Consider the following 57,671-nt stretch of genomic DNA (forward strand, 5'->3'; position numbering starts at 1 on the left):
TATATGGCCGGAAGCTGCTTGGCTTTTGCACGTTTTAACTAAAGTAGCAAGGCCATTCGCAGTTAAAATTCAGCCAAGCTGGAATCTTGTATGGCCGGAAGCTGCGGTTTCTTTGCACGTTTTGGCTAAGTAACAAAGGCCATTCGCAGTTAAGAAACAGGCAAGACAATTCTTGCATTATGAGTTTACAAGTGTAAACTAAGAGTATAAGAAATTTGCGACTGTGAAATAAAGCGGAGGTAACCAGATGATTGATGCCAAAGAAGTAACAATTTCAGATTCAGAATGGGAAGTTATGCGTGCAATTTGGACTTTGAAACGGGTGACGAGTCACGAACTGATTGGATTAATGGATAAGGCGCGGGGGTGGTCTGAATCAACGACAAAAACACTCTTAAATCGACTGATCAAGAAAAATGCCGTTCAAAAGATTGGTACCGGCCGGCCATTTAGTTATGCACCGGCAGTTGGCGAGCAAGACTCGATGACAGCTGCTGCAACTGATCTGTTTGACCATATGTGTGCCATGCAGGCGGGAACAACGCTTGCTAATGTTATCGAGAGCCGTGACCTTTCCCAAGATGATATTAAAAACTTACAGCAAATTCTGGCTCAGAAGGCTAAAACTGCCCCGGAAATGGTTGAATGCAATTGTCTTCCCAAGGATGTGAAACAGGACTGTGATTGTTAAATTAGCTTGCCAATTTAACAATTGATATTTCGACGAATGAAATAATTTCTCGAAAATTGATGGAAAAAGCGATCAAGACATTTTTGTCTTGGCCGCTTTTTTGATTAAACGAAAATTTAATTAACATCAACATCCTGAGCAGTCTTCAATCCCAGCACTTCTGCTGCAATTAGATCCGCTGTTTGTAAGCTGGTATCATTAACGCCGGGTCGTGGACTGGCGTTGGTTGTAAAACGCAAGCCTTCAAGTGGGACGCCCCAAATGTAAACGTGCGGCTGAACAAAGCCGGCTTTATTACGGAGCTGATCGGTGCTTTCATCGACATCAACTGCTGAAACACCAACATCTTGACCATTAACGTTGATTTTCATTGTTCGGGCCAGTTGATTATTTACCAAGCTTTCCAACAATGGATTGGCGGTAATGTCTAAATTCGCTTTTGGAACCCGGGCTTCAAGCAAGGCAGAGGCTTTAAACTTGTCAGCGTTTCGGCGTGGAGCAGCGGTGACAAACCAGCCGTTATCGCCCTTGACTTCCATTCCCGGTGCCAAGAGCCTGACCAAACCGCTACGAATTAAGGCGGACAATTGTTCACTTCGTAAAGAAGGTGCGCCAACAGATAGGAAGCTATTGTCGGAACTAAACGATCTTAGAAATTTATTAACATAATCATCATTTGAGAAACGATGATCAGCAATGATTTTTCTAAAGATTGGCCGATAGTCCCGCAGTAATTCCAAAGCAGATCCAACCGGGCCGGTTTTAGAGCCTTGATTAGCGTCTTTAGTGACGTTATCTAACCAATTAACCAAAATTCCCTGGTAATCTTCAGTCCCAATTACTTTAACATCTTTAAATGGATTAAGAATGTAATCCCAATCTAAAATATCCTCTTCAGCAAACTGGTATTGATCCAGCAGGGATTTCCGGTCATCGGTTTTGATAAATCGCTGTTTAAACTCAGTTGCATTTTTATTTGGATAGCGATCGTTGATTAATAGTGAGTAGTAAACCAATTCCATATCCGAACGTAACAGTTCGATGAATTTATCAAAGGGCAGGTAACCGTCAACTGAAGCTGCATCCATCTTTTCGTCAGTGAGGAAATAAGCGGGCGCCAATTCACCATAGCCCTTTTCACTCACGGCTTTTGGATAATATGGAATGCCACGTCGGGAGCCGGCAACAATTCGTGGTTCACGCCCGGAAGGTTGATAGGACAGACTGCCATCATCATTTGTCATGTAACTGCCACCGCGTCCAAGCGTTAGTTCAGAGACGTAGTCGTTAAAACTCAGGCCCAAGCCACGGATAATAACGGTTTCACTTGAAGGAATGTTGCTGAGGTCAGCGTCACCGGGATGAGTGGGGGCTAAATAGGTGAGGTTGTTGTCTTGTGCATACGTCGCTAATTTCTGTTCCTCTTGATTAAGATAGTTGTCCTGTTGGCCAAGACTCATCACAACCTTGTCGAAAGAATAATCTTTGTTGGCGGTTTTGATTGAAACTTGATTTGTAGATGCTTCTGTCAGCTCAACCACTTCGTCCTCGACCAGATCAACGTGGCATTGAGTTGGTTGCTGATTAATAAGTTCTTGATAGAACCATTTGATGTAGGCACCGTAAAGTGGCCGGGGGGCATAGTCACTGCCGCCCAATTTAGCCGCAGCTTCAATAAGGTCTTGTGAATATTGGTTGGTCATTAAATAATTATGGGCCTCACTGCTTGCAGCCCATTCAAATAAAGACGGACCATCGTAAACTTCACCGGTCATGTTGACTGATTTATCTGTGAATAAGGTGATTTGATCAGCCGGGGTGTTCATAAGCAGACCTGACCACTGATCGGTTCGCCAAACTCGGCCGCCGATCCCATAAGGGTCAAATAGCGTAATTTCAAGTTCTTCTGATTGATCTGATCGATATTTATACTGATTAAATAGCTGTGAGGTCAAAAGAATCCCTCTTGGCCCAGCACCAATGATTCCAACTTTCATTTTCTTGCTCCTAATTCTGAAAGGTGTCCCAGGTTAAGATAAACGCAGCATTGCAAAAACCTCTTTGACTAAGTTTGTTTAGAAACTTACACGAGGGGCTGACAACAATGCGTTTTTATCTAATCGGGCATCATTAAATTTTAATAATCCTTTGGGTCTACCTCAAGTGGCCCAAATTCGTCAGCGTCTGAATCGCGGAAATCCCACCATTCATTCTCATAGCCGACAAATCCGGCTGCTGTCATGGCATCATTTAAAATATCATAGTTCTTTTGAGCTTCGGGGGACCAAGTGGCTTTCGCACTGCGCTTGGCTGCACCGGTAAAATCATCAAATGCGGTTGGCATTTCAATGTCGTTGCCGGCTTGATCAGTCAGAGTAATGTCGAACGTCACGCCTTTTTGGTGGCTAAAGTTTGGATCGGGCTGGGCAACCCAGATTGGATCCGGATAAACTTCGAATAACCGTCTTTGTGCGTAGGTTGGGCGGTAGGCATCCCAGATCTTAAGTCGATAGCCCTTTGCCTTGAGTGCTTTACTGGCATTTGCCAACTTCTTAACAGTATCGATTCTAGAAATGGCGTCCTTGAAGTCGTAAACAACTTGATGCGTGAAATTATCGCTGGTTGCATACTTTAAGTCAACGATAACGTCTTGGTCGACGTCTTTAATATTAATATATCCCTGATCTTTTTTGCTGGCCATATTGGCACCTCCTGATAAAGTGGGCAGAAACGTCCCGGTCATATTGTTCTGGATTATAATCACAACCGGTAGCTTCCGCAACGCTTAGAAACAACAAATTTCTATTTTTGATAAACATTAATCTAATTATAGCAAGTTTGTTGATTTTTGAGTGCTAAATCACTTCGTTTCAGCAACTAATCCCTTGTAAATGCCAATATCATCAACGAAGATTTTGCCTGTATATGGTTTAGCAGCTGCTTTAACCATGCCTTCCTTTGCGTAAGCGATTGTCGAAGTTGAAGTGGCTTCGATAGCGGTCCCCATGACTTCGCCCGTGTCGCCGTTTAAACCGGATGGAATGTCAATTGCGTGAATTTTGGCATCTGAGGCGTTAGCTTTGTCAATGACAGTCGCAAAGTCGCCACCAACGTTACGTGACAAGCCACTGCCAAATAAGGCGTCAACTAATGTCGTGTAGTTATCGAATCTTTCATTTAAAAAGACTTTGGGAATTTCATAATAGTCACAAATATGTTGTTGCTTTTTGTGATCGTCGCTGGCATGATCGGGATTGCCAACGGTTAGGATGCTGACTTTATAGCCATGAGTGGATAATAGACGGGCGACAACCAAACCGTCGCCACCATTATTGCCGGTTCCGGCGAGAATTAACGTGTTGCTTAAATCTAAATCATCATTGTGAATCATATCTTCGTAAATTTTAAGACCGGCACGTTCCATCAGAACCATGGAAGGGATGCCGATTTCATTGATTGTTTTATTATCTAATTGACGCGATTCTTCAACAGAAATTGTTTCAGACATAATTTGTTCCCCCTTAGAAAAATAGTAACTCAATTTTCGAGCCATTGATTGTTAGTTGGATGGCGTCATCCAGCTAACTCAAATTGTCCGAAAATGTTGCTTACACTACCTATGGTCGACTAAACGTTGCCTGATTGCAAGAAATAAACCAAATTTGCGAAAGATGTTAAACTATAATAGTAGAAAAATAGATGAGGTGAGAGAATGTCATTGGAATTTCCAGAAAATATGCGTGAGTTTGAGGATAAATTTGCGATTAAAAAAGCCCACAATCCAAAGGTGACTAAGAAGCAGGTCATGCGTCAAACAATTGAAGACACCTTTCAAGCCTATTTGGATTACGCGGAAGACGGTCATTATGATACGGGTAAGCTGGTTGGCAATGAAATTCATGTGGTTGGCTTACACAATCAATTGATTAAAAAAATTCAGCCAATGAGCGAATCGTTTGAAAGTGATTTTAAGGCAAACACTGATAAATTGCTGACATACTTGGAAGACCAGGCAGATGAGGTGGCACAGTAGTTAAAGGTAATTTTTATCTTGTAATATTAATGTGAAACCAGTATAATTGTATGACGTAAGGCGTCCTTAGTGTAATGGATAGCACATGAGATTTCGGTCCTCATGATCCGAGTTCGACTCTCGGGGGACGCATCAAATAGTCGTTACGTGCTGTTGTTATGGCATTTGTATAAATACTTGCGGCATCTACGTTAATTTGCGAGGAAATCACTGAATTTTTCAGTGGTTTCTTTTTTATACTTTCATCTAAGTGAGTGTAAGTGTTTAAAACGAGTAAGGTATCTGAAATCGACTAATCGCAATCGCATGACCAATACCATGCAATGTCATTCGTTTTAAATCATCTATGATATTATTGTTTCCCCAGTAATTTTGGTACCAAAATATCAGTATGAGAATACCCTAATACAATAGGTACCGTCAAAAATGTGATTCAAAGTAATGCTGAAGTGACTTTATAATTATTAGATGAACTTTGTATTGAGTTTTAGCGCTTGTAGTGACAAACAGCTCTCATTAGCATCAGAAATTGATAAACACGCAGTTATATTCAAATGATGTGTTAAACTAAACATAAGTGGTGTCAAAATGGTTAGTGAGACACCAACTATTAATGGGAAGTGAGAATATATGGATATTAAGTTACATCGAAGAGTAAAGCAACTACTGAAAGTTGCTTTACTACCAACAGTTTTCTTTACATTGGGGGGGTAGCGACAGCCCCTACGGTTGCTAATGCGGATGATAGTAGTCCGATTATATATAATGGGAATAGTCCCCAAACAACTGATGTCAAGGATTCCCTTGGTATCGTGCATAATTTATTTTTAACAAGTGGTGATCAGAAAAGTAATTACGCTCAAAGTAGTGATCAGAATACCACTCCGGGTGTCACCACCCCCGCAGATCCAACTACTCAACCGATGGCAAATTCCATCATTGATGTTGACCAGTTTGGGCAAAATAGTTCCAATTTGGTAGAACACTATAACTTAACTAATACCGCTACTGATGCGAGCAAATTCGTAACAACTAACCGCAACATGTATTTACCAATACATTGGAATAAGCAACAGGTGGTCAAAGATTCGCCTAACGTTGTGGCTGGTGGCATGCCTACGATTGATATTAGTGGCGTGAATGATTTTGACTTGACTCATTACGTAAAGCCCTTTACGGCTATCTTATACCATTTTACTAATGGGGATTCGGTTAGTTATACTGACAGCGATAAGCTTAAAACTGAGGATCCAAGCAAGCTTGAGTTTATTAACTTTGAAAACAGTGTGCTATGGCCACAGGAAACTCTATCCATTTCGGTTCCGCTAAAAGTTGACAACCTTGATAAGGTTAATACCAATAATGCAAATGGAACGTTTACAATTGGCTCAGAGTCGATTGCAAATCCAACTGGTAGTGCTAATAATTTGAGTGTGCGTTTTGCCAAAAAGCTCAGTCAAGCCGAGATAGATAAGCACTTCAACGTGGGTAAAAAATACTTGGTTGCAACTCGAAATAAGGACTATGAGTATACACAAGCAACCGATATTCAAAATTTAATGCCAAATATTCGGTCAGTGGGTGATCCGAATGAATTGACAATTGATAATTTGAATACTGGGGAAAGCGATAAAACATATTATTCTGGTGCTTTCTTTTATTTAGACCCCGAGAAAATGGATAAAGCTACTAATGGACAAACGGTTTTGGAAATGCTGAATAGTAATGGTTATGTAATGGCAAACGGCCTTACCAGATTCAAGTGGGGATCGGTCTATAATCCTAATGATCCTGGTCATCAGTATCCAAATGATGCGTTGAGCAAGCTAAATACCGGAGATATCGGTAATGTTGTTTTTCAGCCAGTTCAAGTAATTGACGCCAACGCTATGCCAACCACCCTTGATTATGGTGCGAAGTTTGATCCGAATGATTACATCAAGATTAACGATCCAGCTTCCTGGTATCAAGTCGATAATCCATATACGGTTGCAGAAGCCAAAGAACATGGGCTAAATGTAACTGTAGCAAGTAATGTTGACACTAAGAATCCAGGATCCAAGACGGTTAAGATTACTCTGCCAATTACGCAGGGCGGGAAGACCATTAATGTTACCAAGACTATTAATGTATTGGTTAAACAACCAGGATCAACATCGGGTAATACTGGATCGACCGGTTCTTCGACAACCAGTACAGGAACAACAGGCAGTTCAACCACATCCAACAATTCTGGAAATACAAGTGGTTCAACGTCTACTAGTTCAACACCTACTACGACAACAAATCCTTCAACTTTGGTAGGTCCTAACATTGCGGTTAAAGGTGAAGCGGTCTATGCTACTAAGAAGATTGGCTTGTATAAGAATGCTAACTTCAAAAAGTCTCAGCGGGTTGCTTGGTATCCTAAGCAAAAGCGGGTTAACCGACCAATGTTTGTTGTTACTGGCTATAAGCGTGCCGCTAATGGTGCATTAAGATATAGAGTACGCGATGTGAACCATGCTCGTAAAACTGCTGGTAAGATTGGTTATATTACCGTCAGTCGGAAATACGTTGTGCCAGTTTATTACGCAAGCGTTCCAAAATCCAAGAAGATAACTGTGATTTCTAAAAAAGGTGTCAATGCATACAAGTCAGCTAACTTAACTGGTAAAGCCAAGCACTACAAGAAAGGTGTTCGTTTGACAGTTAAGAAGTTGGTTAAACATAATTTGACCACTCGTTATCAGTTGAGTAATGGTAAATATATCACAGCAAATAAGAAGTTAATCATCGCTGGCAACTATTGATAAGCATGATTAAATGAAATTAAAATAATAAATTGATTAAAAAAAGTGACGAATTTTGGTTCGTCACTTTTTTTAATGGTGCAATTTGGTGAATGTAACGTGTATTGAAATTTCGGGAAGGGGCGAGATTAACAAGTTAACTATTTGCTGTGTTGTCCCTTAATGGTATTGTCGTAATTAAGTCTTTTTAATTCGACTTGTTATGATGTAGGGAAAAATGTTTATATCATTCAAGGGGAAAAATACAGTACAATGTTTTTTATATTTAAGGATAAATGAATTACTGAAATCCAAGAATAAGAATAGCTCCCACCGGAAAATAACTAAAATTTATTATTCTATTTTACTACTATACAGCGAACTAATTTATTAAAGATTAATTCCAATAGAATTTAGAATTTTTCGTTTTAAAAAATCAATTAATAAAGAGGACTCAGAATCACGACTAGCTGCCTTCTTTTGTAGTGCAACTAATTGGTAAGAGCTAAATGTTTTTTCGGCAGGAACAAATGTGATATCTGGAAACCAATTCGGAATGGCAAATAGTTTTGGGAAGAATGCAAAACACTGATTAGTAGCAACGGAAATTAGTAAAGTTTCGTATGTTTCATATTGTTTTAATTGATTGATTTGGAATCCATTTTGACTAGCTGAGTATAGTAATAGTTGTCTGGCTAATGCAGAATTGTATTGGCTATAATAGCCACATGTTTCTGAAAGGAGATCCTTTGAGGTTAGGATCTGCTTGTTTGCAAGTTGATTTTCTTTAGACAATCCAATGAGATAGTCTGATTCATACAGAGAAACAGCTGTGATTGAAGGTGAAACTTTCGATTTTTCAAAGGTTAGTCCAATATCTATGGAACCTTCATCAATGGCTTGCAGCAATTGTTCAACACTACGATGAGTAAAAGTTACTTTTATCTTTGGGTATTTTTTTAGAAACTTGTTAATTACAGGTGTGACTAGTCTAGCTTCATATATACTTGAAAAGCCTATTTTTATAGGCTTTTTTTGTATACCCCCAACTTTTTTAGCCGCTTCAATTGCATTTTGATAGTCTGAAGCAATAAATTTGGCGTTTTCATAAAATGCGCGACCTTGAGCTGTTAACTCAATAGAATTTTTATGTCGTAAAAATAGTTGAACGCCAATTCGAGCTTCTAAGTTTGCGATCGCTTTACTAACGGCAGTTGATGAAATAAAAAAATGTGCCGCAGTTTTCGAGAAACTTGAATTTTCAGCTGCAAATAAAAAGTAAAGTAATTTGTCATCAATCATGGTTTATATCTCCTTTAGCTTTAACTTTTTTATGGGGAGGCTAACCAAGTAGCCAGCTAATCGTAATGAAAACGCTGTTATAATTAATTGTGAAATAATTATCAAGGAGGACATTCAAATGTCAAAATATATTGTAACAGGTGTTGATGGAAATTTTGGAAGTATCGTAGCTGAGAAGATTCAAACACTTGTCCCAAAGCAGGACTTGTTATTTACCGCACCTACTGGTGAAAGGTTAAAGAAGTATGAAGAACAGGGAATTAAAACAGCGGTTGCCAATTTTAACGATGCTCAAGAGTTAACTAGAATCTTCAAAAATGCCGATAAATTATTATTGATTTCTATGCCGTTTGTTGGGGAAAAGCGCCGATCAGCTCATAAAAATGTTGTTGATGCCTGTGTTGCCGGAAATGTGAAACAAATTATTTATACATCTTTAGTCAACGCCACGGATCCGACTAATCCAAGTATTGAAAAGATTGATCATGCTTGGACAGAATCGTATGTAGAAAATACAACTTTAGACTATCTCTTTCTACGAAATTCTCAATATACCGAAGCAATGATTTCTAATTACTTTGCAGTTGGGAAAAACGGTGTTCTAGCCAATAACCAGGCTGAGGGAAAGATGGCTTATATTTCCCGTGAAGATTGTGCCCATGCGGCCGCATATGCAGTTGCCAATCCATACCTGCATCGTGAAATATTAAATATCAATGGCCCTGAACTTACGACGATTGCTCGTTTAGTTGAAATTGGTAATCAAATTACTGGGAATGATGTTACCTACAAGTCAGTCAGTGATGATGAGGATTATGCTATTTTTGACAAAATGGGTGTTCCACGGACAACGGATGGTAATTTCAAGAAAGGTTCTAGTGCTCCGTTCTCTTCTGATGGGATGGTAACTTTTGGTAAAGCAATTCGATTGGGGAAAATGGCGACTTATTCAAATGACTTTTTGACTTTAACGGGTCGTCAGCCAAAGAATATTCAGTATTTGTTTGAGCATGCCGATCAGTATCAAATTGGTGACCGTCATTCTGTTGATCACGGTTAGCGTGCACAAAATTTATTTGCAGAATTTATATTGTCAAAATACGTAAAAGAGGTATTTATGATGTCATATCAGACAGAGGTTGTTGTAATTGGAGCGGGGGCAGCTGGTTTTGGTGCCGCCTTAACTTGTGTAGATGCTGGAAAAAAGGTTATCTTACTTGAAAAGGGGGATAAAGTTGGTGGTGCTGGTCTGTTTGGGGCGCAAGGATTGTTCGCAGTTGAAAGTTGTCAACAAAAAGCTGATGGGAGTTCATTTACTGTAAAAGATGCTTATTCCGAACTGATGAACTATACTCATTATCGTTCAGATCCCACGATTACAAAAGCTATTTTAGAAAAATCTGCTGAAACGATTAATTGGCTTGGGCAACATGGTCTTAAAACGGAATTGGTTAATAATACGCAGGAGGTTCATCAAGATCATCCTAAGGTATATCATCAGTATATCGACAAATTTGCGGCCTTTGATTATATGGTTAATTATTTTAAGAATAGTGGTGGTCGTTTACTCACAAAGACCACTGCCAGCAAGCTGATTAATGAAAAAGGTATCATTAGCGGTGTCGAGATTAGACGAAACCAACAGACAGATATTATCAAGTGTCAGGCTGTTATTGTTGCTGATGGCGGTTATATTGGTAATTCCGAAATGGTAAAAGCAAATTTAGGCATTGATAGTTCAAATTTGTATAGTATGGGTGAGCGGAAAGCGACCGGAGATGGTATTCGAATGTTAGCTGAAATTGGGGCCGATGTTAAACATCTTGGAACTTTTGAAAACCATGCTGCGTCAGTAGTATCCTTCCAGAATCCGAAATGGCACAATGCCACTATTTTTACGCTTACTAATCTGCCCTTTCTGTGGATTAATCGTGAAGGCAGCCGGTTTGTCAATGAAGCTATTTGCTATGACTTTGCACTTTGGGGTAATATTACTTATACAATGGGGGGTTATTATTACTTTATCATTGATCAAAATACGGTCGATTATTTGAAAAACCAGACATTAAATTGGACTGATTCTTTTGAACGCACATTTAAAAGCCTTCAGAATCAACCAGTTACTCACAAGGTCGGCCCATTTCCAAGAATCGAATCTGATCTGAATGAGGCGGTTGAACAACATGTTGCTTGGAAGGATAATGGCTTGAAAGGTCTTGCCACAAAGTTAAATATACCTTATCACATACTTAAAGCTAATTTGGATGGATATAATCAAATAGTGAAAACTAATGAGGATACTCAGTTTTATAAGCCTGCAAAATATTTACAGTTTCCTGTATCTCAAGGTCCATTTTATGCGGTTAGAGCAAATTCAACATCTTTGGGAACAATTGGTGGTGTAAAAACCAATTCTAAGATGCAAGTTTTGACGGCAAACTTAAAATCAATTTCCGGGGCATATGTGGCTGGTAATAACGCAACTGGCATGTATGACACCTCATACCCAACACTGGAAGGGATCAGTTGTTCATTTGCATGGAATTCTGGGCGGATTGCCGGTGAGTCAGCCGTTCAGCAGTTGATTAATTTATAACTGTACCAAATGTAAGATTCAGGAAGTGGAAAAAAGTTGTTAGAAATATGATCTCTTTCCTGCCTTATTTTGACTGGACAAGTAATTCCGACAATTTTTCAAGGAATTATATTTTTTACTAAGCACCAGATGTGAACTAATCGTTTGGGACTAATTACAGATACCGTTTATACTGCCACCATGATTCTGAAATATATGAATGATAATTGGAGGTTAGCAAAAGTGAGATCTAAAATGATTCACGTTAAAATTGATCGTCCAATTGGTTATACCGATTTAACTCATCATGTGCCATATCCAATTAACTATGGTTTTATTCCTGGGGTTATTGGCGGTGATGGTGAATTGCAAGATGTTTATATTATTTCGAACTTTATTACCCAGCCAATTTCTGTCTTTGAGGGTAAAGTTATTGCCATTATCCATCGAGAAGATGATGTAGAGGAAAAGTGGGTGGCAACAACGCCTGAAGAAATGTTTACCAAAAAACAGATTAAAGATCGAGTCAACTTTATGGAGCAGTATTTTAATTCGAATATTGAAATGATCTAAAACTTAAATTTGCGGTTGTTATGATAAATATTTTTCTCCTCGATGCAAGGCGTAAAAATGTGTTTCCGAGGTACATGATATGTGATCCTGGTTAGTCGTGGGGGTTGTTTTAATGAGAGACCCCCCCTCTGACGAGATTCTTATTATGCATTTTAAGCCTAGAATTTTAGCCCAATTAGAATAATAAAAAAGAAGACCTATCAAAAATGGGCTTCTTTTTTTATGACTTATTGAGATTCTAATGAAATTTAATATTTGTAATAGACGTGACCGGGCCAGAATTTTTCAGTACCAAGACCTTTAAAATACAACTTATGTCGATTATACAAGCGAACGTGATAGCTCAAAACAACGCCACCAGCAGGTTCGTTACCGTAATTTCGACCAGCAATGATGTAGTTACCCTTACTTAAGCGCTGATATTTAGCGTGGGCTCCAAAGCTTGGATCTGGAACAAAAGCCGCGTGCCAATTAAAACTGTGTGATTTGACACTGAGATAACCTCGTCGCGTGTAGGGAGTCCCTGATTCATGAAGCACTTTGGTTCGCCATTTTCCGCGTAAAACCGTTGGTGTGCCACTATGCCAGCTGGCAGCATGAACCGGCTGTGAACTGACCAATATCCCCGCACCAATGAAAGCAGTCATTATTATCCCGGCAGTAAATCTATTTAATTTCATGATATCCCTCCAATAATCCTAATTACGATTTCAGTATACGCCCGGGATTGACAAATGAATGATCCATTTTTGTAAAAGATTGGTTAATTTCACATCCATGTCTATCAGATCGAAATCAGTTACTTAGAATATCACCATCAAAATCTGACTGGATATTCGTTGGGAGAACCAAATGGTTAGTAGTCACCGGATCGGCTTTTTTCCATTTACTAGTAAATGTTTTCGGGATCATTGTCTTCTTTTCAGTATCAAATACTGTTAAATGATACTGAAAATATCCCATTGGGTTATAAAGTAAGACAGCTGATTTTCCGTAATTAGGAAACTGGCTGTCTTTGTTTTGAAATTGTTTGATAAAAATTATTTCTGATGGGCATGGATAAAATTAATCAAGTCTACTAAGTCTTCTTGCGATGCCATCTTCACAAAAAGGCGAGCAGTGCTTTTGTAATGCTGATATTTGATGCGTTCTGGATGACGCTTTACGTAATTATTTCTGGCTCGCTTTTGCGCTTCTGACTGTCCCATAATAAACAATCTCCTTTATTGTTTTGAGTTGGTAGTAATTGAATATTTAACAAAAATCCTATGTTACCATCAAAATAATCATAACCGTTACTTCATCGTTTGTCATTAGGGGTATTAAAGCCTTATTAATTGTTTCAATTCAGATTGCCAAATTGTCCACCCAGCCCTATGATAATAATCAAGGGGGATAACTATAAAGAAAATCAGGTGGTATTTTGAAGAAAAAGTTAGCACTTTGGGGATCAATTGGGGTTATCGCCAGCATTGGGATCGGTTTTTTAGGTGCGCCAAGCCAACCGGTTCAAGCTGCCGGGACGTATCACGTTATTAAAAATGTGCTCTTAAATGGGGATGCATTCAAGTGGAATGGACAAAGCAGCAAAGCTTTTTTGTGGAATCAGACATTAACCAAGCAGCTGCATCATTTGACAAATTATCCTCGCGCGGATTTGTATGCTTCGGAATTATTAACAATGACCAACGGTAAAAAGACGGGTTATTTTTATTATGTGAACAGTCCGAAAGCCAAGATTGATGGGTACGTTTGGCACGGTTATGTTAAACCGGAACGTCAATTGTTGAGTACCAAGACTATGCTGAATAAGTCGACGTCAACTAATAATTTTGGCGTGCCGGATCCCAGTCCCGCTGAACTCAGCGATCTTGCCGCGACTTACCATAATGGTGAGGACGATGGTGACCAAATGGATTTTGCAACGATGTTTTGGCAGGATCGATCACTTTATCCACTGTTTCCCGGCACACTTCAGAATTGGGATTTAGCCAAATTGGCTGAGACAACTTTGGATGATAATACAACTGATCTTTCATCACCAAGTTCAGTTAAGGCAAAACAAGCCTTTTTGCAAAAGAGAGGTCTTGACGCCAACGATACAAAAGCAATTAAGTTTATTCGAGTGGCAAAGCCAACAACGGTTGCTCAAATTAAAGCACTTGATAGCGGTCAGTTACCATTAAAGGAATTTGTGCTAAATGATTTGAAGGCCCAAGGTGTTAACCCTAACCGATACAAGGGGTGGCAAATCGGAATTGACAGTAGGCCGATTAATCACGCTTATTTGAACCAGGACCTTCGGCATGTCCCTTCCTCATCGACGTTTGCTGTCCGGTATGTTGTGGCTTTATTTAAGGCCGGCCAAACTGACCAGTCAAATTAGGAGGATTGCATTTTGAAAAAACGTATTGTAATACTCACCGTTGGTTTAGCTGCGGCGGGTCTGCTGGGAGCCCTTAACCCGACAACTGTTCGTGCTGATTATTATCGCTGGCTTAAAACAAGATCGTATTCACCCAGCGTTGCCTATCACGCTAAAATGGCCGGCTCAATTTACCTTTGGAATGCTCACCATACTCGAGTGCTTCATAACTTAAAAAATTATTCTCGAACAACCTGGTATAAATCGGCAGCCATTAAAATGAATTCAGGATACAAAAGTCGAATTTACTATCACGTTACTAGTGGTAATGGGGAAGTAACCGGCTATATTTGGCGGGGATATTTATCAACCGGGGTCAATCCTAATGAATCTTCCACAGTCCGTGAAAGCGGTTCATCAGGAACCACTACGCCAGCGACAGGGAGCAGTCTAACTTCAACTGATAGTCAAACAAATCAGGATAAAGCAAGGGGAATTTTGTACGCTAATGTTCCGTATTCAGTAAAAACTGATGGTTTGCCAGTGGTGAATCCAAATCCAGCGACTGCCACGCCAAGTAAAAGTTTTGTGGAGGTCAAGGCTGCTGTTCTGCAAAAGTATGCTCAAATCCCAGGAACTGATGATATCAACCAAATTGTAAACTATGTTAAGACGAAGTTTGGTAATTGGGACTATTTCAGAATTGTGATGGAGAAATATCAGACGCAGGATAACCAAATTGTTAAACTACCAACTTTGCAGTATGGAGACGACGATGCTGACAGACCAACTGCTCAAAGTGATGCGTCATTTGTTTGGAAAGATGCTGGTGTAACCAAGAATATATTGGAGATAATTAAACATCCCGGATCAACCTCTGAATCTAGTGATCTGAATACCGTTACTTACTTGGTTGGCAAAGAATATATCTTTCCTGATTTACAAGCAGCGGTTTCCTTGGAATGCCTACCAATAATTCCAACCGTTTCCATTAATCCAGTTCCAAGGGTTGGTGTGGTGAATTCAGGCTATGGCGATAATGGTGATTTTTCTTTAGTTAATTTTGGTAATAATAGTCCCCATTATGTTTTAACGAGTGATATGCTGGAACTTCCTAAAGATCAACCGGTTCAGAAGAATGGCTTGTGGATCGGTACTAGTAATCCATGGTCAAACGCCATTTTTGCCGGTATACTAGCAGTCAAAGGAGTGACCCATTATCGACAAGTTGGTAATAGCGAAATTTCTGATTATAAATTAATAAATGGGACTTGGCAGCATCAGTATAGTATTCAGTGGGGAACTGCGGAAGATCCAACTCTTGTGAAATTTACCCTGCAGGTTCCCAATAAATCAACGATTACATTTGCTACAGCTAACATCAATAGTCCTGTGTCGGTAATGGATTATTTATACAAATCCGATGATTATTATCAACAAGTAATGACCCGGGCAGGGAATTAGGAAAATGTCAACTAAATTTCGGTTGAAGCGAATTCCTTCATTATTTTCAAAAAGCGTCCACGATACCTTTGATTGAGGGTGGTAGACGCTTTTTTGAGTTTTACAATATAGCAAGTGAAAGTGATCATTGCACGCTGCTTTGGATGGATCTCTAATGCAGAATAAGAGGTGGGATCCTACATACGTTTCTATGAGGATAAAGCCGAAAAATAGCAGAAAAGACAACTGCCATGAGTTAAAGAAAGAGATTATCAAGGTAGACGGGAAAAAGCATGTTTATTATCAGCTGAAGAATTTCCACGGGACCAAAATATGGACTGCAGGTAGATCATTGATAAAGTAATAGCTTTTATGTGGCAATGATTACCGATCCAAAACTTGGCCTCGAAGTAAATAGATAGTAATGGTCTCGTAAAACCAGCATTTGAGAACGTTGGTTTTACTGGGCCTTTTAGTTGAAACGTTGTCAGATATTAGAGATCGTAATCCATCCTTGGAGATAGTCTACATTTGACTGAGAATTAACAAATTATTCACAATTGGATTTCTTGTGTTATACCGTTAATCAGTTAAACTGATGACAACCTTATCTGTTGGTTGATTTCGGTAAGGTTCAGAGATAAGGGCGTAACAGAAAATGTGATGTGATCGTTGATAATTGACCATCACTGAAAAAGCTTGGAACTTCTTCAATTAAGGAGATGACTGTAATGAGTGCAGGCAATTCAGAACTTCAAAATCAGTTAAAAAAGGCTGCGGCGACCAAAGCTGCGGATTACGTAAAGGATGGCATGATTATTGGGCTTGGAAGTGGTTCAACCGTTAGAATGTTGGTTGATGAATTAGGTCGGCGAGTGCAGGAGGAAAACTTGCAATTTACCGGCGTATCGACTTCAATCTCAACTGCTGAACAGGCAAGGTCGTTGGGCATCAAGATTGTTGATCTGGATGCAGTTAACGCCATTGATTTAACGATCGACGGGGCCGACCAAGTAGATCGCAATTTTAATGGCATCAAAGGTGGTGGCGGGAATTTACTATGGGAAAAAATTGTGGCAGTTAATTCCAAAAAGCTGATTTGGGTCGTTGATGAATCTAAAGTTGTCAACCAAATTGGCGCTTTTCCCTTAGCGGTGGATGTCGAACCCTTTGGGAGTGGCCACATTTTGAAGCAATTTTCAAATGCTGGTTTTAATCCAGTTGTTAGAATTGGTAACGATGGTCAACTTTTTAAGACTGATTCCAATAACATTATCTTGGATCTTCATTTACACAAAATTGATGATCCGGGTAAGCTGGCCGAAACGTTAACTAACATAGTTGGTGTGATTGAACATGGTTTATTTCTGGGGATGGTGAATGAGGTCGTTGTTGGCAAACAGGCTGGTCCCGAAATACTGGTTAATTCTAAAAAACGTTAACTACTTTGGTAGATCAAATAGTGACTTTTGTTTATGATTAAAAGATACCTGTCGTAATCTTATTTTGAAACTGGCAGGTATCTTTTAATTTGAGAAGTAATATCTGCTAAATTAGAAAAAGAGAGACAGTCTATCCGTCAGCCATGTTCCTAATGTGTTATGTTAAAGTTGATTTTTACCAATTATCTAAGCTTTAAAATAAGGGAGGCTAAGCGATGATGTCAATCACAACCATTTTGCAGCAACAATACCATTCAATTCAAACGGAGCAAATTCGTTATCAAAATAATCCATATGATCCTGAACGGGTTCATGATTTGCGAGTAGCGATTCGAACATTACGCGGTTTGGTTAAATTTTTGAAACGGGAAATGCCACTGGAAGCATATGAAACCCTTGATAAAACCCTTAGCAACGCTGCCAAAATTTTTAGTCCGTTGCGGGATCTTGACGTTTTGATTGTTGAGGCGGGTGCGTTTGCCTATGCGCATCCTGAAGGAAAGGCGAATTACCGTGATTTCTTTAAGATGTTTGATAACAAACGGCATGAGGAAATGCAGCAAACGTTGGTAGATTCTGTCCAACAGGAATTAACAGTTGATCTTGATCAAGTTAAAGCACAGTTGAAAACGGTGAACTTTAATCATGTGCCAGACTGGACTAAATTGATTGCCAAAGAATTAAAACGACGTAAGCATCAACTGATTAAGCAATACGATCACCTTGATTTCCAAGATTATCCGCGGGTTCATCATGTTCGCAAAAAGGCGAAAACCTTGCGTTATTCCGCGACTTATTTCGCCGAATTTGTACCCAAGAAGGCTGAAAAAATTCGGCGCCAGGCAAAAAGGGTTCAGGATGTCTGTGGATCGATTACAGATGCCCACGTTAATTATGTGGCGTTAAATCAATTAGCATCCCAAACAACAGATGACAATAACAGAGCGTTGCTGTTACGGATTGCTCAGGCGCAACGTGAGAAGTTTACGTCGATTAAGAAAGCTCGAAAGTCGAGTTATCTTTAGAAATTTATGGCGACAGCTGATTGTGCTTTTTCCTGGTTATTGCTGAAAGCGCCTCGGAAACCGAAATTTTCGAGGCGGTTTTTATTGCGGGTCATTTTCGACGGTGCGATTGAATACGAAAGTTGCTAGAATAAAAGGGATCCGAAACAATCAAGTAAAAAATGGTTGTGATGATTACGTCAGATTAGTTAAAGTTTGGGCCGTTTCCGTATATAATCTATATAGCTCATCATTTTAGAAAGGCGGCAATAATTATTTATGGCACCCCAAGAACTTTTAAAAACTAAATTTGGGTATGACAGTTTTCGGCCGGGGCAACAGACCGTCATTGACGATATTCTGGCTCATAAAAATGTCTTAACCATTATGCCAACAGGTGGCGGAAAATCATTATGTTACCAAATTCCGGCACTTTTAATGAACGGTTTGACGCTGGTGGTTTCACCCTTAATTGCGTTGATGAAGGATCAAGTGGACGCTTTAAATGAAAATGGGATTCCAGCCACTTTCGTTAACAGTAGTTTAACCTTCGATGAAATTGGCGATCGGTTTGATCGGGCAAGAAATGGTGATGTTAAATTACTATATGTCTCGCCAGAACGACTGGATTCCGGCGCTTTTTCCCAATTAGCGGCTTTGCCGATTGATCTGGTAGCCGTTGATGAAGCCCATTGTATTTCACAATGGGGGCATGATTTTCGGCCCAGTTATTTGGCGTTGGCGCAACGACTGAATCAGTTGCCGACAAAACCGACGATTGTGGCGTTAACTGCCACAGCCACACCGCGCGTTGCTGATGATATTAAGGAACGACTGGGAATCCATGAAGAAGTTAACACCGGATTTCAACGGGACAACTTGGCTTTTAAAGTCATCAAAGATCAAAATAGTGATCAATACTTGCTGGACTATTTAAAATTAAATGAAGGCCAATCCGGCATTGTTTATGCCAGTACTCGAAAAGAAGTCGAACGGTTAACCAAACTATTTCACAAACATCAATTTTCAGTCACGATGTATCATGGCGGCCTCAGTCGAGAAGAACGGCGAAAAAATCAAGATGACTTCCTGTATGATCGCGCATTTGTCATGGTGGCGACTAACGCGTTTGGTATGGGAATTGATAAAAGTAACGTTAGATTTGTCATTCACGATTCAGTTCCCGGCAGCTTGGAAGCCTATTATCAAGAAGCTGGTCGTGCCGGTCGTGATGGCCTTCCAAGTGAAGCGATTTTGCTGTATAAGATTGGGGACGTTCAGACTCAGCACTTCTTCATTGAGCAATCTGATCGTGACGAAGCAAGTAAGCAGCGTGAATACAAGAAGTTACAGGTGATGAGCCAATACGCCAATACGGAGCAATGCTTGCAGCAATTTATTTTAAATTACTTTGGTGAAGATGGTCCAAAATGTGGTCGTTGTAGTAATTGTCTTGACACCAGAGAATCCCAAGATGTCACAGTTGATACTCAGAAGGTGCTGTCATGTGTTTACCGGATGCACGAACGGTTTGGCAAAAATCTTGTTGCCCAGGTATTGGCCGGGTCACAAGGTCAAAAGATTAAGAATTTCCATTTTGATGACCTATCGACGTACGGCATTATGAAAGGTCAATCACAGAAAAAGATTGTTGAATTAATTGATTATTTAACGGCGGCCGGCTATTTGATTACCGATGGTGGCCAATTTCCAATTTTAAAGGTAGCACCATTGGGAGTGGCAGTGCTGCAGGGCACGCAGCAAGTCTTTCGCAAGTCTGCCATTCAAGCAACTAAGAGTTTACCGGTTAACGACGAGCTCTTTGAACAACTTCGGCAGTTGCGACGTCAATTAGCTGAGGATCAGGGCGTGCCGCCATTTGTCATTTTCTCTGATAAGACGTTGCATGAAATGAGCGCCCTGATGCCAACCAACGATTCAGAAATGTTGGCTGTTAAGGGTGTTGGTGAGAGTAAGTTGGCAAAGTATGGTGACCAATTTCTTGAGATTATTTCAAACTATCAGGGAAGCGTGGAAGCCTAAATACTTCAAAAGAAACCGTGAGATGTTAAAACTCTCATTCCAAAGATTTGAACAATTCAGATCACAAGAATTCAAAAAAATGATGCCCGCTCTTAAAATGAGAAGGCATCATTTTTGGATTAAAAATTGGATAAGATGATTGAATCATTTATGGTTAAACTGCTGGTGTAACTGTTTTAAGGCTGCTTCAAGTTTTATTATCAGTTGGTCATATTGAGGATCCTTTAACGCGACAAAGCTAATTCGGAGACCGTTGTTTGGACTTCCAAAATAGTAGGCGGGTAAAATTAATAGGCCGTGCTCACGAAAAAGTTGGTAATCGTGAGGTTGTAATGGCGGCAGATTTAGTAGATTTACCCATAGGAAAAAGCCGGTTTGCGTGGGTGTCACGCTCAGCCATTTACGTTGAATCAGTGGTTGAAATTTCTGTAGCAAGTGATGTCTTTTGATTGATAATGCCTTGATGAGGTGTCGTTGCTGGGTTAGTAAGGCTGGACTGTGTAAAAACTCCTCGGCAACTAATTGTTGGGCTAATCCAATTCGCTCACCAAGCTTATCGCGTAAGATCCCCAGTTGCGTCATGACATGTGCAGGGCCGAGCAGCCAGCCAATCCGAGCTTGAGTGCCCATTAGCAAACTGAGGGTGCTGGCGTAGATGACATTATTGGGGTCCAAACTAAACAGCGTTGGCAACGTTGACTGGATGAGTGGCTGAAATGGGTCTCCTTCAACGATTGGCAACGACAATTCACGGCAAACGTTGACTAATTCTTGGCGATCGACTAGGGTCATGGTCGTTCCGGTTGGATTTTGGAGATTAGGCATAACGAAGAGCAATTTAATTTGATGTTGGCGCTTTAATTTTTTTAGTTGAGTTAGACTCAAGCGACCAGCTTGGGTGATTGGCACATGATAAATTCGGATTCCAAGCAACTGAAAAATTTTCAGTTGATGTAACGAAGAAGGCGATTCAATTGCCACGGAATCTCCGGGGGCTAGTAAGCCCTCAACTAAGAGCGTGAAAGCTTGTTGAATTCCTGAAGTAATCAGAACCTGAGGATCATCAATTTGAGATTGTAATTCCTTTGAAATCATCGTCCTTAGAATTCGGTGCCGAAGTTTGGATAGTCCCAAAACAGCATCTTGCGACCCCTCTTTGGGTAGGTAGTGGGGGAACTTCACTGATGGCAATGTTGGCCAAAGCTGAGTTGGTAGAATATTGGTTGCTAAATCTAACAGTTCTTTTTGTTGGGTAGTTTCATTTAGGGTGTCGAACGCATTGGAATGGGTGCGCAGATATGCCAACCAGTTGGCTTGTTGTGGGGTGTTTTGCTGTTGGATTCGGGTTCCCTGCCCGACAACTCGAGAAACAATGTTACTGGCAGCCAACTCACTATAAGCGCGATTAACAGTTGACCGGTCAATCCCCAGCATGGTAGCAAGTTGACGCTCAGAGGGGAGCTTTTCGCCCGGTAATAGCTCGCCGTTTTGAATGGCAGTTTGGATTCGATCAATCAATTGTTGGTAGCAAAAAGTATGCGCGGAACGGTCAAGGTACCAGTCCATAATTTAATCTCCCTGTAAAAGATGTTTAAAGTGGCTTGATCGTAATAGTGGGGTAACGATAATTGGTGTCACAATAAAGGAAAAAATACCTTCAAAAATCCCGTTATTAGTGCCAATCCCGACTAAAATCCAGAGCCATTGGCCGCCGGAAATACTTCCCATTGTTGCGTGAAACCCAATGAAAAAAATGGCACTTAATCCCAGCACCAGAATGGTATTGGTCACTGATGCGGTTAATCCGGCCAAGCTTGCAGCAAGAACTTGACCTTTTCGTTTTCTGATCATATTATAAACGATTCCGGCAAATAATCCGACCAGCATTCTTGGCAGAATCGCAATGAATGGGTTATGAAACATAAGAACCGCTAGAGGACTGGCCGGTGATGTCCATGATCGAATAAATGAAAGTAATCCCCAAGCAAACCCAGTTAGCACGCCAGCACGGCTGCCCAGCAAAATTGCGGAAATTGCCACCGTTAATTGAATTAGCGTGATGCTAACAACGCCAACTGTGATGTAACCCCAGAAAGGCACAATTGATTGGACGATAATAATTGCGATAAACAAGGAGAGTAAAACCAGCCGCTGAGGTGTTAAACGATGAGATGATGTCATATGCATTGATTCCCTTCATGATTAAATTAATATTGAATAAATTCAGTATAAAAATAAAGGGCATTGATAAGAACCACCAATTGGTTGGAAAAAAGTCCAACCAATTGGTAAAGCATTATTGATATCCAACAGAGCGATTAATCCGGTAATGATCTTCACCGCGTAAAAAAAGGGAAAACTAAGCAAAATAAACCTGCTATGGTTTTCCTTTTTAAAAGAAACAAACGATAATTCTTTACAATGAATCAATTAATTCCTTAACTTGATTAAACTGCTCTGTTTCTAATTCGATTGCACTTAAATCGGTATGTAACGCCATACATGCGCGAGCTTCCAGATCAATAAATCTTGTTCCTTTGTAGCTGAGAATTGGTTGCCGATCATTTTTATTAGGCAAATTATCGATGCAGAGTTTTAAAGCCTGCTTTAATTTATTGAAATAAATTCGATCATCACTAAACCGTTCTTGATAAGCAACTTGGCGAATATCGTTAAGTAGATATTCAATCGTGGCTGATGCCCCATCACTCATAGCCAATGTGTTCCCAGCCGCCAGCGCATGTCTGATGGTTCTTTGATGAAGACCGGAGATCATCAATAATTTTTGATCGCGAATATTTTGCTCAGTAACGGTTGGATTAATTTGAGCATCTTGGAGAATTTCCTGCGATCCTCTTGTCGATAAATTAGCGACAAAATCGGCGTATTGTAAACCAATGAGATCTCGGCTCTTGCAGGAAGAGACTTTAAGTTCTTTAACGTGGCAACCGATTAATGGTAAGTATGTTGCCAAAATTTTTTGACAATCTGTTAAATTATCTGCGAAAAATTCACTTCGAGTGTCAATCACAATTTCTAAGTCGTTGATTCTTTCGATGCTAATGGTTTCGAGTGTTTCCATGACTGCCAGAATGTAAGGGCATAAATATTGTAGTCCGGCAACCTCGTTATATTTTGTTAATGTTTTGGTATAAAAAGTTTGTAACTCATCGCTCTTGGTAGTGGATAGTAAGTCGCCTAACATGGCAATATCTTTGCCGGCAGCTTTGACCTCGTCGCCTTTTCGCCAACCTAACGGATAAACGATTTTTTTAAAATTATGAAACGCATGACTGGTGATAGCGAAAACACAGGAGATGTTCATCTCTGTAGCATGGTCCATGTTGCCAACATACGTCTCATCCAGAAACAATTTGGCTTGATCGATATTTTTATGTAGAAAGTCAACAACTTTATTTTCCGTTTGTTGGGAAATATGGTTGCCGGCAAGAATACGGTTCAGAGTGGTTGACGAGATACCAATTTTCTGCGCTAATGAAGCATGGCTGGTATCGGTTAAGTGTTGCAATTGTTTAATGTAGTCCACAGTTGATTCCCCTTATCAAAACATAGTGTGTTAATTTTAATTGAAAAGAGGCATTACGACAACCGTCATCTATTGAAAAAAGTAAATGAATGATACCTAAACAATGAAGCTGCTTGTAGTAGTTAAGGTATGAATATCCATTAAGTTTGTTTCTGAGTTCGAACAACGTTGCTATTTATACCATTGACCGATTCTCTAAACTAATTATCACTTAAGTCAGGGTCGGTTAGCGTCATGAGTGGTTTGTTTAGATCGAGTTTAAATTTCAATAGAATGAGTGCATTTAACAGGATGATAACGCCAACCATAATGATCATATCCGTTTGAATTGGTTGATTGGTCGAAATTGTTGACCGCAATGCGTCAATCAAATAGGTCATTGGCAGCCAAGGGTTCATGTCCTTTGCCAATGAATTTAATAGCTGTGTTGGGTAGAGTCCACCGGATGATGAGAGCTGCAATACTAAAATAATTGAAACCAGCCAAGTGCCAAATCCCCCGAGCCAGATTCTTAGGAAAAAGATCAGTGATAAAAATAGGATTGAGCCAACTAACAGTAATGCAAAGAGTTGGGGATGCGAAACCGTTGTCAGCTTATTGGCATCTGTCAAAGTAACATACAGTAAAATTGATTCAATAACCGCGACACCACCAATAATTGAAGCTTTACTTGCCCACCAGTTAATTGCGTGCTGCGGCTTTTTTCTCGGTAAATAACCATCATACATGGTTCCTAATGCGATTGCCCCAACGTAGATGCCAATGGCGATGGCAAATGGTGCCATTCCAGTTCCGTTGTTAGGGACTTTGGCAATGTCATTGGTAGATCCTTTGACGGGATTCGCAATTATCCTGGCATTCTGGGTGGCGGTATGAATGGTTTTAAGGCGATTTGAGCCGGTTGACAACGCGTGACTGATTAATTGGTTGTTGGCAATAAGGTGATTGGTACCAGTCCTGAGAGCTGTTTCCCCAGTCAACATATTGTTGGTGCCGGATTGGAGGCGCCCAACATTTGAAGCCAGCTGATTAAGACCGATCGAAAATTGCCTGTTGGCTTTGATTACTGGGGATAAAGTTGTTGCTGAAGCAGGAGTCAGCTGCTGTTTTAAACCGGTGATTATTTGCTGATTGCCAACCGCTAACCGGGTTGTGCCGGATTTGAATTTGGTTAAACCTTTAGCTAGAGCGATTGTACCGGAACTGGTACTTGTCAAGCCGGTATGCAGTCTTCGTGCACCCCTGGCTAATTTTTCGTTTCCATTAGCTGCTTGTTGCATCCCCTGAGTGGCACCTTTTAGCGCCTTGAGGGTGATTGTCGCGTAGAGAGTCGTGACCTGAGCGGCAACTTTTTGTTTAATCGCGGTAATCGCACCTCTGGTCATTTTTGAAACAATAAAATTTTCTCCCGAATTAATTTTGAACTTTAAATGTAGGTGGCGAGGTGAACCACTTAGTAGCGTTGTCGCGTCATGAGAAAAGTTTTTTGGAATTGTGAGGATCATAAAATATTTTCCATGAGTCAGGTTTTTATCGGCGGTTGATTGAGCAACTTGATGATAGTCTAGTGAATCTGATTTCTTGAGGTTCTTAACGAGGTGATGACCGATATCAATCTTGTTCCCCCGATAAGTGACTTGTCGATCATGATTGACAATTGCAACTGGGATATGAGCCATCTCACCATATGTATTCCACATTGACGACAGGTATAAGTAACAATAAATTGCTGGAATTAGAGCAATTGCAATTAAAACGACGATCATCATTTTCCTGCTGGTTAGGTATTTCCATTCTTCTTTAATCATTTTTATCGCTCCTTCAAATAAACATTATGTTCATTTGAAAAGACTAACCTTTTTTAGTCGCGATTCAATATGCAAAAAATGTCAAAGTGTCTATTTGCTCAAACCAAATGGGTTATATCGTTAGGACAGTAAAAGAGATGGTGGCAAGTCTAATGTTGCCCCACCTCTTAGTTATGGCTCGGGGGATTTAAATGAACATTTGGAGCCTAACTGCATATTGTCAAACAGGGATTAAGATATCAAACTATTGGGTATGAACAGGTCGTTAATTTGATTGGTCAATCCATTATCAGCGGCTGTTTACTTTGATAAGATCCTCGAAAGGTCGATGGGCGATAATTGTCGACTGCGTAAGAAAATGTTAAAAACGACTTCGGGATTTTCGGGGGTGGTTTTATTTAACCAAAAGACGATAATCACCAGAATATTTTGAACGATAATTTCGCGCGCATAGTCTTCCGGGATTGGTAGTTGATCGGCAGATTTTTCAGAAGGACCAGTTAATTGAATTTCGTTGAAGATCAGTGCTTTAACTCGTTTGACAATATCTGATTCAGGGTTCTGAAGTAAAACATTGGTTAGTTCACGGTTCTTAGATAGATAGTTAAAGAGCTGATAGAAAGCATTCTGATTGGTTCGTAACGGATTATCTGATGATAATGGTTTGGGAAAGCGTTGGAAAATGGTTGTGATTCCTGCCAGTAGTGCGCTTTCGTAATGAGCAAGAAGGTCAAATTTATCGGCATAGTGAAGGTAAAATGTGCCACGGCTGATATGGGCCTCGGTAATAATTGCATTAACGGTGAGTTTACTAAAGCTCTTTTGGGAAACAATTTTTATAAACGCCTTTTGAATAAGTTGTTCAGTTTTAACGACCTTTAAATTAGGTTTCACTAGCGTAACTTTCTTTCTAATATAGCATTTCGAGGATGGCGATAAGACATGCATCCAATTAATAAACAGGTTGTCGGGCAAGATCGGATTGAAACCTCAGTGTCTCTTGAAAAACGCAGTGTGCAAAAAATTCAACGGGCACGGAAGTTACTCTATCTGAATCTTGTTATTTATACTATCATTTCAATAATGGAAATAAAAGTCGGTCAACAAACCCATTCAGTTGCGTTGCTTTCGGATGGGGAAAATAACTTTACCGGGATTATTTCAGCATTATTGCTGATTGTCGGATTAGGATTTTCAAAAATGCCACGCGATAAATTTCATTTGGAAGGGCATTGGCAGTATGAAAGTTTGGCCGTATTTTTAGCAGGATTGATGATGGTTTTAGTAGGCGTGGATTGTATTTGGAATGGCTGGTTACATTTAATCATGATCATTCATGGTCATGGACAGCCAGTTAGTCGAAATGCTGTTTATTTTGCGCTGCTTTCAGGACTGACAATGTTGGGTGAATATATTGTTAATAAAGTGATTGGTAAAAAGATGATGAGTAGTTCTCTATTAGCAGCCGCAAAAGATTATCTAAGTGATTCGGCAACTTCGTTTGGCACAATGTTTGCGATTTTTGTGGCGGTCATATTTAAAATTCGTTGGTTTGACACAGTCTCGGCTCTTTTGCTGGGGTGCTTTATTATTTACAATGGTTCTCAGATCATTAGCACCAGTGCCAGTAAATTATCAAATGGATTCGATCCGGTCATTCGAGCAAAAATTAGAGCCAATATGATGAGCAATGAACGGATTGCCAAGGTTTGCTTTATTGATAGTCGATATTCTGGTGACAATATGATCATTGATGCTCAAATTGAAGTTGCCGGTGAAATGACGGTTACGGAGAGCCATCAATTGTGCAAGGATGTCAAGGAGCACCTGCAGGCAGAATTCCCAGTTCTGTATTGCTGTCTTGAAACGATTCCCGGAAAACGGCCGATTTGTAGGTTGGTCAATGGACTTTGGACTTGTTTCGAAATGATTGGGTTTATAATGATGATAATTCCAAAAACTTAGGAGATGTCAATGATGGACAAACTTATTCACCCAACGTCTAAAAATATTTATTTGTGGGGACTTGTTGATGCATTTTGTCTATTCTCATTTGTGCTTTATGGTGCGTTTTATATTAGTAACTCGATAATGCACGTCATTTTTGGCGTGTATACGCTCATCTTTCTATATAGCTTATTTAAATCAGTGAGTGGCCTTATTTTTAATAAATTTTATGATGATGGCGGTATTTTGTCGATTACGTTTATTGAGGTTTGCTTTTTAGTTGGGTTATTGCTGATTGACTTTCGTTAGCCATTATTTTGTTAAGCGCCTTTTGTCCCGTATTTTGCCCTTCAAAGTTGATATCTTTAAAATAAGCTTTTTCTGGAGATGGGTTAGAGTCTCTAAAAACACCTCATTATCGAAGACATTTTACTACGTTTGCCTCTTGGCACATGCTAAGATAAAGACAACTTGTGATACCGATTACATCACACAATCGGGTTGAAAATTGGCTGAAGGGGGAGTAGTGAAATGTCATCTGGGAAAATCAAGCAGTTAAGTTTCCTAAGCGTTTTCTTGTTAGGTGTCGACGGCATTATTGGCTCCGGAATATTTTTAATGCCAAGTCGGATTTATGCCAAATTGGGTGATTTAAGCTTGCTGTTAATGCCACTAGCCGGGGTGGCAGTTTTAATGATTGCACTGTGTTTTGCCAATTTGGCAAGTAAAATTCCGGGAGATGGCGGTGCCTGGTTATATACGTATACAGCATTTGGTAGATTTGCCGGTTTTGAAATCGGTATTTTTACATGGTTGCTGGGCATCATTACAATGGCCACCGAAATTTCAGCGTTTGTGACAAGTTTGCGAAGTGTCTTTCCCAGTCTTGATGTCCATCGAAATTATTTAATTGTGGCACTTGGTATTTTGGCGATCTTGACTTGTTTAAATTTATTTGGATCAAAGTTTATGGATTGGGTGGATAATATTTCGACGGTTGCCAAAATGGGTGTGTTGATTTTGTTTGTGGTGGCGGGGTTATTCTTTGTTCGACATGCCAATTTTGCAAATCTAACCGGTGCGACAACCAATTCAAGCCCATTGTTCGGTCGTTTTAATGAAGGCTTTGGGATGGTTTTCTACATGTTTACCGGCTTTTCGTTTCTGCCGATTGCCGCTTCTAAAATGAAAAATCCAGAAAAAACGCTGCCTAAAGCCTTAATTGCGGTTTTACTGACATCGGCTTTATTGTATATGATTGTACAATTTGCTGCAATTGGCGTCTCTGGTAGTCATTTAGCGACAGATAATGTCCCAATTGCGGCATCATTCTATCATTTTGCCGGGCAGTTTGGTTATGATCTTGCGTTGGTGGGGATGCTGATTTCGATTATGGGAGTGGCGCTATCAATTTCATTCTCAACGCCGCTAATTGCGAGCTCGCTAGCGTCCGAACACCAATTGTTGCCGAGAGTTTTGGGACATCAGAACAAACGTGGTGTGCCGATCGTGTCACTACTGTTATCATGCGCGATTTGTGGGCTTATGTTGCTTTCAGGAAATTATTTATTCCTAGCGTCTGCGATTGTCTTTACATCATTCGTGCAATATATTCCGACAATTTTGGCGTCAATTAAATTACGAAAGCATGAAAAGTTACCGCAAGGATTTAAGCTGCCGGGGGGATTATTAATTCCGATCTTGGCGTTTTTGGTCACACTGTATCTAATCCTGAGTTTTTCGGTTGAATTAATCGTCGCTGGAATCATCGTTTTTGCGCTGAGTGGTTTGTGGTACTGGTATGATGACAGAGACCGGCAGGCAAAGGGATTGAGAAGAGATATCGCGGAGGGGGATAAGGTACTGTAGAGAGAGTGCAAAGAGAAGCGCTTAGGCCCCAGAATATAAGCTCTCTAACCGGATATTCCTGATTTTGGAATATCCGGTTAGAGAGCTTATATTCTGGGGGCTGCTTCTGCTTTGCACGTTTAGACTCGGCTGCCAGCCATTCCTGATTTTGGAATATTCCGTTAAGTCAATTATATGGCCGGGATTTGCTCCTCTTTTGCACGTTTAGACTCGGTAGCCAGCTCACTCCAAAATATTCCGTATTAAACAAAACATAAGCTTCAAGGAGAAAAAAGACCAAGTCACAACCGCAAAAACTATTAAAGTCGACTTGACTTTTATCAAAACAGTCGTACAATGTTTTTAATTAGATTAAAGGTATAAATTACTTTTAAATAAAAGTGATTTATACCTTTATTTAAAATAATTAAGCAAATGAGGTGCGGATTTTGAGAGTCCAAAATATTAAGCGTTCAAGTATCTGGAAGATTCGGTTGTCAACAGCAACGATGACGTTGATTCCTGCAGCAGTCGGAATTAATTATGTTGCCAAGGCGTTTGCCGAAGGGTTAAAATTACCGGTTTGGTTAGGAACGTTGGGAACTTTTCTGGCAAGTATGTTAGCTGGCCCGGTGGCTGGTGCAATTAGTGGCTTTATTAATAACGTCATTTATGGATTGACGCTATCGCCGGTTTCAACGGTCTACGCAATTACTAGTATTGGCATTGGGATTGCCGTTGGGGTTCTCCACGCCAAGGGATGGTTTTCATCCGCAAAGAAAGTATTCGTATCCGCTATTATTATTGCAATTGTATCTGCTGTCATTTCAACACCACTCAATGTCATTTTTTGGGGTGGCCAAACTGGGATTCCTTGGGGTGATTCAATTTTCGCTGCGATGATCGCTAATCACATTCCGGTTTGGATTTCATCATTTACTGATGAATTTATTTTGGACATTTTGGATAAAGTTGTTGTTGCCTACTTGGCATTCTTTATCTATCGGCAACTGCCACAGCGAATGATTCGCTTTTTCAGGGATGATAAATAATGAATGAACCAAATTCAATTTTACAAGGTTCGGTAGCTCACCGTGGCTGGACGTCGGTAATTGATCCGGTAACGAAATTATTGATGGCCCTTGATCTGGCCTTACTAAGCTTTTGTTTCACCAATTTGTTAGTTGAAATTGCGCTTGTATTCGTTGCGCTAGTGATTCTACTGATTTCGAAAGCCGGCAAGTCGGCGGTTCACGCAATTGAATTCAGCTCATTCTTAATTTTTACAATGCTGATTATTCAGGGCCTCTTTTACAGTCACAATCAGACTCTGTTGGTTTCAGTGGTCGGGATTCGATTCTATCAAGAAGGGCTGTTGTATGCAGCAACGATGGGGTGTCGAATTTTTGTCATTATTTTAGCAACCAGCTTTTTTATGACAACGACTACAGTGTCAGAAAATTCTAAATATTTGGAGCAGGTCGGTCTCTCCTATAAAGCGGTCTATGTATTGATGTCGGTTTGCTATATTTTACCGGAAATGATGGCCAACATGAAAAAAATTCAAATGGCGCAACGGGCACGTGGCATTAATCAACAGAAAACCATTCTTGAAAAGATTAAATCAATTTTACCAGTGCTGGTTCCGTTAGTGATCAAAACGCTTGATCAATCAATGGAACGGTCGATCGCCCTGCGATTACGTGGCTTTAATAGTCCCCATCGGGTGGCACTAAAATCGGCAAATCTTTATCGGCACGAAATGGTTAATCATCGTGGCTTGAGTTTATTAGCAATTATATTGATTGGGTGGAAATTATGGATAATCGGCAGCAAATTCATTTAGAAAATTTAAGTCTACGTTACCGAGGGATTGAAACATCCGCGCTAAAACATATTTCGGTTGACGCCGAATTTGGGCACGTTATTGGCATCATTGGTAATCATCATGCAGGTAAAACATCGTTATGTCGGGCATTAGCCGGAATTGTACCAACAATTATTTCAGGTGATGTAACGGGAACCATTCAAGTTGGATCATTATCGCCAAATCTGGATTGGCAGAAGTATAATCAGCAAACCGGTGTTGTGCTGCAGAATCCGGCTGGTCAATTGAGTGGGCTTGCCGATACGGTTGCCGATGAAATTGCGTTTGACCTCATTAATCAAGGAGTTCCAGCCGATCAAATTAAACGGCGAGTCCTCAATGTTGCCGATCAGTTGGGGTTAGGCGACCAATTAAATCAATCACCGGGAACGCTGTCTGGCGGACAAAAACAACGGCTGGCAATTGCCACAGCAATCGTAACTGATCCGTCAATTTTGGTTTTAGATGATCCCACCAGTGAAATGGATCCACTTGGACGTCAGCATTTCTTCAGTTGGTTAGTCAGTGTTGAAAAAAAGACGATCTTCATTGTGTCAAATGAAGTCGACGATCTCTGTGAAATTGCTGACCAAATTTGGGTTCTGAAAGCTGGCGAGTTAGTTGCGGCAGGAAAACCGCTGACTGTTTTTAATCATCTGAAGCCGGACTGGCAGCTTGCTGAACCGACTGTGTTTCGATTGGCAAAATTAATGAAGTGGTCAATCCCTGGTGGAGCAGACGAATTTCCGGTTACCAATCAACAATTAGAGGAGGCTTATTATGCCGCAAATTGAAATTAGTGGGTTGCGTTACACTTATCCAGAACACTCATTTCAGGTGGAAATTGATCGGCAATCTTTTGACAGTCCACTAACCGCAATTGTTGGTCAGAACGGCGCTGGTAAATCAACTTTGTTAAAGTTACTGATCGGATTGATAACACCGCAAGAAGGGACCATTATGATTAATGGCGTTTCAATAGATGAGTTGAAACCACAGGCAAAGTTGAAACAAATTGGCGTGACATTTCAAGATCCAGATGATCAATTATTTAACGCAACGGTTCAAAAAGAAGTGGCCTGGGGGCTTTCTCAAATTGAATCGGATCAATTGATGATTAAAAGAGCGGCTGATCAAGCTTTGGTTGCGGTTGGATTAGCTGATAAAGCAGCCGAAAATCCATATGACCTTTCGTTATCTGAACGAAAGTTATTAACGTTTGCAACGGTTTTGGCCATTAATCCTGCAATTTATTTGTTTGACGAGCCGATGATGTCGTTAGACTGGCCCAGTCGAAAACGAATGACTAATATTTTTCATCAACTTGTAAAAAGTGGCCATCAGGTGATCACAATTACTCATGATATGGATTGGGTAGCGGCTGAATTTTCGACAGTTCACGTGATGGCGCATGGTCAGATTACCTTTTCCGGGACACCTTCAGCCTTATTTGGTAATTCAGGACTGGTTAAGCGGGTGGGATTGCTGCCACCAAGAATTATGACGATAACGAGGGCATTAGGTGATCACTCGGTTTATTTAACCCCAGAGGATTACTGCAGGGAGCATAAACAAGTTGCCAACAATTTAAATTGATAAAGATGATAATAGCAACATCTAATTAAAAGTAACAAACATTAAAGAGTGGGACGAAAGTCGGTTACGTGGCAGGAAGTTGCCTTTTGGCGCACGTTTCCGCTCGGTAATAATGATAATAGTAGCATTTAATTAAAAGTAATAAACATTAAGGATTGGTCATTGTGGTGACCAATCCTTTTGCATATAATGAAAACATTAACCTAAAAAGAGATGATCGATTGTGCTTCATGAGTTTCTAATTGTCTGCCCATTGGTTTTTCTGGCGGGATTCGTTGATGCAATTGCTGGTGGCGGGGGATTGATTTCCCTTCCCGCGTACCTAATGGCGGGGCTGCCTGCGCACTTTGCGGTGGGCACAAACAAGCTATCTTCAGCAATGGGCACCGTTATTTCTACCGCGGAGTTTGCTCGCAGCGGCTATATCCGTGTTAAGCTGGCCTTTTTTTCCGTTCTGGCGGCAATTATCGGATCCACGATTGGTGCGCACATTGCCTTACATATTTCTGATACCTATTTCAGATTAATTTTATTAATTGTTTTGCCGGCAACGGCAGGTTACTTATTGTTAAATCGACATGCGTTAAATTCCAAGTTGGCTGATTCGACCAAATTAAAAATTTATCAGTTTATCCTGACCCTTATCATTTCGTTGTGCTTAGGAGTTTATGATGGCTTTTATGGGCCGGGGACCGGGACCTTTTTAATTCTACTATTAACCGGTGTTGCTCATTTGCCGATTAATTTAGCGGCCGGTAATACCAAAGTCATTAATTTAACCACCAACGTAACTGCACTGGTCGTCTTTCTATTAAGCGGTAAGGTCATCATGCTGCTGGGATTAACAGCTGGGGTATTTAGTATTGTGGCTAATTTTTTAGGTGCAGCTTATTATAAAAAATATGGCAGCAAGATTGCGCGGCCAATCATCATTGTCGTGTTATTGATTTTCTTCGGTAAAGTCATTTGGGATTTCATAAATTGAATGATAACGATTACATTTTCAGTCACATTATTTGCCAATGATAGGGGTTATGGTTTAAATTGAGGGCAAGGAGGAGGGATGAAAATGTTTAATTGGGAAACTTATGAACCAGATGAATATAGTAAGAGTGAGCACGCCCACTTCGTTGATTTAACGACTCGAAGTTACATTACGGCTGAAGGACATGCCACTAAGCACACCGATGATCCTGAATTTCTACGACTGGCTAAAGCGGCTGCTCGGATTGCCAAAACCATTAGTGGTGGACCTGAAGAAGATATTCCAGTTTCTGGATTTAAAGCTTATGTACCATACCCGGTTCAAGCAGTTTGGCGAAAGACCGATGACGGAGAAGACTTTAAAATTTGGATTAAGCAGCCACTCTTTATTGATGAAAATGCCTTCAAGGCAGCTTTGGAAAAAATCCATTTTGTGAATACGCATCGTGAGGAATTACACTTTGAGCAATTAGCAGAAGGTATTGAAGTCCAAACCATTAACCATGGTCCAATTAAGAGCGAAAATTGTCAGGCATTCCAAGTGTTAAACAAGACAATTAAGGAAGGTAATTATAAGCGAACTCGGCCCAATGAGCATCGTGAAGTCTATATTGACAGTTTGCCGGTTACCCCTGATAGTTTAGTCTTGATTCGGTTTGCCATTGATTTAAATGGTCAGCCGGAACCTGATATGGTTAGGAATTAGTCGGTTGTTGAGCGACGCTGGTTATTTAATCTATGAGAAAGTTGGCCAATAAGTTAATGCTAATCCATCGTGGAGAGTCAACTTAGTAATCACGACAAGAATGGTTGATGATCATGTTGTCGTGATTTTTTGTTACCGCATTTTCACTTGGCAATAATCGTTATTACAACAATAAACAAAGAGGAGTTGAGGCAAAAATGATTTTGCCCAACTCCTCTTGATAATCATGATTGTTATCTAGTAAAAATAGCGAGAAAGACAACTTTTGTGCCGCTCCTTCCCACTGATCAAGATTTAGTTATAACTGTAGTCTTTTGTGTATTGGCCCTTAGTTGAAATGACCGACATCTTTGGTTGCACTGTAAAGTTAACCAAAACTTTTTGCCTTTTACCATTTATTTTAGCGGTTTGGATCCAGAAATAGCCGTTATTTTTGTCTGGAAAGAACGTGTAAGCGGTTCGGGATTTGGTTTTATGTTTGGCAATTGAAAGCTTATTATCACCACTGGTAGATGGGGTCGCAGTAATTAGATTACTGCTAATTCGGTGTTTCTTACTATTTGCCATGTAATTTTGAAATGAATGTTTAGTAATTTTGGTAACGTTCCACTGCTTCTGGCCGGCGTACTGATACCAAGTGCCTCGAAAAGCGGTTGGAATCGTCGTATCGGAATTGGCAGCGGCAGTTTGCTGATTAGCTGTGAGAAAAGCAAGTCCTAGCGATAAACTGACTAATAGGATCGATAGCATCTTCTTCAATTGGTTCACTCCTTTAAATTGAGTACGAGAACGGGTTGATGGTTAATATTATAGCCGATTAGCTGGTTAATTCAAATTTAGCCAGATTTTAGATAAGTTTTGGTGTATGATAAAAGCACCTTGGCAGGGGCGCATATGTGCCAAAAGCCGACAGTTGCATTCTTGCAATCGTCGGCTTTTTTATTTGATTAGAGTGGACCAGCAAGCGGTTAGGTTCCAGAATATAAGCCCCCTAACTTGATATTCCTGATTTTGGAATATCAAGTTAGGGGGCTTATATGGCCGGGGCCTGCTTGCTGGTCCACGTTTTCAACCAAGTAACAAGTTCAACGAGATATTCCTAATTTTGGAATATCAAGTTAGGGAGCTTATATGGCCGGAGCCTGCTTGCTGGGTCCACGTTTTAACCAAGTAACAAGTTTAACGAGATATTCCTGATTTTGGAATATCAAGTTAGGGGGCTTATATGGCCGGAGCCTGCTTGCTGGGTCCACGTTTTAACCAAGTAACAAGTTCAACAAGATATTCCTGATTTTGGAATATCAAGTTAGGGGGCTTATATGGCCGGAAGGTGTCTTTTGTCCCGCATTTTTATTCAATAATCATCGTGTTTACATTAACGGAACTGGGCAAAATGATTATTCTCCCAGCTCTTAGTCCAATCAAATTTCAAATTAAGTGAATGGCTAATCGTCATCCTCAACCTTAACCGTATCGTTCAATGATTTTGCTTGATAGAAGTCAGGGAAGATCCGAGCACTCTTAACGCCCCAGTAATAAAACGCCAGTGATGCAAGAATAATGACCAAGAAATCATAAGGATACGAAATCCAATTAACCCCATTGAATTGGTGACTGCCACCATAAGACATAATTGAGATGAAGATTAGATAAACAATCATCCACATACTCGACCAAAAGGCTTTCCTGGTGTCGACCCAGCCTGCCCGGTATTCATAGTAGAAGTAAAATGGCAGGCCAAGTAAGATGACCAGAATGACTTCGACCGTAGTTGGCCACATGGCCCAGTAAACAGCGAGTGAAGCTAAAACGAACGAAACCGGAGCCATCCAGCCGAGATTCTTTAAGCGAACCGGCCGTTTGAAGTTCGGCGCCATTTTTCGAAAGGCGACTGCCGTCACAGGTCCGGTCAAGTAAGCAATTAATGTCGAGGTTGAAATAACGGTTGCCAGCGTTGACCAAGATCTAAAGATTGATACCATGACCATACTGAGAACGAGATTCACAAGCATCGCAACTCGGGGAATTCCGTATTTTTGATTAATTTTACCAATGAAACTTGGAATATGCTGATTACTTTCCATGGCATAGAGGGCGCGACCGGTTGAGGCGGCAAAGGAAACGCCGGTTCCGACTGGCGAAACGAAAGCATCCATGTACAGTAGAACGGATAACCAGCGAATGCCAAGCATAATGGCCAAGTCAGCGAATGGTGAATTGAAATCAATTCCACCCCAGCCGTGTTCAGCAATCATTGAAGGCTTTAAAGCCGTGATAAAGGTACTTTGTAATAGGACATACAAAACACCGCTGATGAGCAATGAAATCAAAATACCACGCCCAATATTTTTACGGGACTTCTTAATTTCGCTTCCCATGTTAATGACCGTTTGGAAGGCATTAAACGAGAAAATAATCCCGGCTGCTGAAGTGGCCGCAAAAATAGGTGCTGAACCGTATGGCATAAATTCATGAATTGAGTGACCATAGTTCTCAGGATAAAAGCCTGAAACAGTCAGCATGATAATTGTTAGCAGTGGAACGCCGATTTTTAGGACAGAAATTAAACTTGTAAAACTGGTTAGTAATTTGACTGACCAGAAATTTAGCAAAGTAAAGACGATAATAAATAGAAAAACCACCATTAAGCCGGGGGTTGTAATCGTCCCTTTTGTCAAGAACTGATGTGTCCAGTTTGCCCATGACCACGGCCACGTGCTCATATATTGGACAGCTGCGACAGCTTCAATTGGAATCAAAGTAATTAATGAAATCCAATTGGCCCAAGATGCGATGAAACCAAGTAATGGTCCATGTGAATATTGAGCATAGCGACTCATTCCGCCAGCTTCAGGAAACATTGCCCCGATCTCTACATAATCGTATGCAACCGCACCAATAACCAGGCCACCAATGACCCAGGAAATGATTGATGCTGGACCGGCAATCTTAGAGGCCTCCCAAGACCCGAAGAGCCAGCCCGATCCGATTAAGGAACCGAGTGTTAACATGACTAGTTGAAAAAGTCCGATCTTTGTCGTATTTTTAGAATCCATTTGTACCTCCTGTTTTCAATGACAACTAGTGTAACAAACCCATAGATTAATGCAAATAATTGAAAACACATGTGTTGGATTGATCGTTGTCATAGCAGGGAAGTAAAGAAATTATTAGAAAATGGTGAGAGAACTAGTTATCGATTGGGTGGATGACCTTGCATGGATCACCGGCAGCTACCACATTGGTTGGAATGTTCTTGGTAACGACACTTCCAGCACCAATCACGCTGCCGTCACCGATTGTAACCCCAGGTAGGATAATCACGCCGCCACCAATCCAGCAGCCACGGCCGATGTGAACTGGTAGCGCGCGGGTACGGATAAAGTGTTGTTCCCGGTGAGACTCCCAATCCTGATTAAGCCGGTCCTGTAGTTTAACAGGGTGGGTACCTGTATAAATTTGGACATTTGGTGCGATCATTGTTTCATCCTCAATTGTAATCACATTGGAATCCATCAAGCTGCAACCCATGTTGATTGAAACCTTGTTACCAATGTGAATGTTTCTAGCATAGTCGCAAAGAAATGGGGTGCCAACAGATACGTCATCACCCAAGCTGCCCAACGTTTCTTTTAGGAGTTGAGTCCGCTTATCGGATTCATCATAGTTGGTATTGTTATAGATGTGGAGAAAGCGAGTGGCCGTCTGTTTGAATTGTTTAAAAACAGGATCGTGGGCATCATATAATTCGCCGCTAAGGCATTTATCAAGTTCGGTTTTCATCTAGAAGGCTCCTTTGACTGATTTGGGTCCTATTATCTCACGTTTTCGCTTGGTAATAATCGTGATTACAAAAATAGGGGCTGGACAAAATCACTTTTGTCTCAGCCCGGCTTACATATAGAACGAGAAGTGTTTTTCATCTTACTCTGCTACTTTGTTGATGTTTCCTTCTCAGTAACCACCGTTTCATTTAATTTTTTAGCTTGGTAATAATCCGGGAATATTTGCCAGCTATGAACGCCCCAATAATAAAATCCGAGCGAGGCAATGATGATCACGACAAAATCGTACGGGTAATGGATCCAATTGATACCATTAAATTCATGACTGCCCAGATAGGACATTGCCGAAATAAAAATAAGATAACCAATCATCCACAAGCTTGACCAAAAAGCTTTTCGGGTACTGGTAAATCCTGTTTTATATTCATAGTAAAAATAGAAAGGAAGCCCAAGTAAGATGACCAAGATGACTTGGATGGTTGTTGGCCACATTGCCCAATAGGTTGCCAGTGATGCGAGCACAAAAGAAAACGGTGCCATCCAACTAAGATGTTTTAATTTAACGGGCCGATTGAAGTTTGGCCCCATCTTTCTGAATGAAACGGCAGTGACGGGTCCGGTTAAATACGCAATTAAGGTTGAAGTACAGATCACGGTTGCCAGAACAGCCCATGATCGAAAAATCGAGACCATGACCATGCTAAGAAAGGTATCGACAATCAGAGCAACCCGCGGAATGCCATAGGTGGTGTTAACTTTACCGATAAAGCTGGGGATATGGTGATTACCTTCCATGGCGTACAGTGCTCTGGCGGTTGAGGCCACGAATGAAACACCGGTTCCAAATGGTGAGACGAAGGCATCCATATACAATAAGACGGCCAACCAGTGAATGCCTAGTAAGATAGCGAGGTCGGCAAACGGTGAATTAAATTGGATGCCGTGCCATCCCGATTTGGCAATCATTGCCGGATCAAGGGATGTAATAAAGGTACTTTGTAAAATAATATAAATAATCCCGCTGATGATGAGTGAGATCGCAATTCCCCGGCCAATATTTTTCCGGGAATTTTTAATTTCACTTCCCATATTAATGACAGTCTGAAAGGCATTAAATGAAAAAATAATTCCTGCCACAGAAGTTGCGGCAAAAATTGGTGCGGTGCCATATGGCATAAAGTCGTGGATTGAGCTGCCGTAGTTTTGAGGATAAAAGCCGGAGAGGGTCAGCATAATAATTGTTAGTGTTGGGACGCCCAGTTTAAAAATCGAAATCAAGCTGGTGAATCCGGTTAAGACCCGGACGGACCAATAATTGAGAAGCGTAAAAATCAGGATGAAGCCAAAGACGACGAGTAAACCTAAATTGGTAATTACCCCATTATGTAGAAATTGGTGAGTCCAGTTTGCCCATGCCCATGGCCAGGTACTCATGTATTGCACCGCCGCGACAGCTTCAATTGGAATTAAGGTGATTAGTGAAATCCAATTTGCCCAAGCCGCGATAAAGCCGAGTAACGAGCCGTGAGAGTACTGAGCATATTTGCTCATGCCGCCGGCTTCTGGAAACATCGCGCCGATTTCAACGTAATCGTAAGCGACGGAGCCGATTACCAAGCCACCAATTACCCAGGAAATAATCGAAGCCGGCCCGGCGATCCTTGAAGCCTCCCATGCACCGAACAGCCACCCAGAACCGATGAGTGACCCCAGTGCCAGCATGACCAGCTGAAACAGGCCAATTTTTGTCGTATGTTTAGAATCCATGTCGTTCCTCCATTCAGTGTTACAGCTAAGTTTAGCCAAGCATGAGAGAAATTGCAAGAAAATTAAAATTGCCTGAGGCTGTGGTCAGTCTGCTAGACTGGCAACATTTGTTGAATCGTGGTTCCCAAATGTTCCGAGTGATGTGACTGGAAAAAGGGCAAGGTTCTTTACCTGAATCATAAAACATCCAGATATCCTAAGTTCGTTAGGCATACCTGGATGCTTGATTAATCAATTGAGATATAAAACTATTCGGTAATCATCGCGACCTGATAACCTTTACCAGCTAAAATTGTGCTGGCGTTATAGGGGCCAATGCCCTTTCGGAAGGTGATGTACACTTTCTTATCTTTAGGAATTTCGGTGATCCGATCACGGAGTTGTGAGAGTGGAATATTCAGCGTTGGGGTAATTGAGCCGGTAGTGGACTTTCCGGGTTCCTTAATATCAAGGAAAGTCGCACTGGTCAAATCGTCAGCCGGAATATCACTAACTTTGACCGTTTCATATTGGTTGGTTTGCTGGTTAATGGCAATGTAGCCGGCAATGTTTAAAACGTCTCGCGTTGCTGAGTAAGGTGGTGAGTATGGAATTTCCAATTGAGGCAGGTCAAATGCCGTTAAGTTTCCGGTGATGGCTGCTGAAAGTTGACCAATTCGTTTATCAATCCCGTTTCGGCCGACAGCTTGACCACCTAAAATCTTACCGGTTTTGTTTTCGTAAATCAGTTTTAAGTTTACCCGGTCGGCATTTGGATAAAAGTAAGCGTGGTCGAACGGCGTGATAAAGACGGTTTGGTAGTTTGTGATTCCTAATTGTTTAAGTGACTGTTCGGTATATCCGACATAACTGGCTGTTAAGTCAAAAAATTTGGAAACTCCCGCGCCAATAAACCCTTTGTACTCAGTTTCAAATGGATTGCCACTAAGCATATCGGCCAGCAAATGGCCTTGACGATTAGCAGCACTTGAAAGCAGACTTGGTGTTGGTAGCCCGGTGATTAAACTGGTGGTTTCAACGACATCCCCAATCGCATAAACATCAGGCAGATTAGTTTGCAAGTGATGATCAATGATAATGTGGTTATCATCAGATAAGGTAATGCCAGCCGCGGCAGCGATCTCGCTGTTTGGTTTAACGCCAGTCCCAATAAAGAGCATGTCAGTTGGGTGGCTTGAGCCGTCACTCAATACAACCTGATGGCCGTGATATTGGACCTCAGTAAAACTTTGGTTGAGAATGACGTGGACACCGTGCTTATGAAGTTCTTCGGCGACAATGTCGGTAATTTCCGGATCAAACGGCGCAGCAACGTGAGCCGATTGTTCGACAATTGTGACGTCAATTCCGTTTCGAACAAATGCTTCAGCCGTTTCAATACCGATCGAACCAGCACCGAGGATGGTGACATGTTTCGGGTGCTGAGTGTCTAAAAAGTGTTTGATCTTGTCAGCACTATCCATACTTCTTAATACAAATGCGTTGTCGGCATCTTCTAATCCCTTGATATTCGGGACGGTTGGACTGGCGCCGGTAGCAATCAATAAGTCGTCATAATCTTCCGAATAAGTTTCGCCGGTTCTGAGATTCTTAACGTCAACGGACTTTGTGTCTGGATGAATGGCAGTGACCTCATTAAAGATTCGAACATCGATATTGTTCTTTTGCTTAAGAATTTCTGGTGTCCGCTCAATGACTGCCGATCGATCTTTAATGACGCCACCAAGATAGTAGGGCAATGCACAACTTGCAACTGATATTTGCGAGCCACGTTCAAATAAAATGATGTTGGCATCTTCATTAATTCGACGAAGCCTGGTGGCGAATGATGGTCCGCCCGCAATTCCCCCGATAACTAGCACTTTCATGGTTGACCCCTCCTAAAGGATTTGTAAACTACCGCGATGATTCTCATAATGATAACGATTTCACATTCTTAGTTTAATCATACATGGATATCTAAGAAGATCAATTAATTAAACGTCCAATTTGAAAATTGGATAACTTTAATGGTGAACTTCATTGTTTGGTTATGTATTTACGGTAAATGATTCCTAATCAGGAAAAAATGTTTAACGGAATACGAAAGATACTAAAGCTTATCTAAAAGCAGGGGTCATTTTTGAGGAAGAGATTGTCATTGAAAGCTCCCAGAATATAATAGGTTTAATTAATTGTTAACAGGCTATTAGGGGATTACAATATGGAAAAATATGTGAATTCGTTTACAAAAAGAGGTGATTGATATCGGAAACCGAGAACCACTGAATCGTAAACCATTTTTATGCTTGCTTTAATAGCAGGCAATGTAAGCCGATGTAAAGTATTCGTTGCTTGCCTTTTATTGGAAAGTTGGCGTACCTTGGGAACCATATTGATTTGGGCCGGTAGTTTGAATTGACAATGGCAAATATCACATTTAATGAATTCACACCAAGGGCCATGTGGACTGCAACATCAATCTCACATCTGACTTAGCCTGTGATATACATATTTTAATAAGGGGGGGATTTGATGAAACGGGGACGTCTTTGGGCATCCGGCCTATTGATTCTGACAATTATTTGTGTCGGTGGTGCACTGACGGTTTGGCGATTAGATTCACAACATGTCCGCCAAGCGGTTGTTCGGCAACCAGCAAAAGAGAAGGCGCGTGATCGACGGTCGGCGAGTGATCATTCGAAAAATAACAATAATCAATCATCGACTTCCCAACGACAAAAACTAGATCTTAATCGTTCCAATTCACCAGCTAATAACGTGACACGATATTTAAGAAAGAATCATTTCGTCGGATCTGCACTTATTATCAGAAATGATCGACTCATTTATCGGAAGGCTTTCGGATATGCAAATTATCTTGGCCGGGTAAAGAATCGAACCAATTCAGAATTTCAAATTCTGTCAATCCAGAAATCGTTAACGGCAGCGTGCGTCATGAAACTTATTCAAGAGAAGCGCCTGTCCTTAACGACTCGGTTGGCGACCTTTTATCCATCAATTCCAAATGCCAAGCAGATTGAAATTAGAAATTTGCTTGATATGGACTCGGGAATTGCAATGAAACAACTTGGTTCAAATAAAGTTCTCAAAGAGAATCAGGTTGTTGACTATGCGGTTAAGCATCTATCGAGTAAAGCTGCCAATCTTGGCAAATGGAATTATCAACCGGTTAACTACGTTTTGTTGGCTGGAATTATTGCCAGATTGACTCATAAAAGTTATCAACAGTATTTTTCTCAGGTATTCACTAAGCCAATGCATCTTAAAGGCACTGGGTTTGTCCAAGATCAGCCGGTGACAGTCTATCAAACAACGGGTTATCGCTACCTAAAAAAAACACAGGTTAGCCAAAATTATCAAAAAGCTTTTAATGAACCTCGTGCTTCAATGTTTAATGAACTTGGAACCGGTCAAGTTTATATGACGCCATTTGAGTTATTTAAAGCAGAGCATTATCTACTGCGTGGGAAAGTGATATCGCTGCGTAATGTGAGGACCCTTCATACGCCTGGCAGTTCTTCGACATATGGCGGCGGTGTTTATAACCAACCGAATGGGATTCGTTCACATGGAATTGGTTATGGGTATGAATCATCTCTGTTTGAATCGCGCAATGGTAAATTCGGTGTCGTTCTTTTAACTAATAATTATCGGCCGGCTGTTTCGATCCAGAATTTGGCGGAAACATTATATGACCAAGTGATGGCGGGGACATTAACTTAGGTGAAATCTTTGTAGTCGAAAGAAGATTGGATGATTTTCGACTCGAAAATGGATGACAACTATTTTTAGGGGGGATGCAGATGTTCTTATTACAGTGGCTTCAACGACCTATCGTGAAATTTATCTTAACAACACTGTTCTATTTTGCTATTATGATGGTTCTTTTTTACTTGTATGATTATAGTGGCATTAATCAAGCGAAGTTCATTTACAACGATTTTTAATGAGGGGGAAGAAAATGAAAACAGACTTAATTGACGTCATTGATTCGTACGCTAAGACTAAACCGGATGACGTCGTCTACCACTATAATGATCAAATAAACACGTATTTGGATCTAAAGCACTACTCAGATGCATTGGCAAAGCATCTGGACGAGATGAGGCTGCCAAATAATCGACCAATTTTAGTTTTTGGCGATAAAAGTTTTGCCATGATTGCAACATTTCTCGCGGTTATTAAATCAGGGCACTCATATATTCCGGTTGATGTTGATTCGCCGGATGAACGACTAATTTTGATTAATAAGATTGCGCAACCGGTCGCAGTCATTGCAGTTGATGATTTACCGGTTAATTTAGGTGAAGTTCCAGTGATCTCAGCGCCGACCCTTAGTGACATATTTCAACAACCGGTTGATTATCAGGTGACTCACGCTGTAAGCGATGATCAAACGTTCTACATTATTTTCACTTCTGGAACAACGGGTGTCCCTAAGGGTGTTGAGATTAGTTACAATAATTTATTGAGCTTTGTGACCTGGATTGTCGGCACTGACTTTAATTTACCGGAAAATTTGCAAATGCTGCAGCAACCCGCCTACTCGTTTGATTTATCGGTTATGAGTTTATACCCAACGCTGTTTAAGGGTGGCACCTTGCATGTCTTGTCCAAAAAGATGACTGATAATTTTCTGGTTCTCTTTACAGCATTGCCAACCTTATCAATTAATGTCTGGGTATCAACACCTTCGTTTATTAACATTTGCTTATTGGAGCCTTCGTTTAATTCAACTAATTATCCGCAACTCAAACACTTTTTATTTTGTGGTGAAGAGTTGACGACCAGAACTGCCAGAATGTTAAAGCAAAAGTTTCCTCAGGCACATATTTTTAACACGTATGGGCCAACTGAATCGACGGTGGCGATTACTCAAGTTGAAATTACCAATGAGATGATTAATGAGTTTGATCGGCTGCCGATCGGTTATATCATGCCGGGGATGCACGCACGAATTATTGATGATGATGGCAATCCGATTTTGGATGGATCTCAAGGCGAATTGCAGATTTTTGGAACCAGTGTTTCTCACAACGGCTATATCAACAATCCTGAAAAAACCAAGAAGGTTTTTTCAATTATTCATGGTCAGAATGCTTATCGAACCGGAGATATTGCCAAGATTCGGCAAGATGGGCTGATTCAGTATTTTGGTCGGCGAGACTTTCAGGTTAAAATGAATGGCTACCGGATTGAGCTTGAAGATGTTGCAATTCTTGTGGGAAAACAAAAGTACGTTAAGCAAACGGCAGTTGTTCCAAAGTACAATGCGCAACATCAGGTATCGGTGCTGATTGCCTACATTGTGCCAAATGAAAATCACTTTAATAGTGAGCTGGAATTAACGGCGGCTATTAAGCGCGATTTAAAAGAATCAATGATGTCATACATGATTCCCCAAAAAATTATTTATCGGAAATCATTGCCGCTAAGCAAGAACGGTAAGATTGACATTAAATCAATGATTAACGAGGCTAATTCGCAATGAGATGGTATATTCCGTATGGAAATCCAACGTACTTCATTTGGCTCGCCGTCGCATTAATTCCATTGATGCTTGGCTTGCTATATGGGCATCGATTTCGTTGGTGCCAGACTTTAATTTCACTGTTCTTTTTGATATTAACTTTTGGTGGTCCTAATTGGCACACGGGGATCGCACTAATTTGTTACCTGGCCTATCAGATTGTGTTGGTTGGCGCTTATTCTCATTATCGGCAACGAAAATCATCAGCGAATAAGGGCTGGGTGTTTGTCTTAGCAGTTGTTTTGGCGATTGTGCCATTGATTGTTGTGAAGGTGACACCTGCAATTCAATCTGGAAAACAGTCAATTATTGGTTTTCTTGGGATTTCTTATATTACGTTTAAAGTGGTTCAAACGATTATGGAAACCCGGGATGGGATTATCAAAGATTACCATCCGGTTGTCTTTGCCCAGTTCTTGCTTTTCTTTCCGACAATTTCCTCTGGACCGATTGACCGATATCGCCGATTTGTAAGTGATTATCAGAATGTCCCCGCTCAAAAGGATTATCTTGATTTGGTTCAAACGGGGGTTCACTATGTTTTTCTAGGGTTTCTTTACAAATTTGTTTTGGCATATTTTTTCGGAACGGTATTGATGCCCCAAATTCAGTTTGCCGCGTTGATGGCCCACGGATTTTCTTGGTACATTGTCGGTTATATGTATGTTTACAGTATGGATCTGTTTTTTGACTTTGCCGGATATAGCTTGTTTGCGGTTGGAATTAGTTATTTAATGGGCATTAAAACGCCGATGAACTTCAATCAACCATTCAAGTCGAAGAACATTAAGGACTTTTGGAATCGTTGGCATATGACATTGTCATTTTGGTTCCGTGATTACATTTTTATGCGGCTGGTCTTCTTTATGATGAAGCATAAGACATTTAAGAGCCGCATCACAACGGCCAACGTCTGCTACATCATTAATATGTTAATTATGGGATTCTGGCATGGTGAAACGTGGTTCTACATTCTCTATGGCTTACTTCATGGATGCGCGTTAGTCGTTAATGACACTTGGCTGCGCTACAAGAAGAAACATCGTGACAAGATTCCACATAATAAATTGACGGAGTTATTTGCAACGTTTATCACATTTAACTTTGTTTGTTTCACTTTCCTGATATTCTCAGGATTTCTCAATACGCTATTTTTTGGACCAAGTAAATTTTGATTTGGATACTAAATTAAGTTAGGGGCTGGAATTTATGGATGATGTAAAAGAAACGGTACTTTCAATTTTAAAGGATTTAACAGGTGAAGATTTTTCAACTAAACTAGATGAAAATTTGTATGACAGCGCGCTTTTGGACTCAATGGGGACCGTTCAGCTTCTATTGGATTTACAGGATAAGTTAGGGGTTGAGGCACCAATTTCAGAGTTCAACCGATCTGAATGGGACACACCAGCAAAAATTATTGCGAAAGTTGAAGCGACAAAATGACAATAAAAAAGCGTTTATTTGAAATTTTTGGGCCAATTTTATTTGCAGCAGTGTTAATGTTTGCCGTGTTTTTGTCACCGTTTTGGATAAAATTCAATTATGTTAACCCCAGAGTTCAGAGGAATGCCGCTGCTTCATTATCACCATTGGTCTTAAAAGGACAACTTATCAAACGAAGTGCATTAGAAAATCACTATGTGCCATTTTTCGGTTCTTCAGAATGGTCGCGGTTTGACCCATTTCATCCGTCTGTGCTTGCTGCCAAGTATCATCGATCATATCGACCGTTTTTACTCGGTGCTCGGGGAAGCCAGTCACTCACACAATTCTTTGTCATGCAGTCAATTAACCATCAAATGCGGAACAAAAAGGCGATCTTTTTCATTTCGCCACAGTGGTTTGTTCCGATGGGTGAGGACCCTAATGCATTTGCCTATTATTACTCCCCATTACAAGCAACGAGTTGGATCCAATCAGAAACCGGATCGAAAATGGATCGTTACGCCGCTTATCGTCTATTGCAAATGCCTTCGGGGAATTCTGATAACATCATTTCTTCAGCTTTGGCAAGGATTGCGGCAGGGCTTAAACCAACGTCATCACAGATGTTTTACATTAACTATCGTCACCAGGTGCTGCTAAATGAGGATCAAATCTATTCTCGTTTTAGAATTCCCGCTAACAATGCCGTGACGATTTCTAAGGATGCCAAGCAACTCCCACGGACGGATAATAATCAGCGGCTGGATCGGTTAGCTGGTCAGATTGGTAAACGTCAAACCAATTCAAACCGCTTTCTGATTAACAATCAATTTTGGAATCGACGGCTCAAACATCATGTTAAAAAGTTAAAGGGATTTCAGTCGCAAATGAGCTTCCTTAAATCACCCGAGTATGGTGACTTTCAACTGGTTTTAAATCAATTTGCTAAAGACCACACCAATGTTTTGTTTGTGATTCCACCGGTTAATCGACGGTGGCAAGCATACACCGGATTATCAGCAAAGATGTTGGCGCAGTTCGATAAAAAAATTACGTATCAATTGCGTTCTCAAGGATTTAACCACATTGATGATTTAAGTCGAGATGGCAACATTGACTATTTCATGAGCGATACCATTCATCCGGGTTGGCGAGGATGGTTGAAAATGGATCAAGCCATTGACCCGTTTTTAACGAAAAAGATTAAGACGCCACATTATGTCATTAATAAGAATTTTTATTCAAAAAAATGGCAGCAGACAGATACGAATTTTGATTAAAACGATAGCTGGTGGATTATCATGATAAAAAGAGCCAAGATTGAAAGAACGTTACTGCTTTTTTTATGTGGACTGCTATCGGCCGGATCATTTGCAATTCATGGATTAATGGCGGGGTACAATCCCGTTTTGAAGATCAGTAACCAGCGTTATGACGCCCAGATTGTTAAACCGTCTAAAACGAGTGGTTATCCGATTTATTATTCGGGACCTTATTTCACCAGTTCTAGTTCACGAACAGCTGATAGCAATAGCAGTAACTATTCAAATGATTATGTCAGAGTGATGCAGACAAAGACAACCAAGACGGGAACTTATGCGAAGTTAAGATTGTTCAATCAAACGATTGGTTGGATGAACATTAAAGGACTCAAAAAAGCAACTTTGACACAGGTGGCTAATGCAACGATGAAGCAGAATGATGTCAGTGGAAGTGCATTGTTGGCTTCTGCGGGCAGTAAACACACCGTTATCGTGAACAATGGTTTTGCTAATCGTACCAAAAAGTTGGCCAATACCAGCAATGGCTCGGTCGTTTATCCTTTAGCATCGCTGCAAAAGTCCATGACGGCTGCAATGATTCAACAGTTAATCAGTCGTGGCCAACTAACACCGACGACCAAGTTAAGCAATTTTTATCCTCAAATTAAGGGTAGCGGCAATATTACCATCAAACAAATGCTGTCAATGACTTCGGGGTTAGACAATGTGGATATTGATCCTAGCAAGGCAATGACTGAAAGCCAAGCCTATGCCAGTATGGTTAAGCGGGCCAATGCAACCGGGAAGACGACGTTTGATTACAGCGACGCAAATTATGTCTTGTTAGCAGGCATTATTGCCAAAATAACCAAGCAATCTTATGCCCAGAACCTGCAGACCCGAATTTTGAATAAGGTGAAGATGACGCATACGTTCATTGTTGATAATGGCAAAGCACCTTCAACCCCAATTGCACTCAGCTATACAAGGAATGGTCAAACAGACTATTCAAGTTATCAGACGGCTTCATTGCCAAGACTGTCGGCAATTCCGGGAGCAGGTAATTTATTAACAACTCCCAGCGACTATTATCAATTTATTTTGGGCCTCCAAAACGGGGCGATTCTGACAGCTCAGCAATACCAACAATTGTTAAGCTATGGGTCGGTCTATTCCGGTGGGCTGTACGTGACGCAAAAGGGCGTAAAATACAATAATGGTTCTTTTGGCGGGCAGAATTACCACTCGGGTTATTTTGCAACGACTGGTAATTATCATTTAGCGATTGTCTTTGAGAATCAAGATCCAAGCAACATGACGCCAAAAGCATTTGTTAAAAAGATGTATCAGGTGGCAACGTATTATTGAGCAATTAAAAAAGATGGCAGTCCAGACAAATTTCAGTTTGCCTAGGCTGCCATCTTTTTATGCCCTTAAATAGTTGCTGGAGAACACAAACCGAAAACTAATGACAGGTTGACCGCGGATAATTGCCTCAAATTACATGATGTAACCTGACGTAAAACAGACATTGCTTGTTTTTGTGATCTATTTATTACTATCGTAAAAGTAAATCTTGCAAGATAATTTCAATCACATCACTGAATTTGTATTAAGAATATTTTTTAGTACAACGACCAGTTTCTTCCTTCTATCAGGACTATTTTGATCTATCTCAAAAGGAGGTGACAAAATGTTTAATCAGAAGAGGCTTGATATGGAATGGGAAAAGATGAAAGAAAATCGCAATTTTTGGATATATGAGTTGACTTTCTGGATTGCATTAGATTCTAATGGGCTGCTTTCACCATCAACGTACGATGATGAAAATTGTGCTTTTGTGGCGCTGTTCATAATCGGAATGCTCTTCATCAATTTTTACGTTGCCATTAAACTGTATGGAAAATAGCGAGCTGAGCGAAGAGACAAAAAGGATCACGACAAAATTTAATTGTCCTGATCCTTTTGTTCTTTGAAATTTCATTTATTTCTTTGGAAATGGTGCGTATGGTTTCATATTGGTATCGGTTCGAATGACCATAACATCACAGTGGGCATTACGGTTAACGAATGATGAAACTGAACCCTCAAGCACCCGTTGCAGGCGACTCATGCCAGTTGCTCCCATGACAATCAAATTTGATTTGTGATCGCGTGGAAATTCGAAAGCAATGACGGTCTTGGGATTGCCGAATCGGATATGGATGCTGATGTCATCAACACCAGATTCTTTCTTAATTCGATCGGTTAGTTTATTCAAATAGTCAGTGGTGTCTTCAACTAAATTGTTGATGACGTCACCATCCACCATGCCACCGTAATTGTAACCATATTGAGTTGTGCTGAGTACGTGAAGAACATCTAGGTGGGCGTTGTTGTTGTGAGCAATCAGGGCACCCTTTGCTAGTGCGTCTTCTGATTGACTGGATCCATCAACTGGTACCAGGATGGTTTTGTAATTGGCTTCCATAATGAAGCGGCCTCCCTTTGCGGTAATTTTATGTTAATTATATCACTAATTTCGAGATGGGATAATAAACTCCGCAGTCGCCAAGATATGGCTACGCATGACATCCTGTAATTCGTTTAACCAAAAACCATTTTCCAATGGTAACTTTGAATCCAACGCAAAAACTGATAGGTGGTAATTATGAACTTTATCAGGAGGATTTGGGCCATTATAATGCCAAGCCGTTTTTGGATCCTGATTGCCGATTAAACCACCAGCAGTACTATTGCGACCTTGAACCATTGGGACTTTTAACGTTTGACTATTATTGGCCGGAATTTCGGTAACGTCCGGTGAAATATTGGCTGCTGTCCAATGGATCCAGGCAAAGCCGCCAACCGGCATGGCATCCCAGTCAATCAAAGTTAATGCTAAAGATTTTGCTTCTTTTGGCACATCAGTAATTTGAATTGGAAATGAAACGATTGGCTTATCATCGATAATATTGTCAGGTGAAGCGTATTGATTGTATTTGTCTGCTAAGAGACCCTTTGTTAACGGTACTTGAACTTTCATGTGTTGATCCCTCCCCACTTCCATATTATGCCACTTTGCCGTTAAATGTAATTAATTGTTTTTGTCATTTTACAAATTGAAGAATATAGTAACCTTGGCTGTTAGAAGTAATGGTGTAATTCACGTAACCTGCTTTCAGCCACTGCTGCTTGGTGGCGTTTGCCCAGTTTTTGGCGTCCTGAACCGAAGCAAATGTATGGTTTGCTGAAAATTGATCTGCAGTCTTGTTCTTTTTAGCTTTGGGGCCGCTCGGCTTAGCTGGCTGCCTTGTCCCCACGTTGTTGAGTAAAGTTTGTTCTCGGGATTTGACAGTTTTGTTGACCTCTTGGTTGATTGACTGCTGGAATTGTTGGCGTTGCTGGGATGTAATCCCATTATTGTCCGCCTGCTTCAATTTAGAATTAAAGGCGGCAATTCGATTTTTCTCCACATCATTGGTCAAAGCACCCTTGGATTTTTTGTTTTCGATTGTCTGCTCTGATTTTTTGATGGTTTTGGAAATGGTAGATGACGCGTTGTTGGAACTGGACGATTTTTGATCGCCCCGAGTTAGAAACCAGTTAACAGAAAACGCGATTGCCAAGGCAATTAGCAGAATCAAAAGGGCAAACCACCAGCCACTGTATTGCTTCTTACGTCGTCGGCGCCTCGTTTGCTCAGAGTTGAAATCATACTTCTTATATTGTGGTTCATTGTCATGCCTATTCACATTAATACCTCATTTGTATTCTTGTTGCACGTTAATCCTATTGCATATATTATAACAGAAAGCCAAATGCTTGTATTTTTGGATGGAGGAAAGAAAAGAATGATTAAACCTAAAATGACTGTTAAACCCTTTTCAAGCCTGACAACGCAGGAGTTATTTAAAATCTATCAGTTGCGGGTGGCGGTCTTTGTTGTCGAACAGCAGTGTCCATATCAAGAAGTTGATGATGACGATTTAAGATCGTTTCACTTAATGCTGCAGGATGACGACAGATCCTTAATGGCATATGCCAGGATAATTCCTGAAAAAAATCAAACCGTTGCTCGGATTGGCCGGGTGATTGTGGCGCCTGATTTTCGGAAAGCGGGGTTAGGCCGGTATTTGATTCAAGCGGCAATTAATCAAGCAATTAAATTAATACCCTACACTAACAAGATCGTGTTGGCGGGTCAAGCTTATTTGAAAGATTTCTATCATTCATTTGGCTTTCATGACGTAAGCGACGTGTATTTGGAAGATGACATTCCTCATATCGACATGGAAATGGTCATTTCGAATCGACATGGTTAGTTCAGAACGATTTCGATAGACAAAAACAATGCTTAACTGCATGGACTTCTTATTCGGGCTAGACTATAATAATGAGTAACTATTAATGAATCTTTAACTCTGGTCCCGTGAGGCCAGTAAGAGTCCGAAATTAACCCGGGCAATTTTTGGGTTGAAATCCATCATCTTACTGGCTGTACAGACAGGGATGGTGGATTTTTATTTGCCGTCACCGTGGTTCGGTTTAAAGATTCATTAGCAAAATTAAACTTATCCCAAGAATTCTGGTTCAAATGATGAGTCATTGTTTGAGCGGGTTATTGAGATCGAAGCTTAAAAATATAATAGGGGTGGCAAAATTTAATGGCAGATAAAAATGAGTTTCATGACGACCGCGCAATTTTGGACATTCACGATATGCCGCCGTTTTGGCCGTGGGTCGGCTTATCGTTGCAGCATATGTTTTCAATGTTTGGATCAACCGTTATTGTGCCATTGATTGTTGGCTTAAGTCCAAGCATTGCGTTATTTGCTTCAGGTGTGGGAACATTATTACATATCATGATTACACAACGCAAAATCCCAGCTTACATGGGATCCAGTTTTGCGTTCATCATTCCGATGGCCTCACTAATGAAAACAACTGGATATTCAGCTGTCGGTCAAGGAATTGTTGGTGTCGGGATTGTTTATATGATTGTCGCAACAATTATCTGGGCAATTGGATCGGATTGGGTGGATAAGATTTTACCACCGATTGTTGTTGGCCCAATTGTCATGGTCATTGGCTTATCCTTGGCTGGTAGCGCCGCTAATGATGCCATGATGGGAAATACAAAGCAGTATCATTTACTGTACTTTGGCGTCGCCTTGGCAACTTTATTTTTAGCTATTTTATTTAATATGATGTTTAAAGGTTTTATTGGATTGATTCCGGTACTGTTGGCGATTGTCTGTGGGTATATCATCTCTGTCTTTTGTGGCCTGGTTGATCTTCATGCCATTGCGGTGGCCCCGTGGTTTAAACTGCCAGCCTTTGAGATTCCCGGATTATCCTATCATTTCAAAATTGATTGGGCGGCGATCCTATCAATTACTCCGATTGCCTTTGTGACCATGACTGAACACATGGGGCATATTATGGTATTGGATGAATTAACCGGTCGCGACTTCTTTAAAGATCCTGGCTTGAACCGAACCTTGGCTGGTGATGGTGCGGCCTCATTATTTGCCGGACTTGTTGGGGCACCTGCCATGACCAGTTATGGTGAGAATATTGGCGTTATGGCCATCACCAAGATTCACAGTGTCTACGTTTTAATGGGGGCGGCCGGGTTTGCCATTCTGTTTGCCTTTGTTAATAAATTGAATGTGTTGATTATGCAGATGCCGATGCCAGTCATTGGTGGGATTAGCTTCCTACTATTTGGAACCATTGCGACCGCCGGGATTCAAATTATGGTGGAAAATAAAATTGACATGGGTGTGAAGCGAAATTTGATGATCGCGTCGACGGTCATGGTGATTGGTGTTGGGAATGCTTATCTGCAAATTAAGAGTTTCCAATTTACCGGTTTGGCCTTCGCAACTATTATTGGAATTGTTTTGAATCTGATTTTGCCGCAGAAGGCGGCCAGTGAAAAAGAACATGAAGCTAAATTGGCGTTGGATAAGAAGCTTCATGAGGCCTCGCAAAAAGCTTCAAAGGCTAACAAGGACTAACTGAATTTAGGTCATTTATCAACTTTTGCAACGAGAATTAAATTGCGGTAAAATATGCGCTAAATGTCAGGAGGTTTTTGTATGCAGGAACAATCAAATCAACCACAAGTGATGTATCACCATGCTAGTCATTCACTAGATTTTCAGGCAGCTAAGGAATTGTTTGTTGAATATTCAAAAGTGATGCATCTTGACCTTGGGTTTCAAGACTTTGCCGATGAATTAAAGGCTTTACCCGATCGGTACAGTGGACCAAAGGGTGACTTGATTTTGGCGACGGTGGGTGACCAGCTGGCCGGTTCGGTTGCCGTTCATGAATTTAAGCCCGGCATTGCAGAAATGAAACGATTGTACGTTCGGGATGCTTTCCGGCATTTAGGGATCGGCCAGGAACTGGTAGCTCGCATCTTAGCCAGCGCAAAAAGTTTGGGCTATCAGTCGATTCGCTTGGATACGCTGGATAAAATGCAATCAGCCATCAAACTTTATGAAGCCGCCGGGTTTAAAAATATTCAACCATATCGGTTTAATCCCTTAGCCGGCGCAGAATATATGGAATACCAATTTTAAAATTAGGGGAGTTATCATGCCATTTTTAGCCATATTGCTTGACTGCTTAACGTTAGGCGCCTATTTCTTTCAGCTGCATTTTGGATCACCATTTATTTACGTTTTGGGGATTGGGTTACAAATTATCGTGACGTTGATTCAGCTGGGATTTTGTTTCTCATACAAGGGTAAACGTTACCGGAATCCTTGGATATTCGGTATTTTCAAGGCAACCATTCCTTACTCAATTATCATAGTGTCAACCGCCGTGAACGGGATTATGGTGATAATGTATGGGTTTAACTTATTTGGAATTAATAGTGTGATTTTTACCGGATAGTGACCAGATTCAGTTCTTTGACCATTGCTTTCTTAAAGGTGAGTGAATAAATGACGACTTATGGTGCTTTTGGGATTATTAAGAATACTCAAAACCAAGTTCTGTTAGTTAGAAGACGAGATTTCCCGTTGTGGGATTTGCCGGGTGGTACCCGACAGCAAGGAGAGTCTTTTGAGGACTGTGTTTGTCGTGAAATCCGTGAAGAAACTGGTTTAACCGTGACGATTAGTGTCTGTGTTGGCCAATACTTTCGTCCATTACATCATGATAAGCAGGTCATATTTATGGTTAAATTAAGAGATGTTAATCAATCACTTATGACAGAAGGACCCGAAACTAAGCGGTTGGCTTATTTTTCCATTAATCAGCTGCCTAACAATTTGGTTGCCCTTCGGCGTCAACAAATTCGGGATGCAATGATCCATAAGCACGGATTGCAGGTTATTGAAAAAGAAAACCGATTGTTATATTCGCTGGAACAAGTTATTCGGAAACTAAGCCATTATTTTCAAAAGCACTAAAAAAACACCCTTATCGACACTTTTCTGCCGGTAAGGGTGTTTTTGGACAATATTGAGACAAACTATCTGAAAATAATAAATCTTGGACCGCCAAATCCATGACCATGATGAGGACCGGGGCCGCCGAAACCACGGCCACGAGGCCCATGAGGACCACCGAATCCATGGTGATGGTGGAAGCCGTCTGGTCGATCATCGCGATCAGGAAGTTTGGCTTTGAGTGACCCATTTAATTTATCGAACAATGTGTTTAACTGATCGACTTCTTCATCGGAAAGGCCGTCAAAAATTGAATTAATCAAGTCATCTGAGGAACCTTCGTCAGTTTCAATTGCCTTTTTTCCTTCATCCGTTAATGAAACGTTGGTAACTCGTTTGTCATTTTCGTCAGGGGTCCGGGTGATCAAGCCGCGATCTTCCAACTTGGATAACAATTCAGTTAGTGATGATGGTCGAATATCTAGAATTTCAGCTAGTTGTGATTGAATCAAGGTACCTTCTTTAGCCAAAACGTGCAATACCCGGTGCTGGCCTCTTAATTGATAAGGGCGAGCTGAATGCCGGGCTAGCCGTTGTGAGCCGTGAAGGAAACCAAAGATTTTTCGTAATAACTCATTTTTGTCTGTCATATGAAAATCTCCTTCGTGATTGATGCGGTTGAACAAACCAGCTGGTTCAAGTAGAAAAACTGACTCATTCAAACGACTCTGTTAGTTTGCTTAGGTACCTAACAATGAGTAGTATAGCTGGCCCAAGATAAAAGGTCAACGATTTTGTTTCGGTACCTAATAATATAGTTTTTGAAAAATGGGTTATTAAAAATGTTTGACATTAACGTTGCGTTAACCCGTATTATTTTAAATGAAGGAGGTGAACCGGTTGTCTTATACCATCAAGGAACTTTCAAAGTTAACAGGTTTAACGCCACGAACACTGCGCTATTATGAATCTTTGAATTTGCTGAAACCTAAAAGAAACCAATTATCGAATTACCGGATTTATAATGATCAGGATGTTAAACTCATCCAGCAGATTATGATTTTTAAAGAGATGGATTTTGAGTTGAAACAAATTGAGAGAATTTTGAAATCACCCACTTTTGACTTGCTGACGGAACTCGAAAAACAAGCAGAGTTTCTAAAAGCAAAACAGGTGCACTTAAATGCCGTTATTAACAATGTTGAACAAACGATTACAGAACAGAAAGGATTAACAAAGATGACAGATCAAGAACGATTTAAAGCACTGAAACAAGGGCAAATTGATCAGAATGAGGCCATTTATGGTTCCGAAATTCGTGACCAGTATGGGGATAAACTGATTGATGCCAGTAATCAACATTATCAATCATTGGATCAGAAAGAAATGACTCAACTAACAAAAATTGAACATCAATTAATTGGTGACTTAAAAACGATTCTGCGGGAGCCGGATAAAAAAGAGACTCTTGCATCTCAAATCTTTAAACTGCATCAAGCATGGATTCAAATTATAATGCCAAATTACAGTTTACAAATTCACCGAGGCATCGCTCAAATTTACTTAAGTGATAAACGTTTTCAGGCGTATTATGATCAAAAAGCCGGATCTGGAGCAACAAAGATGCTCGTTGGAATTATTATTCGTTATACACATTAAGAAGCCTAAAATTAATTAAACGAGGTGCCGATACGACAAGCTAATGCTGTCATACCGGCACCTCGTTTAATTGGAACATCTGGTTTGATTCGGATTAGGTTACTAACGATCATTAACACACAGCCGTTTAATTGCCTCAGCATAAATTTCCATGGCTTTAAACATTGATTCCAACGCCCAATTTTCGTTTACCTGATGCATGAAATCCGGAGTTCCCGGCAGCATTGCCCCATACGCCACACAATGATGCATGGTTCGGGCGTAAGTGGCGCCACCAGAAATTTGAGGTGGTGTTTGA

55 protein-coding genes and 1 tRNA gene (1 of these 56 cut by a window edge) are annotated in these 57,671 nt (G+C 40.6%); 35 read left to right on the forward strand and 21 right to left on the reverse strand.

Translation table 11 applies throughout. The features are described from left to right. The first annotated feature begins 247 nt into the window (after positions 1 to 247). Positions 248 to 691 carry a CopY/TcrY family copper transport repressor gene (locus FC85_RS13505; RefSeq protein ID WP_057866046.1) on the forward strand — a complete coding sequence of 148 codons (444 nt, stop codon included), beginning with the start codon at positions 248 to 250 and terminating at the stop codon, positions 689 to 691. A 116-nt stretch (positions 692 to 807) separates the two neighbouring features. Here FC85_RS13505 and FC85_RS13510 read toward each other — a convergent pair whose 3' ends face one another. The 3 genes from FC85_RS13510 to FC85_RS13520 form a co-directional block, all read right to left on the reverse strand. Further along, positions 808 to 2,688: an FAD/NAD(P)-binding protein gene (locus tag FC85_RS13510; protein ID WP_057866047.1), complete on the reverse strand. Its 1,881-nt coding sequence runs from the start codon at positions 2,686 to 2,688 to the stop codon at positions 808 to 810. A gap of 140 nt (positions 2,689 to 2,828) precedes the next feature. Further along, on the reverse strand, positions 2,829 to 3,392 hold the full coding sequence (locus FC85_RS13515; protein ID WP_057866048.1) for a M15 family metallopeptidase: 564 nt from the start codon (positions 3,390 to 3,392) through the stop codon (positions 2,829 to 2,831). A gap of 159 nt (positions 3,393 to 3,551) precedes the next feature. After that, positions 3,552 to 4,199, reverse strand: a complete 648-nt coding sequence (locus tag FC85_RS13520) for an NAD(P)H-hydrate epimerase (RefSeq protein WP_057866049.1) — start codon at positions 4,197 to 4,199, stop codon at positions 3,552 to 3,554. 204 nt (positions 4,200 to 4,403) lie between these two features. Between FC85_RS13520 and FC85_RS13525 the strand changes: the two genes are divergently transcribed. The 3 genes from FC85_RS13525 to FC85_RS16155 all read left to right on the forward strand — a co-directional run bounded on the left by FC85_RS13525 (position 4,404) and on the right by FC85_RS16155 (position 7,516). Beyond that, the gene (locus FC85_RS13525) at positions 4,404 to 4,724 is read left to right on the forward strand and encodes a hypothetical protein (protein WP_057866050.1); all 321 of its coding nucleotides are present in this window, start codon (positions 4,404 to 4,406) and stop codon (positions 4,722 to 4,724) included. A gap of 60 nt (positions 4,725 to 4,784) precedes the next feature. Beyond that, a tRNA-Arg gene (locus FC85_RS13530) sits at positions 4,785 to 4,856 on the forward strand. A 680-nt stretch (positions 4,857 to 5,536) separates the two neighbouring features. Beyond that, entirely contained in the window at positions 5,537 to 7,516 is a 1,980-nt protein-coding gene (locus FC85_RS16155) for a DUF5776 domain-containing protein (protein WP_225427564.1), read from the forward strand. 369 nt (positions 7,517 to 7,885) lie between these two features. Here the strand turns inward: FC85_RS16155 and FC85_RS13540 are convergent, their stop codons facing one another. Then, positions 7,886 to 8,797 (reverse strand): LysR family transcriptional regulator, encoded by a 912-nt coding sequence (locus FC85_RS13540; RefSeq protein ID WP_057866051.1) that lies wholly within the window; start codon positions 8,795 to 8,797, stop codon positions 7,886 to 7,888. 118 nt (positions 8,798 to 8,915) lie between these two features. On the opposite strand from FC85_RS13540, the gene FC85_RS13545 reads away from it, so the two are divergent. From FC85_RS13545 to FC85_RS13555, 3 genes are all read left to right on the forward strand, one after another. After that, positions 8,916 to 9,857, forward strand: a complete 942-nt coding sequence (locus FC85_RS13545; RefSeq protein WP_057866052.1) for an NAD(P)H-binding protein — start codon at positions 8,916 to 8,918, stop codon at positions 9,855 to 9,857. Between the two features lie 57 nt (positions 9,858 to 9,914). Further along, positions 9,915 to 11,393 (forward strand): FAD-dependent oxidoreductase, encoded by a 1,479-nt coding sequence (locus FC85_RS13550; RefSeq protein WP_057866053.1) that lies wholly within the window; start codon positions 9,915 to 9,917, stop codon positions 11,391 to 11,393. A gap of 222 nt (positions 11,394 to 11,615) precedes the next feature. Next, positions 11,616 to 11,945 carry an inorganic diphosphatase gene (locus FC85_RS13555; protein ID WP_057866054.1) on the forward strand — a complete coding sequence of 110 codons (330 nt, stop codon included), beginning with the start codon at positions 11,616 to 11,618 and terminating at the stop codon, positions 11,943 to 11,945. A 248-nt stretch (positions 11,946 to 12,193) separates the two neighbouring features. Here the strand turns inward: FC85_RS13555 and FC85_RS13560 are convergent, their stop codons facing one another. Next, on the reverse strand, positions 12,194 to 12,625 hold the full coding sequence (locus FC85_RS13560; RefSeq protein ID WP_057866055.1) for a hypothetical protein: 432 nt from the start codon (positions 12,623 to 12,625) through the stop codon (positions 12,194 to 12,196). Positions 12,626 to 12,985: 360 nt separating this feature from the next. After that, positions 12,986 to 13,153 carry a hypothetical protein gene (locus FC85_RS15780; protein ID WP_157051298.1) on the reverse strand — a complete coding sequence of 56 codons (168 nt, stop codon included), beginning with the start codon at positions 13,151 to 13,153 and terminating at the stop codon, positions 12,986 to 12,988. Between the two features lie 215 nt (positions 13,154 to 13,368). Here FC85_RS15780 and FC85_RS13565 point away from each other — a divergent pair, with 215 nt between their 5' ends. The 5 genes from FC85_RS13565 to recQ all read left to right on the forward strand — a co-directional run bounded on the left by FC85_RS13565 (position 13,369) and on the right by recQ (position 20,242). Next, positions 13,369 to 14,331 (forward strand): hypothetical protein, encoded by a 963-nt coding sequence (locus tag FC85_RS13565; protein WP_057866056.1) that lies wholly within the window; start codon positions 13,369 to 13,371, stop codon positions 14,329 to 14,331. Positions 14,332 to 14,343: 12 nt separating this feature from the next. Then, positions 14,344 to 15,774 (forward strand): hypothetical protein, encoded by a 1,431-nt coding sequence (locus FC85_RS13570; protein ID WP_057866057.1) that lies wholly within the window; start codon positions 14,344 to 14,346, stop codon positions 15,772 to 15,774. A 710-nt stretch (positions 15,775 to 16,484) separates the two neighbouring features. Then, a complete protein-coding gene (rpiA, locus tag FC85_RS13580; protein WP_057866059.1) occupies positions 16,485 to 17,195 on the forward strand; it encodes a ribose-5-phosphate isomerase RpiA in 711 nt (236 codons plus the stop codon). Between the two features lie 215 nt (positions 17,196 to 17,410). Continuing rightward, positions 17,411 to 18,220: a CHAD domain-containing protein gene (locus tag FC85_RS13585; protein WP_225427565.1), complete on the forward strand. Its 810-nt coding sequence runs from the start codon at positions 17,411 to 17,413 to the stop codon at positions 18,218 to 18,220. Positions 18,221 to 18,478: 258 nt separating this feature from the next. Continuing rightward, positions 18,479 to 20,242: a DNA helicase RecQ gene (gene recQ / locus FC85_RS13590; RefSeq protein ID WP_057866060.1), complete on the forward strand. Its 1,764-nt coding sequence runs from the start codon at positions 18,479 to 18,481 to the stop codon at positions 20,240 to 20,242. A 144-nt stretch (positions 20,243 to 20,386) separates the two neighbouring features. On the opposite strand, the gene FC85_RS13595 is transcribed toward recQ, so the two are convergent. The 5 genes from FC85_RS13595 to FC85_RS13620 form a co-directional block, all read right to left on the reverse strand. After that, entirely contained in the window at positions 20,387 to 21,808 is a 1,422-nt protein-coding gene (locus tag FC85_RS13595; RefSeq protein WP_057866061.1) for an aminotransferase-like domain-containing protein, read from the reverse strand. Between the two features lie 3 nt (positions 21,809 to 21,811). Further along, a complete protein-coding gene (locus FC85_RS13600; protein ID WP_057866062.1) occupies positions 21,812 to 22,429 on the reverse strand; it encodes an ECF transporter S component in 618 nt (205 codons plus the stop codon). 229 nt (positions 22,430 to 22,658) lie between these two features. Next, positions 22,659 to 23,789, reverse strand: a complete 1,131-nt coding sequence (locus tag FC85_RS13610) for a hypothetical protein (RefSeq protein WP_057866064.1) — start codon at positions 23,787 to 23,789, stop codon at positions 22,659 to 22,661. A gap of 200 nt (positions 23,790 to 23,989) precedes the next feature. Beyond that, the gene (locus FC85_RS13615) at positions 23,990 to 25,597 is read right to left on the reverse strand and encodes a YhgE/Pip family protein (RefSeq protein ID WP_057866065.1); all 1,608 of its coding nucleotides are present in this window, start codon (positions 25,595 to 25,597) and stop codon (positions 23,990 to 23,992) included. Between the two features lie 300 nt (positions 25,598 to 25,897). Then, on the reverse strand, positions 25,898 to 26,491 hold the full coding sequence (locus FC85_RS13620) for a TetR/AcrR family transcriptional regulator (RefSeq protein WP_057866066.1): 594 nt from the start codon (positions 26,489 to 26,491) through the stop codon (positions 25,898 to 25,900). A gap of 48 nt (positions 26,492 to 26,539) precedes the next feature. On the opposite strand from FC85_RS13620, the gene FC85_RS13625 reads away from it, so the two are divergent. The 9 genes from FC85_RS13625 (at position 26,540) to FC85_RS13665 (ending at position 34,545) form a co-directional block, all read left to right on the forward strand. Continuing rightward, positions 26,540 to 27,562, forward strand: a complete 1,023-nt coding sequence (locus FC85_RS13625; protein ID WP_083485144.1) for a cation diffusion facilitator family transporter — start codon at positions 26,540 to 26,542, stop codon at positions 27,560 to 27,562. Positions 27,563 to 27,571: 9 nt separating this feature from the next. Continuing rightward, positions 27,572 to 27,853, forward strand: a complete 282-nt coding sequence (locus tag FC85_RS13630; RefSeq protein WP_157051299.1) for a hypothetical protein — start codon at positions 27,572 to 27,574, stop codon at positions 27,851 to 27,853. Positions 27,854 to 28,075: 222 nt separating this feature from the next. Further along, on the forward strand, positions 28,076 to 29,413 hold the full coding sequence (locus FC85_RS13635; RefSeq protein WP_057866067.1) for an APC family permease: 1,338 nt from the start codon (positions 28,076 to 28,078) through the stop codon (positions 29,411 to 29,413). 488 nt (positions 29,414 to 29,901) lie between these two features. Beyond that, a complete protein-coding gene (locus tag FC85_RS13640; RefSeq protein ID WP_100733233.1) occupies positions 29,902 to 30,444 on the forward strand; it encodes an ECF transporter S component in 543 nt (180 codons plus the stop codon). Next, positions 30,444 to 31,238, forward strand: coding sequence for an energy-coupling factor transporter transmembrane component T (locus tag FC85_RS13645; RefSeq protein ID WP_057866068.1), 795 nt, complete (start codon positions 30,444 to 30,446; stop codon positions 31,236 to 31,238). The genes FC85_RS13640 and FC85_RS13645 overlap by 1 nt, the downstream gene beginning before the upstream one ends. Beyond that, positions 31,211 to 32,053 (forward strand): ABC transporter ATP-binding protein, encoded by an 843-nt coding sequence (locus FC85_RS13650; protein WP_057866069.1) that lies wholly within the window; start codon positions 31,211 to 31,213, stop codon positions 32,051 to 32,053. Before FC85_RS13645 ends, FC85_RS13650 begins: the two co-directional genes overlap by 28 nt. Further along, a complete protein-coding gene (locus FC85_RS13655; protein ID WP_057866070.1) occupies positions 32,040 to 32,855 on the forward strand; it encodes an energy-coupling factor ABC transporter ATP-binding protein in 816 nt (271 codons plus the stop codon). Before FC85_RS13650 ends, FC85_RS13655 begins: the two co-directional genes overlap by 14 nt. 223 nt (positions 32,856 to 33,078) lie before the next feature. Beyond that, positions 33,079 to 33,840, forward strand: a complete 762-nt coding sequence (locus tag FC85_RS13660) for a sulfite exporter TauE/SafE family protein (RefSeq protein ID WP_057866071.1) — start codon at positions 33,079 to 33,081, stop codon at positions 33,838 to 33,840. Between the two features lie 84 nt (positions 33,841 to 33,924). Beyond that, positions 33,925 to 34,545, forward strand: coding sequence for a hypothetical protein (locus FC85_RS13665; RefSeq protein ID WP_057866072.1), 621 nt, complete (start codon positions 33,925 to 33,927; stop codon positions 34,543 to 34,545). Positions 34,546 to 34,839: 294 nt separating this feature from the next. Here the strand turns inward: FC85_RS13665 and FC85_RS13670 are convergent, their stop codons facing one another. From FC85_RS13670 to FC85_RS13690, 5 genes are all read right to left on the reverse strand, one after another. Beyond that, positions 34,840 to 35,304 (reverse strand): hypothetical protein, encoded by a 465-nt coding sequence (locus FC85_RS13670; RefSeq protein ID WP_057866073.1) that lies wholly within the window; start codon positions 35,302 to 35,304, stop codon positions 34,840 to 34,842. Between the two features lie 686 nt (positions 35,305 to 35,990). Then, on the reverse strand, positions 35,991 to 37,601 hold the full coding sequence (locus tag FC85_RS13675; protein ID WP_057866074.1) for an APC family permease: 1,611 nt from the start codon (positions 37,599 to 37,601) through the stop codon (positions 35,991 to 35,993). 133 nt (positions 37,602 to 37,734) lie between these two features. Beyond that, entirely contained in the window at positions 37,735 to 38,328 is a 594-nt protein-coding gene (locus FC85_RS13680) for a sugar O-acetyltransferase (protein ID WP_057866075.1), read from the reverse strand. Positions 38,329 to 38,477: 149 nt separating this feature from the next. Beyond that, positions 38,478 to 40,097: an APC family permease gene (locus tag FC85_RS13685; RefSeq protein ID WP_057866076.1), complete on the reverse strand. Its 1,620-nt coding sequence runs from the start codon at positions 40,095 to 40,097 to the stop codon at positions 38,478 to 38,480. Positions 40,098 to 40,345: 248 nt separating this feature from the next. Next, positions 40,346 to 41,965 (reverse strand): FAD-dependent oxidoreductase, encoded by a 1,620-nt coding sequence (locus tag FC85_RS13690; protein ID WP_057866077.1) that lies wholly within the window; start codon positions 41,963 to 41,965, stop codon positions 40,346 to 40,348. Between the two features lie 646 nt (positions 41,966 to 42,611). On the opposite strand from FC85_RS13690, the gene FC85_RS13695 reads away from it, so the two are divergent. The 8 genes from FC85_RS13695 (at position 42,612) to FC85_RS13730 (ending at position 50,229) form a co-directional block, all read left to right on the forward strand. Next, positions 42,612 to 43,823 (forward strand): serine hydrolase domain-containing protein, encoded by a 1,212-nt coding sequence (locus tag FC85_RS13695; protein WP_057866078.1) that lies wholly within the window; start codon positions 42,612 to 42,614, stop codon positions 43,821 to 43,823. Positions 43,824 to 43,903: 80 nt separating this feature from the next. Further along, the gene (locus FC85_RS13700) at positions 43,904 to 44,047 is read left to right on the forward strand and encodes a teichoic acid D-Ala incorporation-associated protein DltX (protein WP_057866079.1); all 144 of its coding nucleotides are present in this window, start codon (positions 43,904 to 43,906) and stop codon (positions 44,045 to 44,047) included. A gap of 14 nt (positions 44,048 to 44,061) precedes the next feature. Next, on the forward strand, positions 44,062 to 45,591 hold the full coding sequence (gene dltA / locus FC85_RS13705) for a D-alanine--poly(phosphoribitol) ligase subunit DltA (protein WP_057866080.1): 1,530 nt from the start codon (positions 44,062 to 44,064) through the stop codon (positions 45,589 to 45,591). Beyond that, positions 45,588 to 46,805, forward strand: a complete 1,218-nt coding sequence (gene dltB / locus FC85_RS13710; protein WP_057866081.1) for a D-alanyl-lipoteichoic acid biosynthesis protein DltB — start codon at positions 45,588 to 45,590, stop codon at positions 46,803 to 46,805. Before dltA ends, dltB begins: the two co-directional genes overlap by 4 nt. A gap of 34 nt (positions 46,806 to 46,839) precedes the next feature. After that, on the forward strand, positions 46,840 to 47,076 hold the full coding sequence (gene dltC / locus FC85_RS13715; protein ID WP_057866082.1) for a D-alanine--poly(phosphoribitol) ligase subunit DltC: 237 nt from the start codon (positions 46,840 to 46,842) through the stop codon (positions 47,074 to 47,076). Beyond that, positions 47,073 to 48,338, forward strand: coding sequence for a D-alanyl-lipoteichoic acid biosynthesis protein DltD (gene dltD, locus FC85_RS13720; RefSeq protein ID WP_057866083.1), 1,266 nt, complete (start codon positions 47,073 to 47,075; stop codon positions 48,336 to 48,338). Before dltC ends, dltD begins: the two co-directional genes overlap by 4 nt. Before the next feature lie 21 nt (positions 48,339 to 48,359). Further along, on the forward strand, positions 48,360 to 49,688 hold the full coding sequence (locus tag FC85_RS13725) for a serine hydrolase domain-containing protein (protein WP_057866084.1): 1,329 nt from the start codon (positions 48,360 to 48,362) through the stop codon (positions 49,686 to 49,688). Positions 49,689 to 50,013: 325 nt separating this feature from the next. Then, positions 50,014 to 50,229 (forward strand): hypothetical protein, encoded by a 216-nt coding sequence (locus FC85_RS13730; protein WP_057866085.1) that lies wholly within the window; start codon positions 50,014 to 50,016, stop codon positions 50,227 to 50,229. A gap of 75 nt (positions 50,230 to 50,304) precedes the next feature. Here the strand turns inward: FC85_RS13730 and FC85_RS13735 are convergent, their stop codons facing one another. The 3 genes from FC85_RS13735 to FC85_RS13745 form a co-directional block, all read right to left on the reverse strand. After that, positions 50,305 to 50,790, reverse strand: coding sequence for a universal stress protein (locus FC85_RS13735; RefSeq protein WP_057866086.1), 486 nt, complete (start codon positions 50,788 to 50,790; stop codon positions 50,305 to 50,307). A gap of 45 nt (positions 50,791 to 50,835) precedes the next feature. After that, positions 50,836 to 51,345: a YbhB/YbcL family Raf kinase inhibitor-like protein gene (locus tag FC85_RS13740; RefSeq protein ID WP_057866087.1), complete on the reverse strand. Its 510-nt coding sequence runs from the start codon at positions 51,343 to 51,345 to the stop codon at positions 50,836 to 50,838. Positions 51,346 to 51,409: 64 nt separating this feature from the next. Continuing rightward, complete coding sequence (locus tag FC85_RS13745) at positions 51,410 to 52,054, reverse strand: hypothetical protein (protein WP_057866088.1); 645 nt, start codon at positions 52,052 to 52,054, stop codon at positions 51,410 to 51,412. Between the two features lie 99 nt (positions 52,055 to 52,153). Between FC85_RS13745 and FC85_RS13750 the strand changes: the two genes are divergently transcribed. The 5 genes from FC85_RS13750 to FC85_RS13770 all read left to right on the forward strand — a co-directional run bounded on the left by FC85_RS13750 (position 52,154) and on the right by FC85_RS13770 (position 55,735). Further along, positions 52,154 to 52,624, forward strand: coding sequence for a GNAT family N-acetyltransferase (locus FC85_RS13750; RefSeq protein ID WP_083485145.1), 471 nt, complete (start codon positions 52,154 to 52,156; stop codon positions 52,622 to 52,624). Between the two features lie 342 nt (positions 52,625 to 52,966). Next, positions 52,967 to 54,325 (forward strand): uracil-xanthine permease family protein, encoded by a 1,359-nt coding sequence (locus FC85_RS13755; protein ID WP_057866089.1) that lies wholly within the window; start codon positions 52,967 to 52,969, stop codon positions 54,323 to 54,325. 81 nt (positions 54,326 to 54,406) lie between these two features. After that, positions 54,407 to 54,895, forward strand: coding sequence for a GNAT family N-acetyltransferase (locus FC85_RS13760; protein WP_057866090.1), 489 nt, complete (start codon positions 54,407 to 54,409; stop codon positions 54,893 to 54,895). Between the two features lie 16 nt (positions 54,896 to 54,911). Further along, positions 54,912 to 55,214, forward strand: coding sequence for a hypothetical protein (locus FC85_RS13765; RefSeq protein WP_057866091.1), 303 nt, complete (start codon positions 54,912 to 54,914; stop codon positions 55,212 to 55,214). 50 nt (positions 55,215 to 55,264) lie between these two features. After that, positions 55,265 to 55,735 carry an NUDIX domain-containing protein gene (locus FC85_RS13770; protein ID WP_057866092.1) on the forward strand — a complete coding sequence of 157 codons (471 nt, stop codon included), beginning with the start codon at positions 55,265 to 55,267 and terminating at the stop codon, positions 55,733 to 55,735. 62 nt (positions 55,736 to 55,797) lie between these two features. Here the strand turns inward: FC85_RS13770 and FC85_RS13775 are convergent, their stop codons facing one another. Then, positions 55,798 to 56,364: a MarR family winged helix-turn-helix transcriptional regulator gene (locus FC85_RS13775; RefSeq protein WP_057866093.1), complete on the reverse strand. Its 567-nt coding sequence runs from the start codon at positions 56,362 to 56,364 to the stop codon at positions 55,798 to 55,800. Positions 56,365 to 56,614: 250 nt separating this feature from the next. Here FC85_RS13775 and FC85_RS13780 point away from each other — a divergent pair, with 250 nt between their 5' ends. Further along, positions 56,615 to 57,373, forward strand: a complete 759-nt coding sequence (locus tag FC85_RS13780; protein ID WP_057866094.1) for a MerR family transcriptional regulator — start codon at positions 56,615 to 56,617, stop codon at positions 57,371 to 57,373. A gap of 102 nt (positions 57,374 to 57,475) precedes the next feature. Here FC85_RS13780 and FC85_RS13785 read toward each other — a convergent pair whose 3' ends face one another. Further along, positions 57,476 to 57,671, reverse strand: the end of a protein-coding gene (locus FC85_RS13785; RefSeq protein ID WP_057866095.1) for a M20 family metallopeptidase. The gene runs 1,151 nt beyond the window's last position; the window shows 196 of its 1,347 coding nt (coding positions 1,152–1,347); the start codon falls outside the window, past its right edge; the stop codon is at positions 57,476 to 57,478.

Origin of the sequence: Lentilactobacillus diolivorans DSM 14421 (assembly GCF_001434255.1) — a bacterium.
In the GTDB taxonomy this organism is placed as follows: domain Bacteria; phylum Bacillota; class Bacilli; order Lactobacillales; family Lactobacillaceae; genus Lentilactobacillus; species Lentilactobacillus diolivorans.

Coding starts and splice junctions, on each gene's coding strand:
- FC85_RS13515 (WP_057866048.1), bottom strand. CDS start 3,392: ATGGCCAGCAAAAAAGATCAGGGATATATTAATATTAAAGACGTCGAC.
- FC85_RS13695 (WP_057866078.1), top strand. CDS start 42,612: ATGAAACGGGGACGTCTTTGGGCATCCGGCCTATTGATTCTGACAATT.
- FC85_RS13505 (WP_057866046.1), top strand. CDS start 248: ATGATTGATGCCAAAGAAGTAACAATTTCAGATTCAGAATGGGAAGTT.
- FC85_RS13595 (WP_057866061.1), bottom strand. CDS start 21,808: ATGGACTGGTACCTTGACCGTTCCGCGCATACTTTTTGCTACCAACAA.
- FC85_RS13735 (WP_057866086.1), bottom strand. CDS start 50,790: ATGGAAGCCAATTACAAAACCATCCTGGTACCAGTTGATGGATCCAGT.
- FC85_RS13740 (WP_057866087.1), bottom strand. CDS start 51,345: ATGAAAGTTCAAGTACCGTTAACAAAGGGTCTCTTAGCAGACAAATAC.
- FC85_RS13510 (WP_057866047.1), bottom strand. CDS start 2,688: ATGAAAGTTGGAATCATTGGTGCTGGGCCAAGAGGGATTCTTTTGACC.
- FC85_RS13665 (WP_057866072.1), top strand. CDS start 33,925: ATGTTTAATTGGGAAACTTATGAACCAGATGAATATAGTAAGAGTGAG.
- FC85_RS13560 (WP_057866055.1), bottom strand. CDS start 12,625: ATGAAATTAAATAGATTTACTGCCGGGATAATAATGACTGCTTTCATT.
- FC85_RS13675 (WP_057866074.1), bottom strand. CDS start 37,601: ATGGATTCTAAAAATACGACAAAGATCGGACTTTTTCAACTAGTCATG.
- FC85_RS13770 (WP_057866092.1), top strand. CDS start 55,265: ATGACGACTTATGGTGCTTTTGGGATTATTAAGAATACTCAAAACCAA.
- FC85_RS13655 (WP_057866070.1), top strand. CDS start 32,040: ATGCCGCAAATTGAAATTAGTGGGTTGCGTTACACTTATCCAGAACAC.
- FC85_RS13775 (WP_057866093.1), bottom strand. CDS start 56,364: ATGACAGACAAAAATGAGTTATTACGAAAAATCTTTGGTTTCCTTCAC.
- FC85_RS13765 (WP_057866091.1), top strand. CDS start 54,912: ATGCCATTTTTAGCCATATTGCTTGACTGCTTAACGTTAGGCGCCTAT.
- FC85_RS13680 (WP_057866075.1), bottom strand. CDS start 38,328: ATGAAAACCGAACTTGATAAATGCCTTAGCGGCGAATTATATGATGCC.
- FC85_RS13615 (WP_057866065.1), bottom strand. CDS start 25,597: ATGATTAAAGAAGAATGGAAATACCTAACCAGCAGGAAAATGATGATC.
- FC85_RS13755 (WP_057866089.1), top strand. CDS start 52,967: ATGGCAGATAAAAATGAGTTTCATGACGACCGCGCAATTTTGGACATT.
- FC85_RS13625 (WP_083485144.1), top strand. CDS start 26,540: ATGCATCCAATTAATAAACAGGTTGTCGGGCAAGATCGGATTGAAACC.
- FC85_RS13540 (WP_057866051.1), bottom strand. CDS start 8,797: ATGATTGATGACAAATTACTTTACTTTTTATTTGCAGCTGAAAATTCA.
- dltD (WP_057866083.1), top strand. CDS start 47,073: ATGACAATAAAAAAGCGTTTATTTGAAATTTTTGGGCCAATTTTATTT.
- FC85_RS13525 (WP_057866050.1), top strand. CDS start 4,404: ATGTCATTGGAATTTCCAGAAAATATGCGTGAGTTTGAGGATAAATTT.
- dltC (WP_057866082.1), top strand. CDS start 46,840: ATGGATGATGTAAAAGAAACGGTACTTTCAATTTTAAAGGATTTAACA.
- rpiA (WP_057866059.1), top strand. CDS start 16,485: ATGAGTGCAGGCAATTCAGAACTTCAAAATCAGTTAAAAAAGGCTGCG.
- dltA (WP_057866080.1), top strand. CDS start 44,062: ATGAAAACAGACTTAATTGACGTCATTGATTCGTACGCTAAGACTAAA.
- FC85_RS13725 (WP_057866084.1), top strand. CDS start 48,360: ATGATAAAAAGAGCCAAGATTGAAAGAACGTTACTGCTTTTTTTATGT.
- FC85_RS13730 (WP_057866085.1), top strand. CDS start 50,014: ATGTTTAATCAGAAGAGGCTTGATATGGAATGGGAAAAGATGAAAGAA.
- dltB (WP_057866081.1), top strand. CDS start 45,588: ATGAGATGGTATATTCCGTATGGAAATCCAACGTACTTCATTTGGCTC.
- FC85_RS13750 (WP_083485145.1), top strand. CDS start 52,154: ATGATTAAACCTAAAATGACTGTTAAACCCTTTTCAAGCCTGACAACG.
- FC85_RS13700 (WP_057866079.1), top strand. CDS start 43,904: ATGTTCTTATTACAGTGGCTTCAACGACCTATCGTGAAATTTATCTTA.
- FC85_RS13545 (WP_057866052.1), top strand. CDS start 8,916: ATGTCAAAATATATTGTAACAGGTGTTGATGGAAATTTTGGAAGTATC.
- FC85_RS13520 (WP_057866049.1), bottom strand. CDS start 4,199: ATGTCTGAAACAATTTCTGTTGAAGAATCGCGTCAATTAGATAATAAA.
- FC85_RS13600 (WP_057866062.1), bottom strand. CDS start 22,429: ATGCATATGACATCATCTCATCGTTTAACACCTCAGCGGCTGGTTTTA.
- FC85_RS13585 (WP_225427565.1), top strand. CDS start 17,411: ATGATGTCAATCACAACCATTTTGCAGCAACAATACCATTCAATTCAA.
- FC85_RS13690 (WP_057866077.1), bottom strand. CDS start 41,965: ATGAAAGTGCTAGTTATCGGGGGAATTGCGGGCGGACCATCATTCGCC.
- FC85_RS13760 (WP_057866090.1), top strand. CDS start 54,407: ATGCAGGAACAATCAAATCAACCACAAGTGATGTATCACCATGCTAGT.
- FC85_RS13685 (WP_057866076.1), bottom strand. CDS start 40,097: ATGGATTCTAAACATACGACAAAAATTGGCCTGTTTCAGCTGGTCATG.
- FC85_RS13640 (WP_100733233.1), top strand. CDS start 29,902: ATGACGTTGATTCCTGCAGCAGTCGGAATTAATTATGTTGCCAAGGCG.
- FC85_RS15780 (WP_157051298.1), bottom strand. CDS start 13,153: ATGGGACAGTCAGAAGCGCAAAAGCGAGCCAGAAATAATTACGTAAAG.
- FC85_RS13645 (WP_057866068.1), top strand. CDS start 30,444: ATGAATGAACCAAATTCAATTTTACAAGGTTCGGTAGCTCACCGTGGC.
- FC85_RS13650 (WP_057866069.1), top strand. CDS start 31,211: ATGGATAATCGGCAGCAAATTCATTTAGAAAATTTAAGTCTACGTTAC.
- FC85_RS13630 (WP_157051299.1), top strand. CDS start 27,572: ATGATGGACAAACTTATTCACCCAACGTCTAAAAATATTTATTTGTGG.
- FC85_RS13550 (WP_057866053.1), top strand. CDS start 9,915: ATGATGTCATATCAGACAGAGGTTGTTGTAATTGGAGCGGGGGCAGCT.
- FC85_RS13635 (WP_057866067.1), top strand. CDS start 28,076: ATGTCATCTGGGAAAATCAAGCAGTTAAGTTTCCTAAGCGTTTTCTTG.
- recQ (WP_057866060.1), top strand. CDS start 18,479: ATGGCACCCCAAGAACTTTTAAAAACTAAATTTGGGTATGACAGTTTT.